Raw genomic sequence first — 54154 nt, 5'->3', positions numbered from 1 at the left:
GGTGGTACAGCCGCGACCGCCGCCACGCCCCGGTCGCGCGCATGCTGCTCAAGCCCGCCTCGTGGATCTGGGCCGGCGTCACCGCCCGCCGCATCGCTCGCGCCACGCCGGTCGATCCCGGCGCGCCGGTCATCTCCATCGGCAATCTGACGGTAGGCGGGTCAGGCAAGACCCCGATCGCGCGCGAGGTCCTGCGCCTGCTGCACGCGCAAGGGATCAGGGCCGCCGCCCTGTCGCGCGGCTACGGCGGATCGCTGGAAGGCCCGGTTCAGGTCGATCTGGCCGCCCACACCGCCGCCGAGGTCGGCGACGAGCCTCTGATGCTGGCGGGCGACGCCCCCGCCTGGATCGCCCGTGATCGCGTGGCCGGAGCCCGCGCCGCCGTCGCCGCCGGGGCCGAGGCCCTGGTGCTGGACGACGCCCATCAGAACCCGGCGCTGCAAAAGACCCTCAGCCTGATCGTCGTCGATGGCGAGACGCGCGGCGACGAATGGCCCTTCGGCGATGGCTCCGTGTTTCCGTCGGGCCCCATGCGGGAGCCGCTGCAGGCCGGGCTGGCGCGCACCGATGCGGTCGTCATCCTCCTGCCCGCTGACCTGCCAGAAGCCGATCCAGAACTGGTCGAGACCTTCGGTGCCCTGCACGTCTTCATCGCCCGTCTGGAGCCCGCCGCCGCGCCGCCGTCAGGACCGCAGGTCGGCTTCGCCGGCATCGCCAAGCCGTGGAAGGTCGAGCGCTCGCTGATCGCCGCCGGTTGCGACCTGAAGGACTTCGTCCCCTTCCCAGACCACGCCGAACTCTCGGAGCGCGACTTCGCATTCCTGAACGACCGCGCGACCCTGTTCGACGCCGGTTTGGTCACGACGGAGAAGGACTGGGTGCGCCTGCCGCCCGCGTGGCGCGACCGGATCGTCGCCTGGCCGGTCGTCGCTCGGCTGGAGCAGGAAGCGGCCTTCGCCGACTTCCTGCTGGGTCGGCTGAACCGTCAGTCCTGACGGAAGACCTGACCGCCCTTCATCACGAAGCGGACGCGTTCCAGTTCGGTCACGTCGCTCAGCGGATCGCCCGAGACCGCGATCAGGTCGGCGGGCATGCCCGGCGCCAAACGGCCCGCTTCGTTCGAGATCTTCAGGTGCTCGGCGGCGCCGACGGTGGCGGCCTGAATGGCCTCCAGCGGGGTCAGACCCGCGCGGACCAGCAGGGCGAACTCCTGGGCGTTGTCGCCGTGGGCCGAAACGCCCGAGTCGGTGCCGAAGGCGATACGGACGCCGCCCGCGTGCGCCCGACGCGCCATGTCCAGCATCTTGGGCCCGGCCTCCAGCGCCTTGGCGGTCTGGGCCGGGGTGAAGAAGTTGTCCGGGCCGGACGCCATGCGGGCCACATAGTCCCCGGCCATCAGGGTCGGCACCAGCCAGGCGTCGTGCGACCTGAACAACCGCATGGATTCGTCGTCCAGATAGGTGCCGTGCTCGATGGAGTCGCCGCCCGCCTTGAGGAAGGCGTTGATGCCGTCAACGCCGTGGGCATGGGCCGTGACCTGGCGCCCCATGCGGTGGGCCGAGGCGACGATGGCGGCCAGTTCGTCCTCGCTGAACTGCTGGGCCAGACCCGCCGCCGTATTGGACAGGACGCCGCCCGTAGCGGTGATCTTGATGATGTCGGCGCCGCTGCGGACCTGAAGGCGCACCGCCCGCATGCAGTCCTCGACGCCCGAGCAGACGCTTTCCGGCGACAGGACATGCATGATGTCCTCGCGATAGCCGTTGATGTCGCCGTGACCTCCGTGAACCGACACGGCCGAGCCCGCCGCGATGATGCGCGGCCCCGGCACGTCGCCGCGCTTCACGGCGTCCCGCAGGGCGAAGATGGATTCGTTGCTGGCCCCCAGATCGGCGACCGTGGTGAAGCCGGCGTTCAGGGTGCGACGGGCGTAGCGCGCACCGATCATGGCCTGGGTCGCGTTCGACTCGGTGACGTTCTCAAGACGCCCGTTGGGGTTCTGCTGGCTGGTCAGGTGGACGTGGCTGTCGATCAGGCCGGGCAGGACGAAGGCGCCGCGCAGATCGACGACTTTTCCGTCGCCTACGAAGCCGTCGCGGATTTCGACGACTTGGTTCCCTCTGATCACGAGAGTTTTATCACGCAGCACCCGGCCGCTGGCCGGATCGGCCAGAAGTCGCCCCACTTGGACGAACGTGGTCGGCTGTTCCGCCGAAACGGCAGCGACCGCAGGGGCTTGTTGCGCCTGCGCCGAGGTGGCGGCCAGAACGGCGACGGTCACAATCAGAGCCAGTTTCTTCATCGGTCCCTCCCAAAACTATGGGCGTCACCTTACCGGGTCGGCGGCTTTCGCCAAGGCTCAGGTTGCGTCGTTACGGGGCTTTGTGAAACAAGCCGATACAGTTGTTTAAATCGTGCGAGGGGCGTCGCATGCGGCTTTCCAGACGTGGCTTGATCTTGGGCGGTTCGGCCCTGTTGGCGGGGTGCTCATCCGCCGCCTCTACCGTTCAGCTCGCCGGCGCCGCGCCTGCCAGCCTTCCTGTCGTTCCGGTCCCGACCGTTGTGGCCCAGCCTGTGCTTAAGGCCAAGGCGTCCGGCCCCGTCATCGATCCGCACGGCGTCGTCCGCAAGGACCTGATGGAGCACGCCCGCGCCGCGCTGGACACCCACGGTCGCAAGATCAGCAAACGCGACCGGATGTATCTGGTCGATTTCCAGAAGTTCTCGGGCGAGGACCGCTTCTACGAAGTCGATCTGGAAGGCGGCTGGGTCACGGCCTACCGCACCAGCCACGGGCGCGGCTCGGACCCGGCGCACTCGGGCTTCGCCCAGCGCTTCTCGAACGAGATGAACAGCCACATGTCGTCGATCGGCGCCTTCGCCACGGCCGGCGCCAGCTGGGGCTCTCAGCAGGGGCCGAACGTCCTGCTGGACGGGCTGGAGTATTCCAACGATCGGGCGCGCGAACGGGCCATCATCATCCACGGCGCCGATTACGCCGACCCGGCCTTCCTGGCCCGCGAAGGCAAGCTGGGCCGGTCCTACGGCTGCTTCTCCGTGTCCCACGCCGATCTGGTCCCCCTGCGCGAGCGCATGGGCGAAGGCCGGCTGCTGTTCGCCATGACCTAGGTGTTTTGGAGCCGCTTGACGCAGCTCCATTCTTCCATGATCCGCTTAACGCGGCTCCAGCGCCCGCCAGCCGATGTCGCTGCGGTGGAAACCGCCGGGCCAGTCGATCTTGGCGACCGCCTCATAGGCGCGCGCACGCGCCTCGGCGATATCGGCGCCATGGGCGCAGACGTTCAGCACCCGACCGCCCGCCGCGACCAGAGCGCCGTCGTCGCGCTTTCTGGTCCCCGCATGGAAGACCTGGACGTGGGGGCCGAAGTCCTGATCGGCGCCGCGGATGACCGAGCCCTCCAGCGGGCTGTCGGGATAGCCCTTGGCCGCCAGAACCACGGTGATGACCACCCCGTCCTTGAACCGGGGCGCCGGCGCCTTCGACAGGTCGCCGCGCGCGCAGGCCAGCAGCAGGGGCACGATGTCGCCGTCGAAGCGCATCATCAGCACCTGGCATTCGGGGTCGCCGAAGCGGGCGTTGAACTCGACCACCTTGGGGCCTTCCCTGGTCGCCATCAGACCGGCGTAGAGGACGCCGCGATAGGGCGCGCCCTCGGCGGCCATCATGCGGATCGTCGGCTGAACCACGCGCTCGTCAGCCTGCTGCACCAGTTCGGGCGTAAAGACCGGCGCCGGCGAATAGGCGCCCATGCCGCCCGTGTTCGGCCCCATGTCGCCGTCAAAGGCGCGCTTGTGGTCTTGCGCCCCACCGAACAGGACGGCCTGTTTCCCGTCGCACAAGGCGAACAGCGAGCCTTCCTCGCCGTCCATGAACTCTTCGATCACGACGCGCGACCCGGCCGAGCCGAAACGCCCGCCCAGCATCCGCTCGATCTCGGCCTCGGCGTCCTTCTTGTCAGGGCTGATGGCCACGCCCTTGCCCGCCGCCAGACCGTCGGCCTTGATGACATAGGGGGCGGCATAGTTGTTCAGCGCCGCCTTGGCCTCGGCCACGTTCTCATAGACGCCGTAGCCCGCCGTCGGGATGCCGTGACGCTGCAGGAAGGCCTTCGAAAACGCCTTCGAGGTCTCCAGCTGCGCCGCCTTGGCTGTCGGGCCGAAGCAGGGGATGCCCACGCTGTTGAGGCGGTCGGCCAGCCCCTCGGCCAGGGCCGATTCCGGGCCGACCACGACCAGGTCCGCCTTCATCCCGCGCGCCAGGGCGGTCAGGGCGTCGGCGTCGGTCGCCTTGACCTCGGGCTTGAGCTCGGCGTGCTTCGCCATGCCGGGATTGCCGGGCGCGGCGACGAGCCGCGTGACCAGCGGCGACTGGGCGATCTTCCAGGCCAGGGCGTGCTCACGCCCTCCGGATCCGACGAGCAGAATGTTCATGTCTGCGCAATGACCGCCCGCGCCGTCCGGGTCAAGCGGGAGAAAGGGTTACTTCGCCGGGGGCGTCCAGCGCGGCAGGGCCGCCAACTGCTGCGCCGTCAGGTCAGTGGTCAGATCCTTGTCGGCGGCGTTGTTGCGCGCAAGACCGCGAACCTGATCGACGGGAACCTGCACCTTCACGTCGTCCGGCCCTTCAAGTTCGACCACCACGTGGGTCAACTTGCCGGACGCATCCAGGACAAGGGTTTCGACATCCCCGAGGTCGGTGTTGTCGGCGGACAGAAGATTTGCGTCTTCCAACTGAGAGCGCGACATGCCGAAGGCCAGGGCTGCGTCAGCCGTCGCCGCGTCGGCGCGCGTCTCGGTCACCGGGGCTGGTTGCGCGCCGGGTGCGGGCGACTGAACCACGTCGTCGGTACGGTTATCACCGCAGGCGGCCAGCATGAGAGCGGCGACGGAGGCGGCGGTCAGGGCATGGATCTTCATCAGGCTTCCTTGGCTTTAAAACAATGCGGAGGCGACATAGATCACCGCCCCCAGCAACAGGATGGCGCCGATCACTAGCCACGGGCTGACCGAGGGCGCATGACTACGGCGCGACATCTGCCGCTCACGCGGTGCGCGTTCGGCGGGATCGGTTCCGGGCGGGTCGGCGGGCTCCATGGTCAAGCTAACGGACGCGGCCCCGCCCCGTTCCCGCCTGCGACAAGACGGGCTAAGGTCGCGCCATGATTTCCGACGACGACTATGCTTTCGAAGGCCCCGCCGAGGCGCCCGCCGCCGCGCGCGACAACAATCCGCCCCTGTCGATCTCGGAGCTCAGCTTCGCGCTGAAGCGCACGCTGGAGGACCGCTTCGGTCACGTGCGGCTGCGCGGCGAGATCTCCAAGGTCAACCGCCACGCCTCGGGCCACGTCTATCTGACGCTGAAGGACGACAAGGCCGCCATCGACGGGGTGATCTGGAAGGGCATGGTCAAGGGTCTGGGCGCCCAGCCGGAAAGCGGGCTGGAAGTCATTGTCACCGGCAAGATCACCTCCTATCCGGCGCGCTCCTCCTATCAGATCGTGATCGAGAGCATGGAGCCGGCCGGCGCGGGCGCCCTGCTGGCCCAGCTGGAACGGCTGAAGGCGCGTCTGCGCGACGAGGGCCTGTTCGAGCCGTCGCGCAAGAAACCCCTGCCGACCTTCCCCGCGACCATCGGCGTCATCACCAGCCCCACCGGGGCCGTGATCCGCGACATCCTGCACCGCATCGCCGAGCGCTGGCCCTGCCGCGTCATCGTCTGGCCGGTCGTGGTTCAGGGCGACGCCGCCAGCGGTCAGGTGTCGAACGCCATTCGCGGCTTCGATCAGATGACGCCGGACGGCCCTATCCCCCGCCCCGACCTGCTGATCGTGGCGCGCGGCGGCGGCTCGGTCGAGGACCTGTGGTGCTTCAACGACGAAGCCCTGGCCCGCACCGTGGCCGAGGCCCGCATCCCCATCATCTCGGCCGTGGGACACGAGACCGACACCACCCTGATCGACTTCGTCTCCGACCGTCGCGCGCCGACGCCGACCGGGGCCGCCGAGATCGCCACCCCGGTTCTGGCCGACCTGCGCTGGGCGCTGAGCGATCTGGAGGCGCGTCTGGCGCGGGCCGGGTCGCGCCTGCTGGAAGACCGCCGCACCCGCCTGCGGGCCGCCGCCCGCGGCCTGCCCGCCCGGCCTGAAGATCTGCTGGCCCTGCCGCAGCAAAGGCTCGACCACGCCGCCAGCCGTCTAGGCTCGGGCCTGCACCGCAACGTGGCTGTGCATGAGCGCCAGCTGGCCGTGGTCGGCGGACGCCTGTCCAAGGGTCTGCTGGACCGCGCCATCGAACGGCGCGGCGACCGGCTGGCCGCCTATGCCGACCGCTTCGGCCCGGCGATGAAGCGGCGGCTGGACCGCGACGAGACCCGGCTGGCCGCCCTGTCGCGGGCGTTGGCGACGCTCGATCCCAAGCGGCCCAAGCCCGGCTTCGCCCGCATCGAGGACGCGGCAGGGGCCATGATCGCCTCGGCCGCCGCCCTGTCGCCGGGCCAGGCCGTGCGCATCGTCTTCGGCGACGGCGCCAGGGGCGCGACCATCGATGGCGAAGGCGCTACGCCGCGTCCGGCCCCAGTCACGCCGCTCGCGCCCAAACCGGCGCCGCGCCCGAAGGCGCCGGCGGTGGACCAGGGCGATCTATTCTAGCCCAAATCCGCTCATCCCCGCGGAGGCGGGGACCCAGTGGTTTGGCTAGAACCGCTACGCTTTGGATCTTCAGAAAAATTTTCCGATGGCAGAGCGCGAGGTTCTTACTGGGTCCCCGCCTCCGCGGGGATGAGCGGATGGAGAAATCTAGCGGCTCAGCAGCCCGCTCACCGTCTCGACATCCAATGCCTCGACCGTCACCGGCTTGCCGTCGATGATCGAGGTGGTGGTTTCGGCCTTCAGCAGGGAGTTGAGGATGGCCTCCTCGGTCGCCTCGGCCACGGCGACGAACAGGGGCGACATGCGGTCGTTGGGCCAGTCGGCCACCGTCGCCTGCCCGCCGCGTCGCTCGAGCGTTCGGCGGACGCCCTCGGCCGTAGAGAAGGCGATGGCGTAGTCGCCCGATCCGTTCGAGAAGGCCGCCCCCGTCCTCGCCAGACCGGCGAAGGCGCGGTCGGCCAGCCGCTCCAGATTGCGGTCCGACAGGGGGGCGTCGGTCGCCACCACGATCATAATCGAGCCGTCCGCACGCTCGGCCTCGACCTCCTGACGCAGGAAGTAACGGCCCAGCGGCACGCCGACGGGCATGCCGTCCATGCTCAGCACCCCGCCGAAGTTCGACTGGACCAGCACCCCCACGGTGAAACCGCCCAGACTGATCGGCAGCTTGCGCGAGCTGGTCCCGATCCCGCCCTTGAAGCCGAAGGCGATGGTGCCGGTCCCGGCCCCGACCGCGCCCTGCTCGACCGGGCCGCCGCTGGCCGTCTCGATCGCCCGCACCACGTCGGCGGCGGTCACCACGCGCGCGCGAATGTCGTTCAAGCCGCCGTCGTTGGTCTCGCCCACCACGGCGTTGACCGAGCGGATGTCCTCGTGCCCGGGCTGTTTCAACGTCCAGTCCAGGATTCCCTCAATGCCGCGCGCCACCGACAGGGTGTTGGTCAGGACGATAGGCGTCTCGATCTCGCCCAGTTCCTTGACTTGGGTGGCGCCCGCCAGCTTGCCAAAGCCGTTGGCCACCGACAGCCCCGCCGGAACCTTGTCGCGGAACAGGTCGCCGCCGTGCGGCAGGATGGCCGTCACCCCGGTGCGGATACTGTCGCCGCGCCGCAGCGTCACCTGGCCCACGCGCACGCCCGCCACGTCGGTGATGGCGTTCAGCGGTCCGGGCGACAGGACGCCCGGCGTCCGGCCCAGATCACGAATCGTCGGTCGCGCCCCGCCCGTTTGCGCGACGACCGGCGACGTCGCCAGCACCGTCGCCAGGGCGAAAGCGGACCACATGAGAGGCGAACGGATCATCGGCGGTTCCTGTCATCGACCAGTTTTCAAATGACATCGATTCGCCTCTCGTCTCTTGCGACAAGCCATGCCAATCATCGCTACATGACGACGCCTGCTTCTCCTCCTGTTTCGCCCTCGCCCGCCACGCTCCACTACGGCGACGGCGAGTTCGCCGTGCTGCGCCCCGGCGCCTATGTGACCTGCGCCGTCAGCGGCGTGCCTATTCCACTGCCCGCCCTGCGCTACTGGTCGGCCGAGCGGCAGGAAGCCTACGCCAGTCCGCTGGAATTCATGGCCGCCGCGCGCGACGCCTGACCCTCGCCATCCGCTTTTTCCTGCGCGGCGCGCTTCGGGCGGCCGTCAGATCGTGTCGTGTCCCATGTCCGCCCTGCAGTCGCTCGACATCCTGCTCGCCGACGACAACCCCAACATGCGGGCCATCGTCTCGGCTATGTTGAAGTCAGTCGGCGTGGGCCGGGTGCGCGAAGTCGAGGACGGGGCCGCCGCCCTGGAAGCCCTGAGAAAGCGACCGGCCGACATGGCCATCGTCGACTTCCGGATGCTGCCGGTGGACGGCGTGACCTTCACCCAGCTGATCCGCACGGCTGAGGACAGCCCCAATCCCTATCTGCCGATCATCATGATGACGGGTCATTCGGAGAAGCGCCGCGTCACAGAGGCGCGTGATGCGGGCGTGACGGAGTTCGTGGCCAAGCCGGTCAACGCCCCCGCGCTTCTGGCGCGGATCGAGGCGGTGATCATGCGCCCGCGTCCCTTCATCCGGGGCGGCGACTATTTCGGCCCCGACCGTCGCCGGACCCAGCCGGACAACTATGACGGCCCGTTCCGCCGCGTCGGCGACGCCGTGATCGACTAGGCGTCCGAAGCCCTCAGTTCGGCATAGACCGCGGTCGGCCAGCGCTTGTGGACCCAGAACCAGTCCACGGGATGTTCTCGCACCCGATCCTCGACGAAGCGGTTGACCGCCTGAATGCCCGCCAGGACGTCGGCGGCCTTGTCTCCGGTGTCGGGCACGGCGATCGGCTCGTGCGCCGTGACGCGGAAGCGCACGCCGGGCAGGCGGGTCACCGACAGGGGCTGCATCACCGTGCCGAACTTCAGCGCCAGACGGGCGGCGCCGGGCGAGGCGTTGACCGGCTGGCCGAAGAACTCGACCTCCGGGCCCTGGTTGTATTTCTGATCAACCAGCAGGGCGATGGACTCGCCGCGCTTCATCCCCGCCATCAGCTCGCGCGTGCCGTCGCCCTTGGGCGCGAACAGCTTGATGCCATAGCGTTCGCGGCTCTGGCGGATCAGGGCGTCGACATAGGGGTTGTTGGCGGCGCGATAGGTCACCTGGCAGGGCACGCCCGCCGCCATGATGACCGCCGCCATGACCTCGAAATTGGCCAGGTGACCCGAGATCAGGACCACCGGTTTGCCGCCGTCGCGCACGGCGTGCAGCCGCTCCAGTCCGACGATGTCGATTCGGCCGCTTTCGGGCGTCAGACGGTCCATGACGGCCAACTCGGCGAAGGTCCGTCCCGTCTGTTCCCACTGATCCACGGCCAAACGGTCGCGCTCGGCGGGGTCCATGTCCGGGAAGGCGATGCGCAGGTTGCGCGTCACCGTCTTGTGCGTCCCGGTCAGCGGCCCCAGTCCGCGCAGCAGCTTGCCCCCGAAGCCGGAGGCCCCTTCGACGCCCAGCGCGCGCAGGAAGGCGAACAGCGCCTTGAACGCCACCGCCTCCAACCGCCAGTTCAGGTCCTGGAAAAAGCCGACCTTGTTGTCTTTATCACCAGGCAATCGTCAGTCCGCCGTCCACAACCAGGGTCTGTCCGGTCACATAGGCCGAGGCAGGGCTGCACAGATAGACCGCCGTGCCTGCGATTTCATCAGGCTGGCCGATCCTTTTCAGCGGTGCGGGTTCGGTCACCGTCTTCAACAGCTCTGGGTTCTCCCACAGGTATTTGGCGAAGTCGGTCTGGACCAGGCCCGGCGCGATGCAGTTCACGCGCACGTTCGACGGGCCGTATTCGACCGCCAGATTGCGCGCCAGCTGCATGTCGGCGGCCTTGGAGATGTTGTAGGCGCCGATCAGGGCGTTCCCGCGCAGCCCGCCGATGGACGAGATGATAAGGATGGCCCCGTCCTTGCGCTCCAGCATCTGCGGCGCGATCATCTGGATCAGCCAGTGGTTGGAGATGACGTTGTTCTGAAGGATCTTCTCGAACTGGTCGTCGGCGATGCCGGCCATCGGCCCAGCGTAGGGGTTGGTCGCGGCGTTGCAGACCAGGATGTCGATCTGGCCGAAGGCGGCGTTGGTCTCGTCCACCAGCCGTTGCAGGTCTTCCTTGGAGGCGATGTTGGCGGGGATGGCGATGGCGCGGCCCGCGCCGTGCTTTTCATTGATGGCGGCGGCGACCTCTTCGCAGGGCCCGGCCTTGCGCGAGGAGATGACGACGCGGGCGCCGTGCTCGGCCAGGCGCTCGGCGATGGCCTTGCCTATGCCCTTGGAGGAGCCGGTGATGATGGCGACCTTGCCGCTCAGATCGAACAATTCCATGCGTTAACCTCCCTTTGGTCGGGTTTTCTGCGCCCCAACCCTAGCCGTTATCTCTAGTTAGACCGATACTCGGCCGATTCCATAAGGGAAAGGCGGCTCGATACCGGCCCCATGCGCAAGATCACCGGCGGTTTTCTGTTCTTCGGCTACCTGTTCCTGTCCCTGACCATCGGGGCGGCGATCTGGCGCGCGGGTATGGGCGCCGGCGCTGGCGCGGCCGGGGTGCTGGGCGCCCTAGGGGTCCTGATCGGGCTGCACGCCGTGATCGCCGGCACCCTGGACCGTCGCGCCCTGCGCAAGGAGGTCGCCAAGGTCCGCGAGGCGCACCGTCTGCTGGCCGACGCCATGGAGTCGACCCAGGGCGCGCTGACAGAGCTGGCCGAGGCCATCGAGAGCGGCGCCCTGTCCAGGACCGAGGCCCTGACCGGCGAGGTGCGGATGCTGGAAGGTCTGGTCCAGCAGATGAGCGAGTCGATCGACGAGCGTCTGGCCTCGTCGCCGATCACCGCCGACACCTATGAGGGTCGCCGTCAGGTCCAGTCCAACACCCTGCTGAAAACCGTCCACGACGCCCTGACGGAAAACCGTATCGACCTCTATCTGCAGCCGGTCGTCACCCTGCCTCAGCGCCGGACCGTCTTCTACGAGAGCTTCACCCGTCTGCGCGATCCGTCCAACCGGGTCATGATGCCGGCCGAATACCTGTCGGTGGCCGAGGGCGAGGGCCTGCTGCCCGCCATCGACAACCTGCTGCTGTTCCGCTGCGCCCAGATCGTGCGCCGTCTGGCGCGTCAGGACCGCAAGGTCGGGGTCTTCTGCAACATCTCCCTGACTTCGCTGGGCGACGAGACCTTCTTCCCGCAGTTCCTCGACTTCCTCAGCCAGAACCGCGATCTGAAGGACGCCCTGATCTTCGAACTGGGTCAGGCCACCTTCGACGCACGCGGCGCGTCCGAGGCCCGCAACATGGCCAAGCTGGCCGACCTGGGCTTCCGCTTCTCCATCGACAAGGTGCAGACCCTCGATCTGGACTTCGCCGACCTGCAACGCTCGGACGTGCGCTTCATCAAGATCGCCGCCGACCTGCTGATCGAGCAACTGCTGGATCTGGACGGCGCCGCGCCCCTGCCGACGCAGCCCGACATCCAGGCCGCCGACTTCGCCCCCCTGACGCGCCGCTACGGTCTGGAACTGATCGCCGAGAAGGTCGAGAGCGAGAAACAGGTCGTCGACATCCTAGAACTGGACGTCGGCATGGGCCAGGGCCACCTGTTCGGCGAGCCGCGCGCCATCAAGGAAGCCGTCCTGGCCGAGACCGACCCGCCCACCGAGTTCGTCCGCTCGACGCTCAAATCGGCCGAGCAACGCCGCCGGTTCTGATCCCGCAGCCGAAAGCCGCCAGACAGGTCGTCTCGACCGGCGTCTATGACGCCCATGACCGACACCCTCGACTGGCCCCGAATCGCCGACGATCTGAACGCCCGGGGCTGGGCCGTGGTCGGGCCGTTGCTGACGCCCGCGACCTGCGACGCCCTGCAGGCCCTATACGATCGGCCCGAGCGGTTCCGCAGCCGCATCGTCATGCAGCGCCACGGCTTTGGTCAGGGCGAGTATCAGTATTTCGCCAATCCCCTGCCCGATCCCCTGCCCCGGCTGCGAGCGCGGCTCTATGAAGGTCTGGCGCCCATCGCTGACGGCTGGGCGGCGCGGCTGGATCGGCCGGGCTTTCCCGACAGTCTCGACGACCTGACCGCCCAATGCCGGGCGGCGGGCCAGACACGGCCGACCTCGCTGATGCTGCGCTACGGCCCCGGCGACTACAACCGGCTGCATCAGGACCTCTATGGCGATCTGGTCTTCCCGCTGCAGGCGGCCATTCTGCTGAGCGATCCGGCGGCGTTCGAGGGCGGCGAGTTCGTGCTGGTCGAGCAGAAGCCCCGATCGCAGTCACAGGCCCATGTCGTGCCGCTGAAACAGGGCGAGGCGGTGATCTTCGCCGTGCGCGAGCGTCCTGTCGCCGGGATGCGCGGCGACTATCGCGTGCAGATGCGTCACGGGGTCAGCGCGGTGCGGTCGGGCAAGCGGATGACGCTGGGGCTGATTTTTCATGATGCCGCCTGAAACCCGATCAAGAAAGAGGCCCCTCCGCCGGAGCGAAGGGGCCTTTTCCTTTAAGCCTTCTGAGCGTCCAGCCAGCGGACGGCGTCGGCGTCGCGGGCCGACAGGTCGGGGAAGTCGGCGTCGGAGCCGACGTCCGGCACCCGACGCCAGGAGCGGGCGCACTTGGGATAGTCGGCCAGCCTGACCTCGACGGCGACGGCGTCGCCGCCGACCGTCAGTTCAGCGCCCGAGGTGCGGAAGACCTCGGCGGCGTCCAGGCCTTCGAACGGGGCCAGCAGCTCAGCCGGGGCCGTGACCACCGGCCAGGCGTCCAGGGCGCCGCCGATCAGCTTGTCGCGACGCGCCGCTTCCAGCGCTTCGTTGACCACTTCCAGCACCGTGTTGACCCCGGCCCAACGCTCGGCCTCGGCCGGATTGCGCCACTGGTCGGGCGTTTCCGGGATGACGCGCGCGCAGTTGGTGCCGGCTTCCGGGAAGCGCGTGGTCCAGGCCTCGTCCATGGTGAAGGGCGTCAGCGGCGCCAGCCAGGCGGTCAGGCGGCTGAAGACCTCGTCCATCACCGTGCGGACGGCGCGACGGCGGACGCTGTCTGGACGGTCGCAGTAGAGGCTGTCCTTGCGGATATCAAAGTAAAGGGCGGAAAGATCGCCCGAGCAGAACTCCAGCACCGGACGGATCACGTCCTGGAAGCGATATTCCTCATAGGCTTTGCGAACCGTCGCATCCAATCCCCACAACTGATGCAGGATGAACTGCTCCAGCGGCGGCATCTCGTCGTAAGGCAGGCGTTCGGCCTCGTCGAAGCCGTTCAGCGCGCCCAGCAGATAGCGGACGGTGTTGCGCAGCTTGCGATAGGCGTCGACCGTGGTCTGCAGGATCTGCTTGCCGATGCGCTGGTCGTCCGAATAGTCGACCAGGGCCACCCACAGACGCAGGATGTCGGCGCCCGACTCCTTGATGATGGTCAGGGGGTCGGTCGTGTTGCCCCGCGACTTCGACATCTTCTCCCCGTTTTCGTCCAGGGTGAAGCCGTGGGTCAGAACGGCCTTGAACGGGGCGCGACCGCGCGTGCCGCAGCCTTCCAGCAGGGACGACTGGAACCAGCCGCGGTGCTGGTCCGAGCCTTCCAGATAGAGGTCGGCGGGCCAGTGCGACGGGCGGTCCCCGGCATAGCCGTGCGCGGCCGTGCGAGGGTCCAGCGTAAAGGCGTGGGTCGAGCCGGAGTCGAACCAGACGTCGAGAATGTCCGTCACCTTCTCGAACCGCTCGGGATCGTGCGCGCCCAGGAAGTCGGCGTCTGGGGCCGAGAACCAGACGTCGGCGCCGCCCTTGGCCACGGCCTTGACGATGCGGGCGTCGACCTCGGGGTCGTGCAGGGGCTGGCCGGTCTGCTTGTCCACGAACATGGCGAGCGGCGTGCCCCAGGCGCGCTGGCGGCTGATCAGCCAGTCGGGGCGGCCCTCGACCATCGAACGGATGCGGTTCTTGCCCGCCGCCGGGTGGAAGGCGGTGGCGTCGATGGCGTTCAGGGCGCGGTCGCGTAGGGTGTTGTCGTCCTCCAGGGTCTCATCCATGCGGATGAACCACTGGGGCGTGTTGCGGAAGATGATCGGGGCCTTGGAACGCCACGAGTGCGGATAGGAGTGCTCCATCCGGCCGCGCGCCAGCAGGTTGCCCGCCTCGATCAGCTTTTCCATCACCGCGCCGTTGGCGGGACCGAACTTGCCGGTCTTCTTGCCCTCGGTCTCCAGCACCTTGAGGCCGGCGAACAGGGGCACGTGCTCATAATAGGCGCCGTCGGGATCGACCGTTTCCGGCACCTCACGGTGGCCGTGGGCCAGCCAGACATTGTAGTCGTCCGCGCCGTGGCCCGGCGCGGTGTGGACAAAGCCGGTGCCGGCGTCGTCGGTCACATGGTCGCCGGCCAGCAGGGGCACGGAGAAACCGTAGCCGCTGTCCAGCGCCGCCAGCGGGTGGGCGCATTCCAGACCCGAGGGATTGATGGCGTCGACGCGGGTGAAGCCGCTGATCTTGGCCGCCTTGAACACGTCTTCAGCCAGCTTGTCGGCGATGATGAAACGGTCGCCCGGCTTGGCCCAGGGCTCGTAGTCCAGGCCTTCCTCAAACGCCGTGACCTCATAGAGGCCATAGGCGATCTCGGGGCCGTAGCTGATGGCGCGGTTGGCCGGGATGGTCCAGGGCGTGGTCGTCCAGATCACCACCGAGGGCGTGGCCGCGCGGAAGGACAGCAGGTCGTCGGGGTGGCTGTCGGTCGCGCCGACCACCGGGAACTTGACCCAGATCGTGGGCGAAACGTGATCGTGATACTCGACTTCGGCGTCGGCCAGGGCCGTGCGCTCGACCGGCGACCACATCACCGGCTTGGAACCACGATACAGCTGGCCCGAGTTTTTGAACTTGTGGAATTCGGCGACGATGGCCGCCTCGGACGTGAAGTCCATGGTGGCGTAGCGGTTGGCGAAGTCGCCGGTGATGCCCAGGCGCAGGAACTGGTCGCGCTGCAGGTCGATGTACTTGCCGGCGTATTCGCGGCAGGCGGTGCGGAACTCTTCCTTCGAGACCTCGTCCTTGCGGCGGCCCTTGGCGCGGAACTGCTCTTCGATCTTCCACTCGATCGGAAGGCCGTGGCAGTCCCAGCCGGGAACGTAGTCGACGTCATAGCCCAGCAGGAAGCGCGAACGGACCACGAAGTCCTTCAGCGTCTTGTTCAGGGCGTGGCCGATGTGGATGTCGCCGTTGGCGTAGGGGGGGCCGTCGTGCAGGACGTAGAGCGGCGCCTTCTGGGCCTGACGGACGCTGCGCAGATGACCATAGAGGTCGCCCCACTGGGCCAGGATTTCCGGCTCCTTCTTCGGCAGGCCGCCCCGCATGGGGAAGGGCGTCTCGGGCAGGAAGACGGTGTCGCGATAGTCGCGGCCCGATGCGTCGGAAGCGGTGTCGTTGGTGGCGTCGGCCATGGGGTAATCTTTGTCTTTTGCGCGGGCGCCGAGGAGGCGGCGCGGACGCAGTCTAGCGTGAAGGCCGTTGAACGGCATCGGCGATATTCGATCCCGACGTGCGCGGGGCTGACCAGCCCTGGCGCTACGCCGGGCGGCTAATCGAAATCGGACGGATCACGCGAACGGTCATGGTTGAAACCGTCTAGCAGACCGGGCGGCGCCTGCGCCATAGTCGATGCGAACAGACAGGAGGCGAGCGGATGCGCGTTCAGGCGATGATGACGGCGGCGATTCTGGCCCTGACGGCGGCCGCCTGTTCGCCCGCCGAAGAAAAAGCCCCTGCCCCGGCCGAGGTCCCGCTGACCGGACGGGCGGCCATCTACGCCGCCGGTGAGAAGGACGCCGAGGCCTTCGCCCGCGCCCTCTACATCGCCCCGCCCACCGCCTCGCCGGACCCGGCGGCGGCGGCCGTCAGGCCCGGTCGCGACCCGCTTTACTCGCGCACCCTCAACGCCCTGATCGGCGTCGATTTCCGCGACGCCCAGTCCCGCGACGAGGTTCCCTATCTGAACTATGACCCCGTCTGCGCCTGTCAGGACGCCGACGGCTTCGCCCTGACCGCGCTGAAGATGACGCCCGACGGCGACAAGGCGGCCACGGCGGAGGTGAACTTCACCAACCACGGCCAGACGCAGCAACAGACGCTGAAACTGGTCAGGGAAGGCCCCATGTGGCGTATCGCCGACATCATCGACGCCAAGGGCAAGTCCCTCCACGACGCCTTGATGGCCATCGCCGAGAAGGCCGAGGGCTGAGCCCGGCAACTCCTGCGACACGCGACCGTTAGCGATCCTGTCATCATCGTGTTAAGAGCCCCGCCCTTTATAGCGGCGGCGGTGTCGCCAAGGCCTTTCAGACTTCTCAGGAGAAGCCACACATGAGCAAGGTGCTGGTTATCGGCGCAGGCGGCGTCAGCTCGGTCGCCGTCCACAAGATGGCGATGAACTCGGACATCTTCTCGCATATCACCCTGGCGAGCCGGACGAAGTCGAAGTGCGACGCCATCGCCGAATCGGTCAAGGCGCGCTTTGGCGTGACCATCGACACGGCGGCCATCGACGCCGACGACGTCGCGGCGACCACGGCCCTGATCCAGTCGGTCAAGCCGGCCCTGGTGGTCAACCTGGCCCTGCCCTATCAGGACCTGGCCATCATGGACGCCTGCCTGGCCGCCGGCGTCAACTATCTCGACACGGCCAACTACGAGCCGCGCGACGAAGCCAAGTTCGAATACAAGTGGCAGTGGGCCTATCAGGAGCGCTTCAAGGAAGCCGGCCTGATGGCGCTGCTCGGCTCGGGCTTCGACCCCGGCGTGACCTCGGTCTTCGCCACCTACACCAAGAAGCACCTGCTGGACCGGATCGACACGCTCGACATCCTGGACTGCAACGGCGGCGACACGGGTCTGCCCTTCGCCACCAACTTCAACCCGGAAATCAACCTGCGCGAAGTGACCGCCAACTCGCGTCACTGGGAAAACGGCCAGTGGGTCGAAGGCCCGGCCCTGAGCCACAAGCAGGCCTTCGACTTCGAGGGCGTGGGTCAGAAGAACATGTACCTCATGTACCATGAGGAACTGGAGTCGCTGGCCAAGTACTACCCTGAAATCAAACGCATCCGCTTCTGGATGACCTTCGGCGACAGCTACCTGAAGCACCTGGAAGTGCTGGAAAACATCGGCATGACCTCGATCGAGCCGATGATGTTCCAGGGCCGCGAGATCATCCCGATCGAGTTCCTCAAGGCCCTGCTGCCGGAACCTTCGTCGCTGGGTCCGATCACCAAGGGCAAGACGAACATCGGCACCATCGCCACCGGCGAGAAGGACGGCGTTCAGAAGACCTTCTACGTCAAGAACATCTGCGACCACGAAGCCGCCTATGCCGAAACCGGCAACCAGGCCGTCAGCTACACCACGGGCGTTCCGGCCATGATCGGCGCGGCCATGATGCTGACGGGCGCATGGAAGGGCGACGGCGTCTTCAACATGGAGCAGCTGGACCCCGATCCCTTCATGGACATGCTGAACAAGCATGGCCTGCCCTGGACGGTCGAGGAGCTGGACGCTCCGCTGGCCTTCTAAGACTGGGGATCAGGACACATGGAGACCCAGGCCGGTGATCCGGGCGCCTTCGCGCACTTCGATCTGAACCGCGTCGCCTCGCCCGCCTTCGTGGTGGACGAGGCCGCGGTGCGGCGCAATCTGGCCGTGCTGAAGGACGTGCGCGACCGGGGCAACGCCCGGGTCCTGCTGGCGCTGAAGGCCTTTTCCATGTGGTCATTGGCGGACGTCGTCGGGGAGTACCTCGACGGCGTCTGCGCCTCCGGTCTGTGGGAGGCGCGGCTGGCGCGCGAGTTCTACAAGGGCGAACTGACCACCTATTCGCCCGCCTACAAGGCCGAGGATCTGCCCGAGATCCTGCGCCTGTCCGACCACGTCATCTTCAACTCGCCGGATCAGGTGACGCGCTTCGCCGACTTGATCGCCAAGGCCCGCGCGGCCGGCGAGACCTTCGAGATCGGCCTGCGGCTAAACCCCGAACATTCGGAAGGACAGGTCGCCAAGTATGACCCCGCCCAGCCCTGCTCGCGTCTGGGCTATCCGGTGTCGCAGCTGACGCCGGAAAAGATGGTCGGCATCGACGGCATCCACATCCACGCCCTGTGCGAACAGGACTTTCTGCCCCTGTCGCGCATCTGGGCGGCGGTCGAGCCCAAGCTGGCCCCGCTGCTGGGCGACGTGAAGTGGATCAACCTGGGCGGCGGCCACCACGTCACCCGCGCCGACTATCAGATCGAAGACCTGGTCGCCTTCCTCAACGACATTCAGGCGCGCTACGGCGTCACCGCCTATCTGGAGCCGGGCGAGGCCGTGGCCCTGGACGCCGGCATCCTGATCGGGGAAATCCTCGACGTCTTCGACAACGGCATGCCCATCGCCATCACCGACATCTCGGCTACCTGTCATATGCCGGACGTGATCGAGGCCCCCTATCGCCCCGCCATGCTGCATGAGCCCGAGGACGGCGTCACGGTGCGCCTCGGCGGCCCGTCCTGCCTGGCCGGCGACATCATCGGCGACTACGCCTTCGCCGAGCGCCCTGTGCCCGGAACGCGCCTCGCCTTCCTGGATCAGGCCCACTATTCGATGGTGAAGACCAACACCTTCAACGGCGTCCCCCTGCCCTCCATCGCCCTGTGGAACAGCGCCACGGACGAGCTGCGGATGGTGCGCGAGTTCGACTGGTCGGAGTTCCGCGACCGGCTGTCTTAGGTCTTTTACGACGTCACCAAACCTGCCTCTGCCCAGCAAGGACGGACAATACCGGCTCACCTTCCCTGCCTGATATAACAGGGTTCCCGCATGATTGACTTGAATGCGCGGTGACTTCAACTTGAGCGACATGTTCTAATTGAACCTTCGTTGAAGAGACATCATGTCCGTTGCTGCCCTTTTCGCCGCCGCGCTTATCAGCGTCGCGCCTCAGGATTCCACGCCCTCGACTTCACTGGGCGAACCGGTTGAGGTCGAGGACATCATCGTGAACGGTCGGAGATTCGAGGAAGCGGCCGCTCGGTATGTTGGGGCGGTCGCCAATCCCGCCGGTAGTCGCGGCCTGGCGCGTTGGCGGAGCGAGGTTTGCGTCAGCGTCGCCAACCTGCAGCCAGAGGCCGCGCAACACATTATCGATCGAATATCGGCAGTCGCGATTGACCTGGGCCTCACGCCTGGCGACCCAGGATGCAACCCCAATATCATTATTTCGGTTACGGATGACCCTTCTGGCCTAGCGGCTTCGCTCGTGGGTCAGTCCTTCAGGTCTTTTCACACCGGCGGCAGCGGCACGGATCAGGGACGCGCCAAGCTTAACGCCTTCATAAGGGACGAACGCCCAGTGCGCTGGTGGCATCTCAGCTACCCTGGCAATGCCGAAACAGGCGAGCTAGCCGTGCGGTTGCCAGGTTTTTATGACGCGAAGGGCATGATGGCCAATGGGAGCGATGTTCACGCCTACGCGCCATCAGTAAGGACGACCAGCGCATCTCGTATTCGCTCAGCCATTTCCGATTTTCTGTCCCAGGTCATCATCATCGTCGATACCGACGAGGTGGGGTCCCTCTCGCTCGACCAACTGAGCGACTACTTGTCGATGGTCGCCTTCGCCCAGATCGACCCCGCAGGGCAAACTCGGGAATTCAGCACCATTCTAAATCTGTTCGATGAAACCGTAGCCACGCCCGCCGGTCTGACAAGTTGGGACAAGGCCTACCTCTCAGCGCTCTATCAATCTGACTTGACGCGTATCCAGATCGGCAACCAGCGGTCAGCCCTAGCCGCAGCAGCCTTGGCCGCCAAGGCAGAGGCTGATCAGCCTATGTCCGGGAACTAGGAAGACCCGAGCACAGCCCGCGCCGCCGCCGCATCCGCCTCGATCTGCACCTTCAGCGCATCCAGCCCGTCGAACTTCATCTCGCCGCGCAGGAAGGCGACCAGCTCGGTCTCAAGCGTCTGGCCGTAGAGGCTTTCATCGAAATCCAGCAGCCAGACTTCCAGGAGGGGCTGTGCGATCTCGAACATGGGGCGGACGCCAAGGTTGGCGACGCCCTTGATGACCCGTCCGTCCGGCAGGCGTGTGCGGGTGGCGTAAACGCCGTAGGCGGGCCGCATATAGTCGCCCATGGCCACGTTGGCGGTCGGCACGCCGATGGTGCGGCCACGCTTGTCACCGTGGATCACCTCGCCCTGGATGGCGAAGGGACGCCCCAGGATGGCGGCGGCGCGGTCCATGTCGCCGGCCTTCAAGGCCTCGCGCACGGCGCTGGACGACAGCTTCAGGCCCGAGGCGTCGTCGATGCGGTCGGTGACGGAGACGGCGAAGCCCAGGCTCTCGCCATAGGTGCGCAGCAGGGTGGGCGAGCCGGAGCGGCCCTTGCCGAAGGTGAAGTCGAAGCCGACGGCGGCGTGGACGATGCCCAGACCTTCCGACAGGACGCGACGGGCGAACGCCTCGTCGCTCATCCCCGCCATCTCGGCGTCAAAGGGGATCAGGTACAGACGATCGACGCCCAGCGGCGCAAGCGCTCGGGCCATCTGGTCCGGCGACATCAGGCGAAAGGGCGCGGCCTCGGGCTGGAAAAGGCGGCGCGGGTGGGGGTCGAAGCTGACAACGCCGAGCGGAACGCCCAGACGCTGTGCCGCCTCGCGGGCCGAGGCGATGACCGCCTGGTGGCCGCGATGCACCCCGTCGAAGGCGCCGACGGCCACCGCCGCCCCGCGCTGCGAGGCCGGCAGATCGCGCCAGCCGCGGATGACCTCAACCACCTCGGAGACTCAGCGGGCCGAGGGCTTGCGGCGACGCGGCACGCGCACGACGGCGACCCCGTCCATGATCAGCTTGTCGCCGACGAAGCCCTCGCACTTCAGTTGGGCGCGGGCGCCCTCCTGATCCAGTTCGATCACCGTGATGACGATGCGGACCGAATCGCCGATGCGGACCGGGAAGTGGAAGGCCAGGGTCTGCGAAATATAGATCGACCCGGCGCCCGGCAGGATGGTGCCGACCACCGCCGAGCCGAAGGCGGCGCTGAGCAGGCCATGGGCGATGCGGCCGCGATAGGCGGTCTTGGAGGCGAACTCCTCGTCCAGATGCACCGGATTGAAGTCGTCCGACGCCTCGGCGAACAGGCGAATCCGGTCCTCGGTGACGTGGACGATCTTCTGCGCGGCCATGCCGACGTGGAGTTCGTCGAGGATGTAACCGCCCGACGGATGCTGTGTGACGTATTCGACCATGTGCGGGCTTTACGGCAGGTGCGACGAAATGGCGAGCCTCACCACGCCAGTTCGAGCGCGGCGTAGCGGGCGAAGGTCGTCTCGGCCCGGAGCAATTCGGCTGCGAGCGCCGGGTCCAGCGCCCCGTCCGGCCCCTTGGCGGCGTCGCCGTGGATGCCCTGGGCGATGAAGAGGCAGTCCAGCGCCTGCTCGGCGGCGCCCAGGACGTCGGTGATCACGCCGTCGCCGATGCACAGGACGCGCGAGCGATCGACGGGGCGGCCCATCAGGGCCTGAGCCTCGCGCAGGGCCAGTTCATAGATGGGGCCGAAAGGCTTGCCGGCCATGACCACGCGCCCGCCCATTTCCTCGTAGAGATCGGCGATGGCGCCGCCGCAATAGATGATGCTGTCGCCCTTCTGCACGATGCGGTCGGGGTTGGCGCAGATCAGTTCCAGACCGCGCTCGACGGCGGGAATCAGACGCTGGCGATAATCCTCGGGCGTTTCGGTCGCGTCGTCGAACAGGCCAGTGACCGACAGGAAGGCGGCGTCCGAGGCGTCATGGGCGCTGGTCAGGTTCAGCCCCTCATAGAGAACGAAGTCGCGGTCGGGGCCGATGATCCAGGCTGGCCCGGGGGCGCGGCGGGCCAGCTCGGCGCGAGTGGCGTCGCCCGAGGTGACGAAGGCCTTCCAGGCGCTGCGCGGCACGCCCAGCGCATCCAGTTGCGCCACCACGTCCGACGAGGGGCGCGGCGAGTTGGAGATCAGGACGACATGGCCGCCCTTTTCATTGAACTTCGTCAGGGCCTCGCAGGCCACGGGCCAGCTTTCGCGGCCGTTATGGATCACCCCCCAGACGTCGCACAGCAGGATGTCATAGTCGTCGGCGACGGCGGACAGGCGGGGCAGGGCGTGAGGCAGGGTCATGGAGCGCTTATAGCCGCCGCGCCGCCGGGGGAAAGGCCGCAGCCGGCTCCAGTCCCCATCGGGCGCCCGTCGCTTTCCCTCTTCGCCCTCGCCCTGCTTCCTGCTAACCGGCTTTCAGCATGAAAATTTCTCGCCTCGCTCTCGCCGCCTACGGCACCGCCCTCGTCGTCATCGTGCTGGACCAGCTGACCAAGGCCATGGTCCTGGGCGCCATCGACGCGGCCCACATCTCGCAGATCCCCGACGGCTATCGCATCGCCGAGGTCATGCCGCCGATCTTCAACCTGACCTATGTGTTGAACACGGGCGTCAGCTTCGGCCTGTTCGGCGGCGGCGCCGGGCGCTGGATCCTGAGCGCCTTTTCGGTTCTGGTGGCCGTCGCCCTGGCCGTCTGGGCGACGCGTTCGGACCGAAAGCTGATGATCGCCGCCATCGGTCTGGTGATGGGCGGCGCCCTGGGCAATGTCTTCGACCGCATCCGCTTTGGCGGCGTGGTCGACTTCCTCGACTTCTCGGGAACCGGCCTGTTTCCGTGGATTTTCAACATCGCCGACGCGGGCATCACCGTGGGCGTCGTCCTGCTGATCCTCGACAGCTTCCTGTCGGAACGCCGCTCCACGGTTGGCGCGGCCCACGAAAAGTCGTAATCACCCCCTCTTCGTTACCGTCCCGAGCCAGCGTCATTGGACGCGCCTCCCGGAGCCGAGCTGACCCTATGCGTATCCGTAGCGCCCTCACCGTGGCCCTTCTCGCCACCACCGCCCTCGGCCTGACCGCCTGCTCGAGCATGAAGCAGAGCATCGGCCTGACCAAGGTCGTGCCCGACGAGTTCGTCACGGTCGCCAGCGCCCCGCTCTCCGTACCGCCCGAGTACGGCCTGACCCCGCCGTCGCCAGGCCAGCCGCGCCCGCAGGAGCTGGCGCCGGAAAGCGCCGCCCGTCAGATTCTTCTCGGCCAACGCCAGGCTGTGACGCGTACCGGCGGCGAACAGATCCTGGTCAACCAGGCCGGCGCCGACCGCGCCGATCCCCTGGCTCGCTATGTCGTCGACGACGAGTTCGGCGATCTGGCGCACAAGGAAGAAAGCTGGGCCAACCGCGTCATGTTCTGGCGCAAGAACGATCCGGCCACCCAGACCGCGACCGTTACCCAGACGGCCGATGGTGCGCGCACCATCGACGCCAGCACCGAACACGCCCGCCTTCAAGCCCTCACGGGCACGCAGCAGGGCATCACGATCGCTCCGCGTCAGGACCGCGGCTTCAAGCTGCCCGGCCTCTAAGACTTCAGGTCCAGCCAGACCCGAACGGGCGCGCTTCGTGAATGTGGGGCGCGCCCTTTTTCTTGCGCGGCCTCAGGCGGTCAAGACGCGCGGCAGCTTGAACGAAACAGTCTCTCGCGCGCCGTCGTCCTCGGTCACGGTCGCGTCGAAACGGGCGCGGATGGCGTCGATCAGGGCCTCGATCAGAGGCTCGGGGGCCGAGGCGCCGGCGGTGACCCCCACCGTGGTCACGCCCTCGAACCACGACCATTCCACATCGCCCGCGTCATCGACCAGACGGGCGTCGCCCGCCCCGGCCTTCAGGGCCACATCGACCAGGCGCGCCGAGTTGGACGAGTTCTTGGACCCGACCACCAGCACCAGCTGGCAGCCCTCGCCCAGACGCTTGACCGCTTCCTGACGGTTGGTGGTTGCGTAGCAGATGTCTTCCTTGTGCGGGTCCGGCAGTTCCGGGAATCGCTGCTTCAGCGCCGCCAGGATGTCGGCGGTGTCGTCCACCGACAGCGTCGTCTGGGTCGCATAGGCCAAGGGCTGATCGCCGGGTCGCTGGAAGGCCTCGGCGTCCGCCACCGTCTCGACCAGGCTGATGGCGCCGGGCGGCAGCTGGCCCATGGTGCCGACAACCTCGGGGTGGCCGGCGTGGCCGATCAGGATGATATGCCGTCCCGCCGCATGATGGCGCTCGGCCTCGACGTGGACCTTGGACACCAGGGGGCAGGTGGCGTCGAGGAAGAGCATCTCGCGCGACCGCGCCGTCGCCGGCACCGACTTGGGCACGCCGTGGGCCGAGAAGACCACGGGGCGGTCGTCCGGGCATTCGTCCAGTTCCTTGACGAAGACCGCCCCCATGCCCTTCAGCCGTTCGACGACGTGACGGTTGTGAACGATCTCGTGGCGCACATAGACGGGCGCCCCGAACTTCTCGATGGCGCGCTCGACGATCTGGATGGCCCGGTCCACCCCAGCGCAGAAGCCGCGCGGCGTGGCGAGGCGCACGTTCAGGGGGCGGCGGTCAAAACTCGAGGGCGGTACGGGCGCGTTCATGGGCGGAACCTAGTCGCTCACGCGTCTTGCCGCCACTGGCTGCGTGGTCGCGTTTGCCGCGCCTCGCTTTAGCCGCTATCACCACCGAGCGTGGCCTGGTCGGACGTCCGATCGTTCCACGCCCCCTTCGACTGCCGGAAAGCTCCTGATGCGTCGCGTCCTGACCGCCCTTGCCGCCCTCTCCATCGCGGCCGTGCTGATTCCCCAATCCGCCGAGGCCCAGTCCAGCGGCCGCCAGGGCGGCCAGCAAAGCCGCGAACAATCGCCCGACCAGGGAACCTCGCAGAATGCACGTCGCGTGCGCATCGCGCCGCTGAACCGCCGCGCCAACGCCGGCCCCTGCCCCTACGTCAAGGTGCTCTACGACGCCGCGCGCTATGTCGAGATGGCCGACTTCAGCCGCCCCTCCGCGGCGGGCGTCGGCTTCACCGGCGAGATCGAAGGCGTCTCGGCTGACTGCGTCTATCGCGAATCCGACCCCATCCGCCTGGACTTCAACGTCCTGTTCAACCTCGGCAAGGGCCCGCAGGCCAGCGGCGACGGCCGCACCTATCGCTACTGGATCGCCGTGACCGAACGGAACAACGCCGTCCTGGCCAAGGAATACTTCGACCTGCCGGTCGATTTCGCGGGCCAGCAGACCGCCTCGGTCCAGCAGGCCCAGTCCATCGTCATCCCCCGCGCCGACGCCACCACCAGCGGCAACAACTTCGAAGTCCTGATCGGCTTCGACGTCACGCCTGAAATGGCCGAGTTCAACCGCTCGGGCAGCCGCTTCCGCGTCACCGCCGGCCAGACCCAACCGAATCCCTAAAAGCCATGACTGATCTCAAGACCTCTCTCAGCGAAGCGGTCGGGTCCGCCTTCGCCGCCGAAGGCGTGGACAAGGCCCTGGCCCGCGTCACCGCGTCCGACCGCCCCGACCTGGCCGACTTCCAGTCGAACGGCGCCTTGGCCGCCGCCAAGGCGCTGAAGGCCAATCCGCGCGAGCTGGCCGTCAAGGTGGCCGAACGCCTGAGCAACGATCCGCGCCTGTCCTCGGTCGAGGTCGCAGGTCCCGGCTTCATCAACCTGAAACTGTCTGAGGCCGCCCTGGCCCAGCGCGCGGCCGAGGTCGCGGCGGACGAGGAACTGGCCGGCGCCTCGCGCGTCGAGCCGCGCAAGGTGGTCATCGACTACGGCGGCCCGAACGTGGCCAAGCCCATGCACGTCGGCCACCTGCGCAGCGCCATCATCGGCGAGAGCCTGAAGCGGCTGTTCCGCCTGCGCGGCGACGAAGTCGTCGGCGACGCCCACTTCGGCGACTGGGGCTTCCAGATGGGCCTGCTGATCACCGCCTGCGGCGACGAGGGTCTGGCCGACGCCTTCATGGCCGAGGGCGACGGCCCCTTCCCGGCCGAGACGCCGGTGACGCTGGCCGACCTCGACCGCCTCTATCCACTGGCGGCGGGCAAGGCCAAGGAAGACCCTGCCTTCCGCGACCGCGCCCGCAAGGCGACGGCGGAGCTGCAGGGCGGCCGCCCCGGCTATCGCGCCCTGTGGTCGCACTTCGTCGCCGTCAGCCGCGAGGCGTTGAAGCGCGAATATGACGACCTGTCGGTCGATTTCGACCTGTGGAACGGCGAAAGCGACGCCGATCCCCTGATGGGCGAGATGATCGCCGATCTGAAGGCCAAGGGCCTGCTGGTCGAGGACGACGGCGCCCAGGTGGTCCACGTCGCCCGCGACGGCGAGACCCGCAAGAAGAAGCTGGCCGACGGCTCGGTGATCGAGGCCCCGTCGCCCCCGCCGCTGCTGGTCATCAGCTCGGAAGGCTCGGCCATGTACGGCACGACCGATCTGGCGACGATCCTCGACCGCAAGAAGTCGATCGGCCCGGACTTGATCCTCTATGTCGTCGACGAGCGTCAGGCCGAACATTTCGAGCAGGTCTTCCGCGCCGCCTATCTGGCCGGTTACGCCCCCGAGAAGTCGCTGGAGCACCTCGGCTTCGGCACCATGAACGGCGCCGACGGCAAGCCCTTCAAGACCCGCGCGGGCGGCGTCCTGAAGCTGCGCGACCTGATCGATCAGGCGACGGACAAGGCGCGCGAGCGTCTGCATGAGGCCAAGCTGGGCGACGACCTGCCCGCCGAGGAGTTCGAGGACATCGCCCACAAGGTGGCGGTCGCCGCGCTGAAATTCTCGGACCTGTCGAACAACCGCACGACCAGCTACGTCTTCGACCTCGACCGCTTCATGAGCTTCGAGGGCAAGACCGGCCCCTATCTGCTGTATCAGGCCGTGCGGGTGAAGTCCCTGCTGCGCAAGGCGGCCGAACAGGGCGTGGCCCTGGCCCCTATCGTCATCAAGGAAGCCGCCGAGCGCGACCTGGCCCTGACGCTGGACGCCTTCGACGCCGCCACGGCCGACGCCTATGACAAGCGTTCGCCCAACCTGATCGCCGAGCACGCCTATCGCCTGGCGCAGAGCTTCTCCAAATTCTACGCCGCCTGCCCGATCCTGGTCGCGCCGGACGCCGCGACCAAGAGCTCGCGCCTGGCCCTGGCCGCCGCCAGCCTGCACCAGCTGGAAACGGCGCTGGACCTGCTGGGCATCGAGACGCCCGAGCGCATGTAATCGACGCCGTTCTCGGCTATAGGGGGAGGCTTCGACAAGGAGCCTCCCCTTTCATGTCCCTCGACGCCTACATCGCCGGCCTGCCCAAGGCCGAACTGCACCTGCACATCGAGGGCTCGCTGGAGCCCGAACTGATGTTCGAACTGGCGCAGCGCAACGGCGTCGCCATCCCCTACGACAGCGTCGAGGCCGTGCGCGCGGCCTATGACTTCTCGAACCTGCAGGACTTCCTCGACATCTATTACGCGGGCGCCGCCGTGCTGCTGACGCGTCAGGACTTCGAGGACCTGGCCTTCGCCTATTTCCAGCGCGCTGCGGCCGACAACGTCCGCCACGCCGAGATCTTCTTCGATCCCCAGACCCACACCGACCGGGGCGTGCCCTTCGGCGTGGTGGTCGAGGGTCTGATCGCGGGCATGGACCGGGCCAAGGCGGAGCTGGGCGTCACCAGCGGCCTGATCCTCAGCTTCCTGCGCCATCTCAGCGAGGACGAAGCCTTCGCCACGCTGGAGGCCGCCAAGCCCTACCTGCACCACTTCATCGGCGTCGGGCTGGACTCGTCCGAAGTCGGCCATCCGCCGTCGAAGTTCCAGCGCGTCTTCGCCGCCGCCCGCGAGCTGGGCCTGAAGCTATGCGCCCACGCCGGCGAGGAAGGCCCGCCCGCCTATGTGCACGAGGCCCTGGACCTGCTGCACATCGACCGCATGGACCACGGCAACCGCTCGATGGAGGACGAGGGCCTGATCGCGCGTCTGGCCGCCGAGCAGATGACGCTGACGGTCTGCCCGCTGTCGAACCTGAAGCTGTGCGTGGTCAAGGACCTGAAAGACCATCCGGTCCCCGAAATGCTGCGCCGCGGCCTGCACGTCACCCTGAACTCGGACGACCCCTCCTATTTCGGCGGCTATGTGAACGCCAACTACATCCAGCTGGCTGAGGCCGTCGGCCTGACCCGCGAGCAGGTGACGCAACTGGCGAAGAACAGCTTCGAGGGCAGCTTCCTGAGCGACGCCGCCAAGGCCGCCCGCATCGCCGAAGTGGACGCCTACGCGGCGGCGCACTGATCCTATTTTTCGTCATCCTCCGGCGAGCGGAGCGAGACCGGGGGACCCAGCGGCGCGCGCGAGCGCGAAACATACACGCGCTGCGCTCGCCGGAAAGGTCGCCTTCTGCGCCGCTGGGTCCCCCGGTCGGCGCCGCTGCGCGGCTGGCCGGAGGATGACGGAAGGGGCGTTGATCAGCCGAGAAGCTGAGCCGCCTCGACCTCAACCACTCCCAGCGCCGCAAAGCTCGCCTTGGCCGCCGCCGCCGTCTCTTCGGCAATCGCCCGGCAGGTGTCCTCGATAACCACAGCCCCGAAACCTTCGCGCACGGCGTCCTCAGCGGTGAAGCGGACGCAGTAGTCATAGGCCAGACCGCACAGGAAGATGCGGCTCACGCCCCGGTCGCGCAGCAGGCCCCCCAGGCCTGTCGCCGTGCTGTGGTCGTTCTCAAAGAAGCCGGAATAACTGTCGACCGCCGGGTTGTAGCCCTTGCGGACCACAGCCAGGGCCTTGACCACGGCGGGGGCGACGTCGGGGTGAAAGTCCGCCCCCGGCGTCCCCTGCACACAATGGTCCGGCCACAGCATCTGCGGGCCGTAAGCGACCTCGATCTCGGTGAAGGGGGTTGCTCCGTCGTGGTTGGAAGCGAAGCTGATCTGGTCCGGCGTGTGCCAGTCCTGGGTGGCGATCACCGTGTCGAAGCGTTCTGCCAGGCGGTTGATCAGGGGCATGATCCCCGCCCCGCCCTGAACCGCCAGGGCGCCGCCCTCGCAGAAGTCGTTCTGGGCGTCGATGACCAGAAGCGCGTCTGATGCGGTGATCCTCATGGCTCAGGCCGCCGCGATCTGATCGACCTCGCTGGCCGAGCCGAGGGCCACCGGGATGCGCTGGTGCAGTTCGGTCGGGATCACGTCCAGGATGGCCTGCTGGCCGTCCGTCGTCGCCTTGCCGCCCGCCTGTTCGATCAGGAAGGCCATGGGGTTGCCCTCGTACATGAGCCGCAGTTTGCCCGGCTTGTTCGGCTCGCGCTTGTCCCACGGATAGAGGAAAACGCCGCCGCGCATCAGGATGCGGTGCACGTCGGCCACCATGGCGGCGACCCAGCGCATGTTGAAATTCTTGCCGCGCGGACCGTCCGCGCCCTGCAGGCAGCCGTCGACATAGCGCTGGACGCTCTCGGCCCAGTGGCGCTGGTTCGACATGTTGATGGCGAACTCCTTGGTGTCCGCCGGGACGGTGATCTTCTCGTGCGTCATCAGCCACTGGCCGTCGTGCGACAGGGTGAAGCCCGCCACCCCCTGACCCGTGGTCAGCACCAGCATGGTCTGGCCGCCGTAGAGGCAATAGAGGGCCGCGACCTGCTGACGGCCCGACTGCAGGAAGTCGGCCTGGGTCGGCGTCGCCGTCGGCGACTTCAGCACCGAGACGATGGTGCCCACCGGGGCGTTGATGTCGATGTTGGACGAACCGTCCAGCGGATCGAACAGGACCAGGTATTCGCCCGCCGGGTTGGTCGCCGGCTGGACCGTGTCCATTTCTTCCGACGCCACGCCCGCCACAGCCGGGCAGGCCAGCAGCATGTCGGTCAGGACGTCGTTGGAGATGACGTCGAGCTTCTTCTGCTCCTCGTCCTGGACGTTGACGGCGCCCGACGCGCCCAGGGCCCCGACCAGGGCCCCGCCCGAGACGATCTTGCGGATTTCGACGCAGGCGGCGGCGGCGACCGTCAGGGTCTGGGTCAGGCCCTGCGGCAGATCGAGAGAGGCCAGGTGGGCGGCGAGGTCGGTGCGGGCGGTCATGGCGGCCTTCAATCCTGTGGCGAGGGAGGTCGCGCCCCTCATGGCCCTTCGGATCGTGCACGGCAAGCCCGGCGCCGCTTGACTTCGGCTCGGAGTCGGGGCCTTAGGTCGCACGCTCTCGCGGGAGAGATCGGCGGTCGCGCAGCGGCCGTCGGGGCCGAAGGCGCAACCGCCCCGGAAACGCTCAGGCAAAAGGACCGCGAAAGCGCACGGACGCTGGAAAGTCGCCCCCCTTCCCGGGATTCATGGGCGCGCCGACGGAGCAAGGCCGCCCCCGTTTCCGGGGATGGTCGGAATCTCTCAGGCTTCAGGACAGCGGGGGCGCGACGACGGCGAAGCTATCGCCGCAACCCGCGACCGGAGGATGCTCGATGAGCGACCAGGCCCTGAAGACCACCCCCCTCAACGCGGCGCATCGCGCGCTCGGCGCCCGCATGGTCGGGTTCGGCGGCTATGACATGCCGGTCCAGTACGAAGGCGTCCTGACCGAGCACCGCTGGACCCGCGAACACGCCGGCCTGTTCGACGTCTCGCACATGGGTCAGGCCAAGATCACCGGCGCCGACGCCATCCAGCAATTCCAGCGCTTCGTCCCGGGCGACTACGAGATCCTCAAGGCCGGCAAGCAGAAGTACTCGCTGCTGCTGAACGCCGAGGGCGGAATCATGGACGACCTGATGGCCGGAAAGCCGGACCATGACGGCCTCTATGTCGTAGTCAACGCGGGCAACAAGGACGCCGACTTCGCCTTCCTGAACGCCAACCTGGCCGGCGACGCCAAGCTGACCGTGCTGGACGACCGCGCCCTGCTGGCCATCCAGGGACCGGAAGCCGCTGAGGTCATGGCCAAGCACGAACCGGTGCTGGCCGACATGGGCTTCATGGATTCGGCGCGCCTGATGCTGTTCGGCGTCGACTGCTATGTCTCGCGCTCGGGCTACACCGGCGAGGACGGCTATGAGATTTCGGTGCCGAACGCCGACGCCGAACGGGTGTGGAACCTGCTGCTGTCCGACGCCCGGGTGAAGCCGATCGGTCTGGGGGCCCGCGACTCCTTGCGCCTCGAAGCCGGTCTGCCGCTGCACGGCCACGACATCGACGCCTCGACCAGCCCGGTCGAGGGCGCGCTGACCTTCGCCCTGTCGAAGTCGCGCAAGGAAGCCGCCGACTTCAACGGCGCCGAGACCATCCTGAAGCAACTGGCCGATAGCCCCTCGCGCGTCCGCATCGGTCTGCACGTCAAGGAAGGCGCGCCGGCCCGCGAAGGCGCCGAGATCGCCGACATGGACGGTAATGTCATCGGCAAGATCACCTCGGGCGGCCCGTCGCCGACCCTGGGTCACAACATCGCCATGGGCTACGTCCCGCCGGCCTTCGCCGAACTGGGCTCGGACCTGAAAGTCATCGTGCGCGGCAAACCTGCCGCCGCCGAAGTCGTCGCCACCCCCTTCGTGGCCACCCGCTACTATCGCAAACCTAAAGCCTGAGAGATCAGACACATGCGCTTCACCAAAGATCACGAGTGGGTTCGCCTCGAGGGCGACGTCGCCACGGTCGGCATCTCCAAGCACGCTGCTGACGCCCTGGGCGACGTGGTGTTCGTCGAGACGCCGGAAGCCGGCAAGACCGTCTCGGTCGGCGACAGCTTCGCCGTCGTGGAATCGGTCAAGGCCGCCTCGGACGTCTATGCCCCGGTCGCCGGCGAGGTCATCGAGGGCAACGACGCCCTGGCCTCGGCCCCGGAAACCGTCAATGCCGATCCCGAAGGCGAAGGCTGGTTCGCCAAGATCAAGGTCGCCGACGCCTCGGCCGTCGAAGCCCTGATGGACCAGGCCGCCTACGACGCCTACCTGACCACCCTCTAAGACCCGACGTCGTCCCCGGGCGGCGCGGCGCGCCGATCCGGGATCGCCGGATTTCCCGCCGCTTGAAGCGCTCCCGGAGCGTCGCGACAGCGACACTCCGGGATGCCGCCGAGGACCTGTAATGCGCTACCTCCCCCTGACGCCCGACGACCGTGAGGCCATGCTGGCCGCCATCGGCGCCAAATCCATCGACGACCTGTTTGTCGACGTGCCGCAGGCCGCGCGCCGTGACGGCTTTGTCGACCTGCCCCGCGTGGCGGGCGAACTGGAGGTCGAACGCGCCCTCTCGGCCATGGCGGGCAAGAACGCCACGGCCTCGACCGTGCCCTTCTTCTGCGGCGCCGGCGCCTACAAGCACCACGTCCCGGCCACGGTCGATCACGTGATCCAGCGGTCGGAGTTCCTGACCAGCTACACCCCCTATCAGCCGGAAATCGCCCAGGGCACCCTGCAGTATCTTTACGAGTTCCAGACCCAGGTCGCGAACCTGACCGGCATGGAAGTCGCCAACGCCTCCCTCTATGACGGTTCGACCGCCATGGCCGAGGGCGTGCTGATGGCCACCCGCGTGACCCGCCGCAACAAGGCCGTCATCTCAGGCGGCGTGCACCCGCACTACGTCAAGGCCACCGAGACCGTGGTCCACGCCGTCGGCGTCGAGACTGAAGCCCTGACCGCCGCCGTTGACGCCGAAGACGCCGTCATCGCGGCCATCGACAAGGACACGGCCTGCGTCGTCGTCCAGACCCCCAACGTCTTCGGCACCGCCACCGACGTGACCCGGATCGCCGAGGCCGCTCACGCCGCCGGCGCCCTGCTGATCGTCGTCGTCACCGAAGCCGTGTCGATGGGCCTGCTGAAGTCGCCCGGCGAAATGGGCGCCGACATCGTCGCGGCCGAAGGCCAGTCGATCGGCAACGCCCTGAACTTCGGCGGCCCCTACATCGGCCTGTTCGCCACCCGCGAGAAGCTGCTGCGCCAGACGCCCGGCCGCTATTGCGGTGAGACGGTCGACGCCGACGGCCGTCGCGGCTTCGTCCTGACCCTGTCGACGCGCGAGCAGCACATCCGCCGCGACAAGGCCACGTCGAACATCTGCACCAACTCGGGCCTGTGCTGCCTGGCCTTCACCATCCACATGAGCCTGCTGGGCGAGACGGGCCTGCGCCAGATGGCCCTGCTCAACCACGAGAAGGCGCTCGCCACCCGCGACGCCCTGGCCGCCATTCCCGGCGTCGAGATCCTGACCCCGCGCTTCTTCAACGAGTTCGCGGTCAAGCTGCCCAAGAACGCCGCCGATGTCGTCCAGACCCTGGCCGATCACCATATCCTGGCCGGCGTGCCCTACAGCCGTCTGAATCCGGAAGCAGGCCTCGACGACGTCCTGCTGGTCGCCGCCACCGAGACCACGCTGGACGCCGATATCAAGATCATGGCGAGCGCGCTCGCCAAGGTCCTGGCGGCCTGAGGGGAGATAGAACCATGAGCACGATGAACACTGTCGGCCGTCCGACCACCCCGAACGCCCTGCCGGACAACGACTACAAGCACCCGACCCTGACGGGCGCGCGCGGCCTGCTGCAGGACGAGGCCCTGATCTTCGAAGGCGACGGCTGGAACAAGACCGGCGTCGACCTGCCCAAGCCCGCTACGGACGGTTCGGACCTGGGCGACCTGGTCCGCAAGGACCCGATCGGCCTGCCCGGCCTGTCGGAACCCGAGGCCATGCGCCACTATGTGCGCCTGAGCCAGAAGAACCACGCCATCGACCTGGCCATCTATCCGCTGGGTTCGTGCACGATGAAGCACAACCCGCGCCTGAACGAGAAGATGGCGCGTCTGCCGGGCTTCTCGGACATCCACCCGCTGCAGCCGCAGTCGACGGTGCAGGGCGCGCTGGAGCTGATGGACCACCTGGCCCACTGGCTGACGACGCTGACGGGCATGCCCGCGGTCGCCCTGTCGCCCAAGGCGGGCGCGCACGGCGAGCTGTGCGGCCTGATGGCCATCCGCGCCGCCCACGAAGCCAAGGGCGAGCATGAGCAGCGCCGCAAGGTGCTGGTCCCGACCTCGGCGCACGGCACCAACCCGGCCACCGCCGCCTTCGTCGGCTATTCGGTCGTCGAGGTCGCCCAGACTGACGACGGTCGCGTGGACGTGGCCGACCTGGCCGCCAAGCTGGGGCCGGACGTGGCCGCCATCATGGTCACCAACCCGAACACCTGCGGCCTGTTCGAGCGCGACATCCTGGAAATCAGCCGCCTGACCCACGAAGCAGGCGCCTACTTCTACTGCGACGGCGCCAACTTCAACGCCATCGTCGGCCGGGTGCGCCCGGGCGATTTGGGCGTCGACGCCATGCACATCAACCTGCACAAGACCTTCTCGACGCCGCACGGCGGCGGCGGTCCCGGCGCGGGTCCGGTGGTGCTGTCCGAAGCCCTGGCCCCCTTCGCCCCCGCTCCGTGGGTCGTGAACACCGGCGACGGCTACAAGCTGGTCGAGCGTGAGGAAGACGAGGCCAAGGACGCCTTCGGCCGTCTCTGCGCCTTCCAGGGCCAGATGGGCATGTATGTGCGCGCCCTGTCCTACATGATGTCTCACGGCTCGGACGGCCTGCGGCAGGTCGCCGAGGACGCCGTCCTGAACGCCAACTACATCAAGGCCCGACTGCAGGACTTGATGAGCCCGGCCTTCCCCGAGGGGCCGTGCATGCACGAAGCCCTGTTCGACGATGAATGGCTGAAGGGCACGGACATCACCACGCTCGACTTCGCCAAGGCGATGATCGACGAGGGCTTCCACCCGATGACCATGTATTTCCCGCTGGTCGTCCACGGGGCCATGCTGATCGAGCCGACCGAGACGGAATCCAAGGCCGAGTTGGATCGCTTCATCCATGCCATGCGCCTGCTGGCCGAAGCGGCGAAAGCCGGCGACGTCGATCGCTTCAAGGGCGCGCCCTTCCATGCGCCCCTGCGGCGTCTGGACGAGACCCGCGCCGCGCGCTCGCCGCGTCTGCGCTGGTCGGCTCCGGAAGGCTCCAACATCGCCGCCGAGTAGCCCTGAAAGCCAGACCTGAAGTGAAGCGCCGTGTCTTTCGAGACACGGCGTTTTGCTATTCAGGCCCCTCTTACGAAAGCTTCATGGGCACGCCACGGTTCGGCCTTGTCGTTCGTGTCTAAGATGACTGTGACGGCGTCGCCACGGTCGGCGTGAACTTCCGCGAGGAAGGATCGCACCGCACGAGGAAGCGTTGTCCCCCTGCCTCCTCCCTCCCGCCTGTGACGCCTGTGACCCTCGCCCTGATCCCCTTCCGTGCAGACGGTCGGCCTCGTCCGAGGCCCGGACTGCTGCGCCGTGCGAAGCGACTGGGGATGATGGCCCTGGGCTTCCTGATCATCGGCCTGGGCATCCTGATCGCCCCCCTGCCCGGCCCCGGCGGCGTCCCGGTCATCGCCCTGGGCCTGGTGCTGCTGCTGCGCAATTCCTGGTGGGCCAAGCGCCAGTTCATCCGCGCCCAGCACGCGCGGCCCAAGTGGGTCTATCCCTTCCGCCGCCTGATGCGGAAGAAGCCGGAGATCGCGCCGGTCTTCTGGCAGCAGGCCCTTCGCGCCGAGAAGGTGGTGTTTCGCAAACGCCCCTCGCGGCAACTGATCCGGGTTCGCAAGCGCGCTCGCCGCGTCCTGCGCCGCGCCTTCCGCTGAACAGCGACGCTTCGCCGCACACGGTAACGTGAACGGCGGTGCGATCGCGTTTGCGCCGAACGGCGTATGCTCATCCCCGCGTAGTCAAAAAGCAGATGGCGTTGGGAGGCGCTTTTCTCATGATGTCACGCGTAAAACAGGGAATCGCCGCCGGCTTTGCAGCCACCGTCGCGGTCTCCATTCTTGAAGCGGCGAACCTGCTGTTCGCCAAGATCTTCGATCCCTTCCCCGAAATCGTCGCCCGTATGTTCCAGTTGGGCGACAACCTGATGGCGGGGTGGGCCATCCACTTCGTGATCGGGTCCCTGGTCATGGGACCGCTGTTCGCGCTTCTCTATCCCCGTCTGCCGACCAATACGCCCGAAACCAAGGGCATCCTGTTCGCGGTGGCGGCCTGGGTAGGCATGATGCTGATCATCAGCATGATGGGCGATCCGCGCACCTTCTCGGGCAGCGCCGGCTTCGGCACCTTCGGCTGGATGCTGATCACCCACATGATCTTCGGCGGGGTGATGGGCAATGTCTTCGCCCGCCTGCTGGCTCGCGAGAAACGCGCCGCTGGCTTCATCCACGGCGCCCCCGCCCACTAAGAAGGGCGCGCGTCTGAAATGCAAAAGGCCCCGCCGTCGCCGGCGGGGCCTGATGTGTTTGTCACTGTAACCGCGATCAGTTCAGCTTGTCGCCGATCTGGGCGATGGCGGCGTCGATCAGCGGGTCCGACTTGGCGGCGGCCAGACGGTCGGTCAGGATGTCCTGAGCAGCCTTGGCGGCCAGGTCGGCGGCCACAGCCTTGACCTCGGTCGTGGCCTGGGCCTCGGCTTGGGCGATGCGACGCTCGGCCAGGGCCTGACGACGGGTCAGGGCCTCTTCCAGCTTGGCCTTGGCTTCGGCCTCGATGCGACGAGCGTCAGCTTCGGCGGCGGCCAGCATGTCAGCGGCCTGGGCTTCGGCTTCGGCCTTCTCCTGACGGATTTGGGCCAGCATGGCTTCGGCTTCGGCGCGCAGGCGAGCGGCTTCGTCCAGTTCCGACTGAATCTTGGCGCCCTTGTCGTCCAGGGCCTTGGCGACCATTTTCGGCACGCCGGCGGCGATGACGATGGCCACAAAGATCAGCAGGCCGACCAGGACCCACAGTTCAGCGCTGCCGAGGCTCCAGAAGCCCGGCTCCATGAACATGTTCATATCAGGCGGCTCCCTTGACGGCGGCGGCGACTTCAGCGGCGGTCGGGGCCTTGCCCGTCAGACGCTCGATCATGGCGTGAGCCGTGTCGGCGGCGACGGTCGAGACATGAACCATGGCGGCGTCGCGAGTCTTGGCGATGGCGGCCTCGGCTTCGGCGATGCGCGCCGAAACGACGGCTTCTTCCTGGGCCTGACGCGCCTGAGCTTCCTCGGCGACGCGGGCCTTGGCGGCGACGGCGGTGGCGCGAGCCTCGGCCCGGGCCTTTTCGACCTCGGCCTTGGCGGCTTCGGCCTGACCGGCGGCTTCGGCCTGAACCGAACGCGCGGTGGCGACCGCCGACGAAATGGTCTCGGCCCGTTCGTCAAGCACGCGACGCAGACGCGGCGCGAAGACCTTGGCGATCAGGATGTAGAGAATGACGAACAGGAACAGCAGGTAGACGATCTGCCCGCCCCAGTGGGCGAAGTCGAACTGCGGCAGGCCGCCCGATTCGTGATGGGCTTCCGGAACCGCCGTCTCGGTGTGCAGATCCGCCTCAACCGAAGGCGGGATCGCAGCAATAGGGGTAGGTGTCGTGGCCATAACCGTGCTGTCGAAAATCAGAATGAAGGCGGCGCCGCGGACCCCAGGCCCAGCGGCGCCGACTCGAAAAGGCGTTCGGGTGAACCGATCAGCCGAAGATCATCAGGACGCCCAGCACGAAGGCCAGGATGCCCAGGGCTTCCGCCAGGGCGGCGCCGACGAACAGGTTGCCGACTTGGCCGGCGGCGGCCGACGGGTTGCGCAGGGCGCCCGACAGGAATTGGCCGAAGATGTTGCCCACGCCGACGGCCGAGCCGATCATGCCGAGGGTAGCCAGACCGGCGCCGATGTACTTGGCGGCTTCAGCGTCCATGATGTGTATCCTAGAGTTGGAGTTTGGAGGTTGGGGTTTAGAGACTGGTCCAGCCCTTAGTGGGCGTGGTCCAGGTTGACCACATCATTGAGATAGATGCAGGCCAGAACGGCGAAAACGAAAGCCTGAAGGAAGGCCACGAGGAATTCCAGAGCCGTCAGCGCGACGACCATGCCCAGCGACAGGGCGGCGACCGGGAAGGCCAGCAGGTTCAGACCGCCGCCCATGGCCAGAGCGCCCAGGGAGACGACGAAACCGGCGAAGATCTTCAGCGCCACGTGACCGCCCAGCATGTTGCCGAACAGACGAAGGGCCAGGGTGACCGGACGCAGCAGGAAGGAGACGAACTCGATCAGGCCGACCACAGGGCGCAGCGCCAGCGGCGCGCCCATGGGCCAGAACAGCTTGAAGAAGCCCAGACCGTTCTTGGCGAAACCGACCACGACCACCAGACCGAAGGTCAGGACCGCGAAGGTCACCGTCACGGCCAGTTGCGAGGTGGCGGTGAAGGTCATGAACATGCCGAGGATGTTCATGATCAGGATCAGGGTGAACAGGGTGAAGATGAAGGGGAAATACTTGCGCCCCTCGTGACCGATGATCGAGTCGGTCAGGTTGTCGATCATGCCGAACAGGCTCTCGCCCGCCGCCTGCAGGCGCCCCGGCACGACCTTGGCGCCCGAGGTGACCATGGCCAGGAAGCCGACCACCAGGATGAAACCCAGGGTCATGGCGATGTGCGAATTGGTGATGGCGAGATCAACCACGCCCACGCCGGGCAGCGTGACGTCAGGAAGGTCCACGACCTTCTGGATCTGGAACTGGTGAATCGGATCGGCCATGGGGCCTTTCGCTCCTTAGTCTTTCTCGCCGGCTTCCTCGAAGGGGATGGCCTCAGCCTGTATCCCCGCCGCCTTAGCCTGCGCCATCAGCCGATTGGCCGTCCGGCGCGCCATCCACAACGACAAGGCGAAGCCCAACAGGACCCCGCCGATCAAACCCCAAGGCGCCGTGCCGAACACACGGTCGACGCCGAAACCAATAGCAATCCCTACGATCACGCCGCCGAGCAATTCGGCGATGATCTTGTAGGCCTGGCTCGTCACGGCATGCGCCGAGATTTCCGCCGACCGGGCGTTGGCCGTCCGCGCCTCAAGTTCGGATGCGCTCTTGGCGAGGCGTGCGATCACCTCTTCGCGCGATTCCTTCGTAGGAGACATGGTTGCTTCGCCCAGCGCCCGGCGAGAACGCCGAGAAGGTCTGAATTCGGCGCGGAACCTATAGACCGAGGGGCGGAAGGTCAAGACGCGGAAACCCACCGCCAAGAACCTGAAAATTCAGCATTTATTGCTGGTTCCGTCTCGGCCGTGGCGATGCGTCGCTGCCTGTAGTGCGACTCTCAGTCCTCGCTGACGAAATCCTGGGCGAACTCGGGCGACGCCTCGTCCAGCGCGGTCAGCAGATCCTCACCCTCGCTGTCGCCGCTGCGGGTCGGATCCGGGACTTCGAAGCCCACCGGGATCGACAGGTCCAGCAGGCCCGCCGCCTTCATCTCCTGCACGCCCGGCAGGTCGTAGAGACTGGCCAGGCTGAAATGCTCCAGGAAGCGATCGGTCGTGGCGTAGGTGACAGGCCGACCCGGCGTGCGCCGACGCCCGCGCAGGCGCACGAAGTCCATCTCCAGCAGCAGGTCCAGCGTCCCCTTGGACAGGGAGACGCCGCGCACGCTCTCGATCTCGGCGCGAGTGCAGGGCTGGTGGTAGGCGATGATGGCCAGGGTCTCGAGCGCGGCCTTGGACAGGCGGCGCGGCTCCTCGCGCTCCTCGGTCATCAGGAAGCCCAGGTCGACGGCGGTGCGGAAGCGCCAACGGTCGGCCACGCATTCCAGCTCGACACCCCTGCCCTGATAGCGTTGGCGCAGTGAAGCGATGGCCCGGCCCGCGTCGGCGCCCTCGGGCAAACGGCGCGCGATCTCGGCGGCAGACAGAGGCGCGGCTGCGGCGAACAGCAGGGCCTCGACCCGGCGCTCGATCTCGGTGTCGTCGGGTTTGAAGCTGAGGTCAGACATCAGCACACCCAATCCCGCTCATTCCGGCGAAGGCCGGGATCCAGATTATAGGGCGTGAAGGCTTGCGGGACGGGTCTGCGAAAAACGAGCACGAGAGTTCTTGCATCTGGATCCCGGCCTTCGCCGGGATGAGCGAATGGTGGGGACTCACGGCGTCAGCTCCAGCGGTTGGCCGAAGCCCCGGCGTTTGAGGAAGAGGTCGGCGAAGGCCTCGGCCTGGCGCACGTCCATGGCCCCCTCCTTCACCAGCTCAAGACTGGCCGACAGGGTGGAGGCGGTATAGCTGGCCTGGCTGGGCCCCTCCCCGTCTTCGTTCTCACGTGCGGGCGCCACCTGATCCAGCGGCGTCCAATCGGCCAGGCGCGGCATCATGGAGCGCAGCCAGTCGCGCGCGGCTTCCAGCTGGAAGGCCTCGACCCGCTGGCCGGGGGCATAGTTGCGACGTTCCTCGCGCCGACGCTGGGCCACATAGGCGGCCATCAGCTCATAGAGGCTGGCGTCCACGCGGTCGGATGGGATGATGACGGTGGCTTCGGGATCGCCACGGGTGAAGACGTCGCGCTTCAGCTGCGGGCGGCTGGTAATGGCCTCGACCGAGCGGCGCATGGCCTCCAGCTTTTGCAGGCGAAACGCCAGGGCGGCGGCCATTTCCTCGGCCGGCGGCTCCTCGGCCTTGCCCTTTTCGTTGCGGGGGAGCAGCAGACGCGACTTCAGATAGGCCAGCCAGGAGGCCATCACCAGGTAGTCGGCCGCCATGGCGAAGTTGCGCCGCCGCGCCTCGTGAACGAAAGCCAGATACTGTTCCGCCAGCTTGGTGATCGACAGCTTCAGCAGGTCCACCTTCTGCGTGCGCGCCAGCGCCAGCAGGACATGAAGCGGTCCTTCATAGCCTTCCAGATCGACGACGAAGGCCTCGGCGGCGTCAGCATCATCGACGGCGGCGAAGTCCAGATTGGGCCGGAACGCCTGGTCCATCATGTCAGGCCAGATCCGGGGCTTGCGCCTCGCCGACGTCCGGCCCCTTGGCGGCGTCGAAACGACCGCTCAGGGCCGCCTCCAGTCGGGCGCGGGCCTCGGCCACGTCGAGCGGTTCGGGGGTATGGACGATGCGCTTCAGCGCAGCCTCGGCGCGGCGCCTGGCCTCGCCTTTCAGCTTGCCGGTCCCCTCGGCCACCTGACGCATTTCGTCGAGGTCGCCGTTGCAGTGCAGGATGACGTCGCAGCCCGCCTTCAGCGACTGTTCGGCCCGCACGGTCAGGGTCCCCGACAGGGCCTTCATCGACAGGTCGTCGGACATGATCAGGCCCGAGAACCCCAGATGCTCGCGCATCAGGCGGATGCCCTTCTTGGACGTGGTAGCCGGGCGCTTGGCGTCGACGGCGGTGAAGACGACGTGGGCCGTCATGGCCATCGGCATGTCCGACAGAGCCTTGAACGGGGCGAAGTCCCAGGCGTCCAGCGTCGCCAGATCCGTCTCGACCACCGGCAGGTGATGGTGGCTGTCGGCGAAGGCGCGGCCGTGGCCGGGGATGTGCTTGATGATGGGCAGGACGCCGCCGGCCAGCAGACCTTCCGCGGCCGCCCGGCCCAGTTGGGTCACGGTTACGGGGTCCTGGGCATAGGCGCGGTCGCCGATGATGTCGTGGGCGCCCGGCACCGGCACGTCCAGCACCGGCACGCAGTCCACGGTGATGCCCAGCGCACGCAGGTCGTGGGCGATCAGACGCGCCCCCAGACGCACCAGCTCGCGCGCCGCCATCGGATCGTTGACGGCCTTCAGATAGGCCGAACCGGGCGGATACTTGGGCCAGTGCGGCGGGCCGAGGCGCTGCACCCGGCCGCCCTCCTGATCGATCAGGACGGGAGCGTCGGCGCGGCCCACGCTGTCGCGCAGGTCGTCGACCAGAGCCTTGACCTGGGCGGGGCTGTCCACGTTGCGACGGAACAGGATGAAGCCCCAGGGCCTGGTCTCGGCGAAGAAGTCGCGCTCCTCCGCCGTCAGCTTGTGGCCGGAACAGCCGTAGATGGCGGCGGAGGTCATGCGTCTTCTTTCCCGCTCGTCTTAGCGGACGATGCAGTCGCGGCCAGCGGCCTTCAGCGCGTTGCAGAAGGCGACGGCGCGCTCACGGCTCATGCCGGTGAAGGTGGTGCGATAGACGGTCGAGCCGTTGGCGGCGGTGACTTCCTGCACGCGCTTCTCGGCGCCCGAGGCGTACTGACCGAAGCGCGAGGCCACGGCGGCGTATTCACGGTCGGCGATGGCGGTCGAGGAGAAGGCGCCGATCTGCACGCCAGACGAACCGCCGGCGGCCGCCGGAACAGCCGGTGCGGCCAGAGCAGGCGCAACTGGCGCCTTGGCGACGGGCGCCGGGGTCACGGGCGCCGGCCTGGCCGGGGCAGTCACGGCGGGGGCGGCAGGCGGCAGGGCGCCGGTGGCGACCGGAGCGGCGGGCAGAGGCTGGGGCGCGGGGCGCGGAGCGACGGCTTCCGGCTCGGGGGTGAAGGTGGGGACGGCGTCCGCCGCCTCGCCGCCGTCGCGATAGACGCGCACGCCCGCTTCCGGGTCGATCGGCTGGGCGTCCAGCGGCGCCTCGACCTTCATGCTTTCGACCGGCGTGCCGACGGCGGGCGGGGCGTCGGTCGATGAGCGCACGCCCGAACGATAGAAGACCACCACGGCCACGATCAGCAGCAGCAGGACGATGGCGCTGATGATCAGGGTGATCGGCGGCGACTTGGCGGCCGGCGCCCGACGCGGATCATAGCTGCGGCGCTCGAACGGCAGGTCGTCGTCGGTGGGCGGCGTATAGGCGCCCCGCTCGCGGCCGGCGTTGGGGTTGCCTCGGTGATCGTCGTCGTAGGACATGGGTCGCGCTTTCTGGATCGGCCCCGCGCGAATCGGCGCCGGGATGTATCATTCTAGCCCGCCCGTGGCCGCTTTCGAATCACAGATCAAGCGCCAGGTCGAGGCTGAACAGCTTGCCATGCACCTCGATGGCGTAGCGGTCGGTCATGCCGGCGATATAGTCGCACACCGCCCGCGCCCGCTTGACCGGATCCTCCGACATCGCCGGGGCCGACCATTCGGGCGGCATGACCTCGGGCTCTTCCATGAAGAGGTGGAACAGCTGCGACAGGACGCGGCGCGCCTGACTGCGGGTGCGGTTGACCCGATAGTGGCGATACATCCGCTCGAACAGGAAGCGGCGCAGCACGCCCAGATCGGCCATCATGCCGGCTGAGAACTGCACCATCATCTGCGGGGCCAGACGCACGTCCTCGACGGTGACGATGCGATGCTCGGCCAGGCGACGCCCGGTCTCGGCCAGGACGTCGTCGACCATGATGCCGATCATGCGGCGCACGGCCTCCAGCCGCACCATGCGGTCGTCCAGGGCGGGCCAGTCGCGACGGACCTCGGCCAGGCAGGGCCCGATCAGCGGCACCTCGGCCAGATCGGCCAGGGTGAAAAGCCCCGCCTGCACCCCGTCGTCCACGTCGTGGTTGTTATAGGCGATGTCGTCGGCGATGGCCGCGCATTGGGCCTCCAGCGAGGCGAAGGTGTCCAGCCGCAGATCCCAGTTCGCCGCCCCGCCCGGCGCATAGGCCGCCACCGTCTTCCACGCCGGGTCGTCCAGGTGATGCATCACCGGGCCGTTGTGCTTGATGACGCCCTCGACCGTCTCCCAGCTCAGGTTCAGACCAGGGAATTTCGGATAGCGGACTTCCAGCTCGGTGATGACGCGGAAGCTCTGGACGTTGTGATCAAAGCCGCCGTAGTTCGCCATCTGGGCCTGAAGTTCGTCCTCGCCGGCATGAGCAAACGGCGGGTGGCCCAGGTCGTGGGCCAGGGCGATGGTCTCGGCCAGATCATCGTCCAGCCGCAGGGCGTGGGCCAGCGACCGGGCGATCTGGGCCACCTCCAGACTGTGGGTCAGGCGGGTGCGATAGTGATCGCCCTCGTGCGCCACGAAGACCTGGGTCTTCTCCTTAAGGCGACGAAACGCCGTGGCGTGAATGATGCGGTCGCGGTCGCGGGCGAAGGGGGTGCGGGTGCGGCTGGCGGGCTCGAAAACATGGCGGCCACGGCTGGCGGCGGGGTCTTCGGCGAAGGACGCGCGGGTCTGGCTCAAGGCGGACAGCACTTCTATTGCGACACAGGCCTTTGCGAACGCCTGTCAGCTCCTCATATAGAGAGCCGTGAGCACCGTCCAATCCACAGAATCAGTCCGCGACCTGTCGCTTTCGGTTTCCCCCCGCGCCCCGGAAGGCATCCTTCTGGCCGAAAGCGCGGCGAAACGTCTGGCCAGGCTGGCCGAGATCGAGGGCAGGCCGATAATGCTGCGCGTCGCCGTCGACGGCGGCGGCTGCTCGGGCTTCCAGTACCGGCTGGAACTGGTCGACGCGGCCGAGGCCGATGACCTGGTCATCCGCCGCGACGGTCAGGCGGCGGTGATCGACCCGGTGTCCATCCCCTTCCTCAAGGGGTCCGAGATCGCCTTCGTCGACGAACTGGCGGGCGCGCAGTTCGTGGTGCGCAACCCCAACGCCTCATCCAGCTGCGGCTGCGGGGTCAGCTTCGCCATCTAGGGCCACGCTTGGCGCGAGGGTGACCAGCGCCCATGTTCGCCTCATGCGCCGCCTGATCCTCATGACCCTGCTTCTGGTCGCCGCACCGGTGGCCGCGACCGCCCAGACCTGGCCCGGCTGGCCCGGTCCGCCGCCGCTCGGGTACGACCCCGGCTCGGCCATCGCCGACCAGCACCGGATCGAGATGGACCGCCTGCGCAACCAGGCCGCCGAGCGCGAGGCTCTGGTCCAGCAGCAGCGGTTGCAGACGCAACTGACCATCCTGCAGCTTCAGGCCGCACGCCAGCCGACGCCGCCCATGCCCCCGCCGACCGCCTATGTCCTATCGCCCGAAGAAGCGCGGCAGGCCCGCGAGGCCCAGACCGCCCGGCGCGAGGAGATGGTGCGCGGCGTCACCGAGATCGACGCCTGGCTGGACCGCCGCCCGCACTGAGCCTTCGTTACAATTGCATCCCTTCCCCGCCGCCCGCGTTTTCGCCTAGCTTCGGGCGAGACTTCAGGGCGGAGACGACATCATGCGTTGGCAGGGCGGACGGCGCGGCGGCGGCATCGAAGACCGGCGCGGCATGGGCGGCGGCGCAGTCGCCGGTGGCGGCATCGGGGTTCTGGTGCTGGCGGCCATCGGCTATTTCGTCTTCGGCATCGACCCCAACACCACCCAGCAGGTCGCCAGCCAATTCGGCGGCGCCAGCCAGTCCGAACAGGCCGGCAAGATGGGCTCGCCCGAGGATCAGGCGGGCCAGTTCGTCGAGGTTATCGGCTCCAACATCAACGACGTCTGGAAGACCAAGCTGCGCGGCTACACCCCGCCGACCACCGTCCTCTATGAACAAGGCACCTCGACCGGCTGCGGCTTCGGCCAGTCGGCCATGGGCCCCTTCTACTGCCCGGCCGATCAGAAGGTTTATCTCGACCTCGGCTTCTGGCGCGAGATGGAGACCAAGCTCGGGGCCTCGGGCGCCGACTTCGCCAAGGCCTATGTCATCGCCCATGAGTTCGGCCACCACGTCCAGAACCTGACCGGCGCCAGCGATCAGGTGCAGCGCGCCCAGCAGTCGGCCCGGTCACAGGCCGAGGGCAACAAGTATTCCGTCGCGCTGGAGCTTCAGGCCGACTGCTACGCCGGGGTGTGGGCCAGGAACGCCGCCGCCGTGTCCGGCGGTCAGGTGGCGTTGGAGCCCGGCGATCTGGAAGAAGGCATGAAGACCGCCCAGGCCATCGGCGACGACACACTGCAACGCCGCGGCGGCGGCCGCGTCTCGCCCGAAAGCTTCACCCACGGCTCCTCGGCGCAACGGGTCGAGTGGCTGCAACGCGGCTATCAGACCGGCGATCCGGCGTCGTGCGACACCTTCAAGGGGCTGTGACGCCCTGGCCCACCGTCAAGTCCATCTGGGGCGAGACGTGCAAACGCCCTCGCCCCAGGTCCAGGCTCACGTCGCGGTCGTCAAACGCCGCCATGCCCAGCAGGGCGTCGGGATAGTTGGGCAATGGCGAGTCGGCGAAGACCGGCGTCGCGACCCCGCGCCACAGGTCGTCGCCGAAGGTGACGGTCCGCGCCTCGATCACCCGCGCCCGCGCCACACCGCCCAGAACGATGCTGGACCCGGCGGTCTCGGGCCGACCGTCCAGCAGGCCCGCCGCCTCGGCCGCGCCCTGACTGAGGGCGATCAGGGACGAAAAGCCCGTATCGACCACCGCCTGCAAAACCGCGCTCTCGACCGTGACCTCGGCAGTCAGTGCCGTACCGCTGCGTCTGACCGGAACCTGACGCAGAGCGGGCGAGACGACATGGCCGCCCGGATCGGCAAACCGTGCCCGACGGCGCTTCATGTCCAGTCCCAGCACCGCCTCGCCCAGTAGATCCTGCCCCAGCACCAAAGGCGCGCCGAGCCCCTCTGAAGAGGCGATAGGCCCCAGATCGAGGATGGCCGCCCGCAGCGCGCCGACGCCCAGCGACCCAATGCTCAGGTCCAGCGTCACGCCGCGCCCCACCTGCGGCTGACCGCCGACGCCATAGGCCACCAACGGCATGTCGAAGAAGGTCGTCAGGCCCAGGGCCTCGACCAGGGCCCGGTCGATCACCGAATACTGGGCGCCGCTGTCGATCAGGGCGGTGACCTCGCGCCCGGCAATCCGCACCCGCACGGTCGGCGTGGCGGCGCCCGCGACGACGAAAGGCGACCAGCCGCTGGTCCCGCCCTCGGGGAAGCTCAGACGGGGCCGGCGCCAGATCACATGGTCCTTCAGCCACAGGCCGCCGCCCACGGCGGCCGCGGCGGCGCCCGCGCGGATCAGGAAGGAACGGCGTCTCATGATCCCTGACATGGACCGGACCGCGACGAGACGCCAGCCCCGCCGTCGCCGCACGTCCCGCATCGCCATCTTGTTGCGCGAAATCGCGAAATCGCCTTCGCAGGCGCAAAATAATCATGACGAAGCGCCGAACGACGGCTAGAAACGACCCGACATGACCGCCTCCCCTGACCGCTATCTTTCGACGCGCGGCGACGCCGCCCCGACCCGTTTCGCCGACGCCCTGCTGCGCGGCATTGCGCCCGACGGCGGCCTCTACATGCCGCAGGCCTGGCCGACCCTTGCCGCCGACGCGGCGCGTCCGGGCCGGACCTATGCGGAGATGGCGAAAGAAGCGATTTCGCCCTTCATCGGCGACGCCCTGCCCGCCGGCGCGCTCGACCGCGCCCTGGACCGCCTGACGCGCGGCTTCGACCATCCGGCGGTGACGCCCCTGGTCGAGCTGGAGCCGGGCCTGTTCGTGCTGGAGCTGTTCCACGGCCCGACCGCCGCCTTCAAGGATCTGGCGATGCAGCTGGTCGCCGCCCTGTCGGACGAGGCACTGGCCGCGACGGGCCAGAAGCTGACCCTGCTGACCGCCACCAGCGGGGACACCGGCGCCGCCGCCGTGCGCGCCTTTGCCGGGGCCGAGCGCATTAATCTGGTCGTTCTGCACCCGCTGGACCGCGTCTCGCCGGTGCAACGCAAGCAGATGACGACGGTGCAGGCCGACAACGTCCTGAACCTGGCCGTGCGCGGCGACTTCGACGACTGCCAGCGTCTGGTGAAGGGCCTGCTGGCCGAGGAATCCCTGCGCGAAGGCCGTCGCCTGTCCTCGGTCAACTCGATCAACTGGGGCCGGCTGGCGGGCCAGATCCCCTACTATGTCTCGGCCACGGCCCAGCTGGGTCAGGCGGCGACCTTCGTCGTTCCGACCGGCAATTTCGGCGACGCCTTCGCCGGCGTCGCCGCCAGAAAGATGGGCTTGCCGGTCAAAGGCTTCGTCGCCGCCGTCAACCAGAACGACGCCCTGGCCCGGGCCATCAACGAGGGCGTCTACGCCCGCCGCCCCGCCGTCGAGAGCGGCAGCGTGTCGATGGACGTCCAGGCGCCGTCGAACTTCGAACGCCTGGTCTATGAGGCCTCCGGTCGCGACGCCGAGGCCACCCGCGCGGTGTTCGAGACCTTCGCCCGCGACGGTTCCGTCACCCTGTCCCCTGACCTGCTGGCGGCCCTGCGCGCCGAGGTGTCGGGCGTCTCCATCGACGAGGCGACGACCAAGGCCGAGATCGCCCACGCCCACGCCGTCTGGGGCCGCGTCGTCTGCCCGCACACCGCCGTGGCCCTGGCCGCAGCGCGCCGTCTGGACCGTGCTGACGGCCCGGTCGTCGCCCTGTCGACCGCCCACCCGTCCAAGTTCGGCGCCTTTGTCTCGGACGTCCTGGGCTTCGAGCCGGAAGCCGCCCCCGTCATCCGCGCCCTCGGCGACCAGCCCGAGCGCCTGACCATTATCGACAACACGGCCGAGGCCGCCCTGGCGGCGGTGAAGGGTTTCGCGGGGTAAGCCCTAGCCCACCTGGCGCGGGTGGCGCGGAAGCCCTTGCGGGCAGTCCAGCAACGCCCGGTCCCAACTGCCCAGATCGGCCGCCGCCTCATAGGTGGATTGCAGGAAGGAGCAGAGGGCGGCGTCGGGGTCGTCCTCGGCCCTGACCGCCGCATAGGGCAGGATGAACTCGCCCAGAGCCGCGTCCCAATGGGCCGCCACCGGAGAAACGGTCGCCGCCTCAAACCCCGGCGGGGCGGGATAGGCATAGGCATAAAAGGCCGGCTCGCGCCCCGGATCGCCGGGCCAGAAGCCCGCGCTGGCTACCTCGTGTGAATAGGCTTCGCGTGTCACCGCGTCCGGCAGGTTCGGCGCCCCGCCCGGGTGCAGGGGCGCCCGCCGCCCCGAGAACCGCGTCACCGCCAGATCGAACGCGCCCCAGAACAGCTGAACCGGGCTGCACTTGCCCAAAAACCCGGTGCGGAACAGGTTGAAGACGCGATCCACCTGCACCAGCGCCCGCCAATAGTCGCGCGCCACCTCGGGGTCATAGGTGCGAAACCGCTCATCCAGCGGAAAGGGCGTCGCCTCGGCCATTTCGTCGGGCGTCAGGTCGATGCGGCAGGCCACGCCCAGGGCGGTCAGGGCGGCCTGCACCTCGGCGTAGAAGTCGGCCACGGTCCCGGATTTCAGCACGATCCGGCGCTCGCCCCCGTCGCTGACTCGGATGATCAGGGCCCCGGCGACAAGGTCGAACTCCATCGAAAACCCCACCGCGCCGTGCGGGATCAAGCCCGTCGTCAGCCCCCGCGCCGAGACCCGCAGCGTCACGTGCCAGCCGTGGTTCAGCCAGGGCGTCTGCGATAGCCGGGTCTTGCCGACGATCTGCGCCCACAGCTGCAGCGTCTCCATCGTCGGCCAGAGCGATGCAGCCGAAAGTTCGGGCCATGCCTGCGCGCGCGCCGTCATCCGAAACCTCCTCGCCCCCCGCCTCAAAACCCCGCCCGGCGAAATCGTTGCACGAGAAGGCGAACGACGGTGAAGGGTTTCGAGGCCTAGCCTTGAGGGGAAAGCGCCGGGCAACCGGCTTCGTTCAAGGCTTCGTCAGCAACGCGATAGCCGGCGAGGCCGTCGCCGATGATGCGAAGTGCAGACTGTGCGGCGTATGAGCCGCCGTTTCTGGCACGGTCGGTGAAGCAGGCGATGACGCCCTCTGGCGTCCATCGGATAAGGCTCAGGCTGATAGCCCAGTCCCCCGGCCGTACCAGCGTCGCCACGCCGTCAGCCGTCTCGAGTTCCGTAAAGCCCCAGTCCCCCGGGCGCTTAAGTCCGGCCGCGCGCGCCGGCCCTGTCGAGTTTCGGAACGAGGTCAGGTCCAGACGCGGCAAGATATCGGCCGCCGACAAGTCCGGCGACGGCGGCGGAATCAAAGGTCCCCAACAGGGCAGCAGCGACGAAACGGCCTCATGGCCCCAGACATTATAGGGCCAGCCCTGCTTGATCTGAACAAGCACCCAGGCCCCGCTCGCGCCCTCTGTCCGAAACTCAAGACGGGTGGCGAACCCATCCTTCATCGTCGGCGCCAGAGTCATGGGCTGGGAGGCCGCCCTTAGCGCCGGGGGCGAGATCGGCACGGCGGGCAAGTCGCCGAAGGACAGGGCGACCGTGCGAAGCGCGGGGCATTCATCCGACGAAATCCGATCGATGCGCCCATCCGAGGTCCGCGTCGCTCTCCACCTCCGGGCCTCGACCTCCTGCCGGGTTTGCGCGAGCCGCCTGACGTCCGGTTCGATCATGATCGAATGCGGCAGCGTGTAATAGCGGTCGCCGTCCACAGTGATCGTCACCATGGCCGCATCAGATTGCGCGACGGCCGGAGCAGCCGAAACAAAACCCAGGGCCCCGAAGACAAGACACAAGCGCAGGCAGATCATCGGCGCAACCTCACGACGTGAAGACTGCACTACGCCTGCGCGAACCGAGTCTGTCCAGACGAGGTGCTCGCCTCCTCCATCTCTAAACCGTCTCCGCCGCCTTCCAATAGTCCAGCCGTCGGAAGAAGGGGGCCGGGTCCTTGGGGGTGACCAGGTTGGCGGGGTCGTGGAACAGGCGGTCGTGCAGGCGGGTCAGGGTGAAGCGCACCGCCGCCGCCGCGCCCAGCCCCGGCAGGGCTTCAGCCTCGGCGGGCGTCAGGGGACGCACGGATTCATAGCCCTTCTGAAAGGCGCGCAGGGCCGAGTGCATGGGGCGGCCCTCAGCGTCGAAGCCCCAGGCGCTGAGCGCGATGGCCAGGTCATAGGCCAGGACGTCGGTGCAGCCGAAATAGAAGTCGATCACCCCGCCAACATCGCACTTTCCATGCTCGTTGGTCGCGAACAGGACATTGTCGGGGAAGTAGTCGGCGTGGATCGGTCCGCGCGGCAGGGCGGGATCGCTCCACGGCTCGGCCAGACGCGGCAACAGGGCCTTGATCTGATCCAGCATCTTGCGGTCGACGCCTTTCGCCGCTGGCTCGCAGCGCGCGGCCAGCGCCGACCAGGCCTCGGGTCCGACCGGGTTCTGGCGCTCGACGGCATAGTCGGCGGCATCGAGGTGCAGAAGGGCCAGCACCTGACCGGCGCGATACTGTTCCTTGTCGGACGGCTGGCGCTTCCAGGCGCCGGGCGCCCAGTGCAGAATGGCGGCGGCCCGGCCGTTCAGGTGGCCGATGATTTCGCCCTGGCGGTCGGCGACGGGCGACGGCGTCGGGAACCCGCGTGCCGCCAGATGCCGGGTCAGACCCAGACAGAAGGGCAGCGAGGCCGCGTCCGTCCGCCCCTCGAACAGGGTCAGGACATAGGCGCCCGACGTCGTTTCCAGCTTGTAGTTGGTGTTCTCGACCCCCTCGGCGATCGGCGTCAGCGCGACCAGATCGCCCAGGGGGTAACGCATGAGATAGTCGGCAGCCTGATCCGGCGTGACGGGCGTGAAGACAGCCATGTCTAGACCAGCTCCGCCGCCGCGCGACGGGCGCGCACCACGTCGGCCACATCGGCCAGCACGCTCTCGGTCGTGGCCCAGCGCCCGGCGCCGCGCCCCTTGCACGTCCAGACGCGACCGTCCTGGCCATAGACTTTCAAGGCGTTTCTCTCTCCGTTCAGCGACTGAAACAGCGCGTCTTTCAGGTCGCCGTCAAGCCGGACCGAGGCGTCCAGATGGCCACCCCTGTCATGACAGGCGCCGATCTGGCGCACCGGACGGTCGCCCAGCGGCGTCTCGGCCGACAGCTCGTCGCGCGGCAGGTCGGCGGGGGCGCGGCCGAAGGCCTCGAAGGACAGCAGCTTGACCTTGGCGGCGGCGTCGTGGCCCTCCAGATCCGAGGACGGATCTTCCTCGGCGAAGCCCGCCACACGGGCGTCGGACAGGGCGTCGGCGAAGGCCGCCCCCTCGCCCAGGCGCTGCAGCATGAAGTTGACCGTGCCGTTCAGCACCGCCTCGAACCCGGCGACGGGACCGGCGGCGCGGGCGGCGCGCAGGGTCTCGATCATCGGCGCCCCGCCGCCGACCGAGGCCGACCAGGCGACGCGACAGCCATTGGCGGCGGCCAGGGCCTGCAAGCCCGCCGGGTCGCGGGCCACAGCCTGCTTGTTGGCGCTGACCACGTCGCAGCCAGCCTCCAGCGCGCGGCGGATCAGGGCGTGCCCAGCCTCGCCTTCGGACAGGGCTTCCAGCACCAGATCGGGCTTCTTGGCCAGCAGGGCCTCGACGTCGTTGGTGAACAGATCGGCGGGCGCCGCCACATCGCGCTTCTTGCCCGGATTACGAACCAGCACGCCCACCACCTCATAGCGTCCGTCCGGCAGCAAACGGTTCAGCAGACCGCCGCCGACCACGCCGCAGCCGGCCAGAGCCACGCGTAGCGGCGCCTCCGGCTGGACCGGGCCGGGAGGAGCCCCGCGCTCGCCGACCACCGTGCCCTCGGCGCGGCCGAGCGCCGCGACCTCGATCTCGACGCCATGCTGCATCCCCAGATCGATGGCGTCATGCTGGACCAGGGCGCCGCCCAGCTGGCGCGCCGTCTCCCAGCTGGCGCGACGATAGCGCAGCGGCGTGCCCGTCTCGCAGGCCGGATCGCGGTCGTAGAGGCCGTCCACGTCCTTCACCAGACGCACTCGGTCCAGCCCAAGCTCGGCGGCCAGAACCACCGCCGTCAGGTCCGATCCGCCACGTCCCAGCAGTGCCACGCGCCCGTTCGCGCGCACCCCGCCGAAGCCCGGCACCACCACCACCTCATGTTCGGCCAGGGCCTGTTGCAGACGCTCGCCCTTCAGGCTGACCGGGCGGGCGTGCTGCGCCGGACCCTCGACCACGATGCCCAACTCCCGTACCGACAGACCCACCGCGTCCAGCCCCACCCGGTCGCAGGCGATGGCGACCAGGGCCGCCGCCTTCTCCTCGCCCAGCACCACATAGGCGGGCAGAAGTTCGTTCTCGTGATCCAGACCCAGGGCGCGGGCGTCGGCCAGCAGCCGGTCGGTGTGACCCGACAGGGCCGAGACCACCGCCACCACCTTCCGCCCGGCGCGGACGTGACCGTAGATTTCCGAGGCCACGGCGGGGGCTTCGGCGGCGTTGCGCAGGACGGACGAGCCGAACTTCAGCACCACGACCTCGGCCTTGGGGACGGGCTGAGGTTTCTGTTGATCGGCGACGAGAGCGAGGGCGGAAGCGGGCATCGGAGTGATCCTGGAGGCGGGGTCTGGGGAGAAGGTCGAGGTCGGCTCGGGCCATAAAAAAACCCGCCCGGGGGTCCGGGCGGGGTGTTCGGTTTTTGCGTTTTTCGCCTAGTCGGCGCGCATCATCCGGTCCCCGCCCGCAAGGGCATGGTGGTGGTGGTACCGGTGGTAATCGTGGACGCGACAAGGCCCGTCGCCGAAGCGGCGATCAGGGTCGTCATCATGCTGGCGAGGCGGTCAAGCACAGGCGGCGTCCGGTTGAAAATCCTGAGCCGAAGGGTGGTGCACGACCCCGCGTCGCGTCAAGCCCCGAAAGAACAATTTTTTCCCGAACGAGCGCAAAAAGCGCGTTTTCACCACCCTCATCGCGCATCAAGCCAAAATGGGGTGAATTTTTTCGCTTGACCGGCGCCCTTCGCAACCGCAACGTAAAGTCACTCATCAAGACCGGCTGAGGGATTAGGCCCTTTGACGCCGGGGCAACCATCGGGTTCCGCCCGAAACGGTGCCAACTCCTGCGGGGTTTTCGGGGCGACCTGAAAACCGCGAGAGATGGGTGGAGCATCGACGAGGCGACGCTCCACGGTCTGTCACTGCATGGGTTCCTTGGCGAGCCGTTTTGCTGAGTGACCGAGACCCATGACCCTGGCCCTGATCGACCCCATCGTCCCCGCCGAAGAGCCCGCCTGTCGGCCTGCGTCCGCACGCCGTCCGTCCGAGCTGCTGTCGCGCGACGGGGCCCATGACGTCTTCGTCCCCATCCCCGACGGCTTCCCGCTCGATTTCGGCGGAACCCTGAACCAGAAGCAGGTCGTCGGCCGCCTGCACGGCAAGGCCGGCGCCCCCCTGATCGTCGTGGCCGGCGGCATCTCGGCCGACCGCTACGTCCATCGCACCGAGACCAAGGGCCTGGGCTGGTGGTCGGGCGCCGTGGGCGTGCGCGCCCCTATCGACCTGACCCGCTTCCGCGTCCTGGCCTTTGATTTCGCGCCGGAATTCGGCGACGGCGTCAAGGACGCCAAGACTCCGCTGACGATCACCACCCAGGATCAGGCGCGGCTGCTGGCCCTGCTGCTGGACCACCTGGGCGTCGAGAAGGTCGCAGCCTTCATCGGCTGTTCCTACGGCGGCATGATCGCCCTGGC

The 54154-nt window shown here is 67.9% G+C and carries 55 protein-coding genes and 2 riboswitches (2 of these 57 only partly in view); of the genes, 27 read left to right on the top strand and 28 right to left on the bottom strand.

From position 1 onward, the window contains the following. Positions 1-995, top strand: partial view of a tetraacyldisaccharide 4'-kinase gene (gene lpxK / locus ACI2KI_RS09360; protein WP_404619503.1) — the 3' portion only. Its footprint begins 22 nt before the window's first position; 995 of the gene's 1017 nt are visible here — the last part of the coding sequence; its start codon lies beyond the left edge, outside the window; it ends in the stop codon at positions 993-995. Here the strand turns inward: lpxK and ACI2KI_RS09355 are convergent. Further along, entirely contained in the window at positions 986-2302 is a 1317-nt protein-coding gene (locus tag ACI2KI_RS09355) for an amidohydrolase family protein (protein WP_404619501.1), read from the bottom strand. The genes lpxK and ACI2KI_RS09355 overlap by 10 nt on opposite strands. Before the next feature lie 272 nt (positions 2303-2574). On the opposite strand from ACI2KI_RS09355, the gene ACI2KI_RS09350 reads away from it, so the two are divergent. Further along, positions 2575-3129 (top strand): murein L,D-transpeptidase catalytic domain-containing protein, encoded by a 555-nt coding sequence (locus ACI2KI_RS09350; RefSeq protein ID WP_404619498.1) that lies wholly within the window; start codon positions 2575-2577, stop codon positions 3127-3129. 45 nt (positions 3130-3174) lie between these two features. On the opposite strand, the gene purD is transcribed toward ACI2KI_RS09350, so the two are convergent. Beyond that, positions 3175-4452 carry a phosphoribosylamine--glycine ligase gene (gene purD / locus ACI2KI_RS09345; RefSeq protein ID WP_404619496.1) on the bottom strand — a complete coding sequence of 426 codons (1278 nt, stop codon included), beginning with the start codon at positions 4450-4452 and terminating at the stop codon, positions 3175-3177. Between the two features lie 48 nt (positions 4453-4500). After that, positions 4501-4938 carry a hypothetical protein gene (locus tag ACI2KI_RS09340; protein WP_390182805.1) on the bottom strand — a complete coding sequence of 146 codons (438 nt, stop codon included), beginning with the start codon at positions 4936-4938 and terminating at the stop codon, positions 4501-4503. Between the two features lie 242 nt (positions 4939-5180). Between ACI2KI_RS09340 and xseA the strand changes: the two genes are divergently transcribed. Then, on the top strand, positions 5181-6668 hold the full coding sequence (xseA, locus tag ACI2KI_RS09335) for an exodeoxyribonuclease VII large subunit (protein WP_404619493.1): 1488 nt from the start codon (positions 5181-5183) through the stop codon (positions 6666-6668). A 147-nt stretch (positions 6669-6815) separates the two neighbouring features. Here the strand turns inward: xseA and ACI2KI_RS09330 are convergent, their stop codons facing one another. Next, positions 6816-7970 carry a P1 family peptidase gene (locus ACI2KI_RS09330; RefSeq protein ID WP_404619491.1) on the bottom strand — a complete coding sequence of 385 codons (1155 nt, stop codon included), beginning with the start codon at positions 7968-7970 and terminating at the stop codon, positions 6816-6818. Between the two features lie 84 nt (positions 7971-8054). Between ACI2KI_RS09330 and ACI2KI_RS09325 the strand changes: the two genes are divergently transcribed. Together ACI2KI_RS09325 and ACI2KI_RS09320 are read left to right on the top strand one after the other, a co-directional pair. Beyond that, on the top strand, positions 8055-8267 hold the full coding sequence (locus ACI2KI_RS09325) for a DUF2093 domain-containing protein (RefSeq protein ID WP_292083958.1): 213 nt from the start codon (positions 8055-8057) through the stop codon (positions 8265-8267). 64 nt (positions 8268-8331) lie between these two features. Then, entirely contained in the window at positions 8332-8829 is a 498-nt protein-coding gene (locus ACI2KI_RS09320) for a response regulator (RefSeq protein ID WP_404619489.1), read from the top strand. Here ACI2KI_RS09320 and ACI2KI_RS09315 read toward each other — a convergent pair. Further along, the gene (locus ACI2KI_RS09315; RefSeq protein ID WP_404619487.1) at positions 8826-9758 is read right to left on the bottom strand and encodes a lysophospholipid acyltransferase family protein; all 933 of its coding nucleotides are present in this window, start codon (positions 9756-9758) and stop codon (positions 8826-8828) included. The genes ACI2KI_RS09320 and ACI2KI_RS09315 overlap by 4 nt on opposite strands. Continuing rightward, on the bottom strand, positions 9748-10518 hold the full coding sequence (locus tag ACI2KI_RS09310) for an SDR family NAD(P)-dependent oxidoreductase (RefSeq protein WP_404619485.1): 771 nt from the start codon (positions 10516-10518) through the stop codon (positions 9748-9750). Before ACI2KI_RS09310 ends, ACI2KI_RS09315 begins: the two co-directional genes overlap by 11 nt. A gap of 111 nt (positions 10519-10629) precedes the next feature. On the opposite strand from ACI2KI_RS09310, the gene ACI2KI_RS09305 reads away from it, so the two are divergent. Together ACI2KI_RS09305 and ACI2KI_RS09300 are read left to right on the top strand one after the other, a co-directional pair. Further along, entirely contained in the window at positions 10630-11898 is a 1269-nt protein-coding gene (locus ACI2KI_RS09305) for an EAL domain-containing protein (RefSeq protein WP_404619482.1), read from the top strand. A 45-nt stretch (positions 11899-11943) separates the two neighbouring features. Beyond that, the gene (locus ACI2KI_RS09300) at positions 11944-12639 is read left to right on the top strand and encodes a 2OG-Fe(II) oxygenase (protein WP_404619480.1); all 696 of its coding nucleotides are present in this window, start codon (positions 11944-11946) and stop codon (positions 12637-12639) included. A 50-nt stretch (positions 12640-12689) separates the two neighbouring features. Here the strand turns inward: ACI2KI_RS09300 and ileS are convergent, their stop codons facing one another. Continuing rightward, complete coding sequence (gene ileS, locus ACI2KI_RS09295) at positions 12690-15617, bottom strand: isoleucine--tRNA ligase (protein ID WP_404619478.1); 2928 nt, start codon at positions 15615-15617, stop codon at positions 12690-12692. Between the two features lie 242 nt (positions 15618-15859). On the opposite strand from ileS, the gene ACI2KI_RS09290 reads away from it, so the two are divergent. From ACI2KI_RS09290 to ACI2KI_RS09275, 4 genes are all read left to right on the top strand, one after another. Beyond that, positions 15860-16414 carry a DUF3828 domain-containing protein gene (locus tag ACI2KI_RS09290; protein ID WP_404619476.1) on the top strand — a complete coding sequence of 185 codons (555 nt, stop codon included), beginning with the start codon at positions 15860-15862 and terminating at the stop codon, positions 16412-16414. Positions 16415-16536: 122 nt separating this feature from the next. After that, positions 16537-17742 carry a saccharopine dehydrogenase C-terminal domain-containing protein gene (locus ACI2KI_RS09285; RefSeq protein ID WP_404619474.1) on the top strand — a complete coding sequence of 402 codons (1206 nt, stop codon included), beginning with the start codon at positions 16537-16539 and terminating at the stop codon, positions 17740-17742. Between the two features lie 18 nt (positions 17743-17760). Further along, complete coding sequence (locus tag ACI2KI_RS09280) at positions 17761-18933, top strand: carboxynorspermidine decarboxylase (RefSeq protein WP_404619472.1); 1173 nt, start codon at positions 17761-17763, stop codon at positions 18931-18933. Positions 18934-19096: 163 nt separating this feature from the next. Continuing rightward, complete coding sequence (locus tag ACI2KI_RS09275) at positions 19097-20050, top strand: hypothetical protein (RefSeq protein WP_404619470.1); 954 nt, start codon at positions 19097-19099, stop codon at positions 20048-20050. Here the strand turns inward: ACI2KI_RS09275 and ACI2KI_RS09270 are convergent. From ACI2KI_RS09270 to ACI2KI_RS09260, 3 genes are read right to left on the bottom strand one after another with little or no spacing between them, the layout of a single operon-like run. Continuing rightward, on the bottom strand, positions 20047-20982 hold the full coding sequence (locus ACI2KI_RS09270; RefSeq protein WP_404619468.1) for a bifunctional riboflavin kinase/FAD synthetase: 936 nt from the start codon (positions 20980-20982) through the stop codon (positions 20047-20049). The genes ACI2KI_RS09275 and ACI2KI_RS09270 overlap by 4 nt on opposite strands. Positions 20983-20991: 9 nt before the next feature. After that, positions 20992-21453 (bottom strand): MaoC family dehydratase, encoded by a 462-nt coding sequence (locus ACI2KI_RS09265; protein ID WP_404619466.1) that lies wholly within the window; start codon positions 21451-21453, stop codon positions 20992-20994. 38 nt (positions 21454-21491) lie between these two features. Beyond that, positions 21492-22361 (bottom strand): TIGR01459 family HAD-type hydrolase, encoded by an 870-nt coding sequence (locus tag ACI2KI_RS09260; RefSeq protein WP_404619464.1) that lies wholly within the window; start codon positions 22359-22361, stop codon positions 21492-21494. A gap of 119 nt (positions 22362-22480) precedes the next feature. Between ACI2KI_RS09260 and lspA the strand changes: the two genes are divergently transcribed. Both lspA and ACI2KI_RS09250 read left to right on the top strand, forming a co-directional pair. Further along, complete coding sequence (lspA, locus tag ACI2KI_RS09255; RefSeq protein ID WP_313472079.1) at positions 22481-23008, top strand: signal peptidase II; 528 nt, start codon at positions 22481-22483, stop codon at positions 23006-23008. A gap of 68 nt (positions 23009-23076) precedes the next feature. Beyond that, entirely contained in the window at positions 23077-23643 is a 567-nt protein-coding gene (locus ACI2KI_RS09250) for a DUF3035 domain-containing protein (protein WP_292083973.1), read from the top strand. A 72-nt stretch (positions 23644-23715) separates the two neighbouring features. Here the strand turns inward: ACI2KI_RS09250 and ispH are convergent, their stop codons facing one another. Continuing rightward, on the bottom strand, positions 23716-24687 hold the full coding sequence (gene ispH, locus ACI2KI_RS09245; protein WP_404619462.1) for a 4-hydroxy-3-methylbut-2-enyl diphosphate reductase: 972 nt from the start codon (positions 24685-24687) through the stop codon (positions 23716-23718). Between the two features lie 148 nt (positions 24688-24835). Between ispH and ACI2KI_RS09240 the strand changes: the two genes are divergently transcribed. The 3 genes from ACI2KI_RS09240 to ACI2KI_RS09230 are packed head-to-tail and all read left to right on the top strand — an operon-like array spanning position 24836 to position 28370. After that, a complete protein-coding gene (locus ACI2KI_RS09240; protein ID WP_404619460.1) occupies positions 24836-25501 on the top strand; it encodes a Tat pathway signal sequence domain protein in 666 nt (221 codons plus the stop codon). A gap of 5 nt (positions 25502-25506) precedes the next feature. Next, the gene (argS, locus tag ACI2KI_RS09235; protein WP_404619458.1) at positions 25507-27306 is read left to right on the top strand and encodes an arginine--tRNA ligase; all 1800 of its coding nucleotides are present in this window, start codon (positions 25507-25509) and stop codon (positions 27304-27306) included. Between the two features lie 53 nt (positions 27307-27359). Then, entirely contained in the window at positions 27360-28370 is a 1011-nt protein-coding gene (locus ACI2KI_RS09230; protein WP_404619456.1) for an adenosine deaminase, read from the top strand. Between the two features lie 173 nt (positions 28371-28543). Here the strand turns inward: ACI2KI_RS09230 and pncA are convergent, their stop codons facing one another. Both pncA and ACI2KI_RS09220 read right to left on the bottom strand, forming a co-directional pair. After that, a complete protein-coding gene (gene pncA, locus ACI2KI_RS09225) occupies positions 28544-29176 on the bottom strand; it encodes a bifunctional nicotinamidase/pyrazinamidase (RefSeq protein WP_404619454.1) in 633 nt (210 codons plus the stop codon). Between the two features lie 3 nt (positions 29177-29179). Further along, positions 29180-30148 (bottom strand): class 1 fructose-bisphosphatase, encoded by a 969-nt coding sequence (locus tag ACI2KI_RS09220; RefSeq protein ID WP_404619452.1) that lies wholly within the window; start codon positions 30146-30148, stop codon positions 29180-29182. A 111-nt stretch (positions 30149-30259) separates the two neighbouring features. Further along, positions 30260-30358, top strand: a riboswitch (glycine riboswitch). A 161-nt stretch (positions 30359-30519) separates the two neighbouring features. Between ACI2KI_RS09220 and gcvT the strand changes: the two genes are divergently transcribed. The 6 genes from gcvT (at position 30520) to ACI2KI_RS09190 (ending at position 36310) form a co-directional block, all read left to right on the top strand. Further along, entirely contained in the window at positions 30520-31635 is a 1116-nt protein-coding gene (gcvT, locus tag ACI2KI_RS09215) for a glycine cleavage system aminomethyltransferase GcvT (RefSeq protein ID WP_404619450.1), read from the top strand. Positions 31636-31647: 12 nt separating this feature from the next. Continuing rightward, positions 31648-32013 carry a glycine cleavage system protein GcvH gene (gene gcvH, locus ACI2KI_RS09210; protein ID WP_313105334.1) on the top strand — a complete coding sequence of 122 codons (366 nt, stop codon included), beginning with the start codon at positions 31648-31650 and terminating at the stop codon, positions 32011-32013. Positions 32014-32134: 121 nt separating this feature from the next. Next, positions 32135-33481 (top strand): aminomethyl-transferring glycine dehydrogenase subunit GcvPA, encoded by a 1347-nt coding sequence (gene gcvPA / locus ACI2KI_RS09205; protein ID WP_404619448.1) that lies wholly within the window; start codon positions 32135-32137, stop codon positions 33479-33481. A gap of 14 nt (positions 33482-33495) precedes the next feature. Further along, positions 33496-35076: an aminomethyl-transferring glycine dehydrogenase subunit GcvPB gene (gene gcvPB, locus ACI2KI_RS09200; protein WP_404619446.1), complete on the top strand. Its 1581-nt coding sequence runs from the start codon at positions 33496-33498 to the stop codon at positions 35074-35076. Between the two features lie 230 nt (positions 35077-35306). Further along, complete coding sequence (locus tag ACI2KI_RS09195) at positions 35307-35720, top strand: hypothetical protein (RefSeq protein ID WP_404619444.1); 414 nt, start codon at positions 35307-35309, stop codon at positions 35718-35720. 119 nt (positions 35721-35839) lie between these two features. Continuing rightward, complete coding sequence (locus ACI2KI_RS09190) at positions 35840-36310, top strand: DUF6789 family protein (RefSeq protein WP_292083985.1); 471 nt, start codon at positions 35840-35842, stop codon at positions 36308-36310. Between the two features lie 76 nt (positions 36311-36386). Here ACI2KI_RS09190 and ACI2KI_RS09185 read toward each other — a convergent pair whose 3' ends face one another. The 10 genes from ACI2KI_RS09185 to ACI2KI_RS09140 form a co-directional block, all read right to left on the bottom strand. Next, entirely contained in the window at positions 36387-36902 is a 516-nt protein-coding gene (locus tag ACI2KI_RS09185; RefSeq protein ID WP_404619442.1) for a F0F1 ATP synthase subunit B, read from the bottom strand. A 1-nt stretch (position 36903) separates the two neighbouring features. Further along, positions 36904-37485, bottom strand: coding sequence for a hypothetical protein (locus ACI2KI_RS09180; protein ID WP_292083988.1), 582 nt, complete (start codon positions 37483-37485; stop codon positions 36904-36906). 88 nt (positions 37486-37573) lie between these two features. Then, on the bottom strand, positions 37574-37798 hold the full coding sequence (locus ACI2KI_RS09175; RefSeq protein ID WP_207822907.1) for a F0F1 ATP synthase subunit C: 225 nt from the start codon (positions 37796-37798) through the stop codon (positions 37574-37576). Between the two features lie 56 nt (positions 37799-37854). Beyond that, on the bottom strand, positions 37855-38640 hold the full coding sequence (locus tag ACI2KI_RS09170) for a F0F1 ATP synthase subunit A (RefSeq protein ID WP_292083989.1): 786 nt from the start codon (positions 38638-38640) through the stop codon (positions 37855-37857). A 15-nt stretch (positions 38641-38655) separates the two neighbouring features. Then, positions 38656-39018: an AtpZ/AtpI family protein gene (locus tag ACI2KI_RS09165; protein ID WP_292083990.1), complete on the bottom strand. Its 363-nt coding sequence runs from the start codon at positions 39016-39018 to the stop codon at positions 38656-38658. Between the two features lie 179 nt (positions 39019-39197). After that, positions 39198-39866: an SMC-Scp complex subunit ScpB gene (gene scpB / locus ACI2KI_RS09160; protein WP_404619440.1), complete on the bottom strand. Its 669-nt coding sequence runs from the start codon at positions 39864-39866 to the stop codon at positions 39198-39200. 147 nt (positions 39867-40013) lie between these two features. Further along, positions 40014-40841, bottom strand: a complete 828-nt coding sequence (locus ACI2KI_RS09155) for a segregation and condensation protein A (RefSeq protein WP_404619615.1) — start codon at positions 40839-40841, stop codon at positions 40014-40016. A 4-nt stretch (positions 40842-40845) separates the two neighbouring features. Continuing rightward, positions 40846-41907 carry a beta-N-acetylhexosaminidase gene (gene nagZ, locus ACI2KI_RS09150; RefSeq protein ID WP_404619438.1) on the bottom strand — a complete coding sequence of 354 codons (1062 nt, stop codon included), beginning with the start codon at positions 41905-41907 and terminating at the stop codon, positions 40846-40848. Positions 41908-41928: 21 nt separating this feature from the next. Further along, positions 41929-42732, bottom strand: a complete 804-nt coding sequence (locus tag ACI2KI_RS09145) for an SPOR domain-containing protein (protein ID WP_404619436.1) — start codon at positions 42730-42732, stop codon at positions 41929-41931. 79 nt (positions 42733-42811) lie between these two features. Then, positions 42812-43999: a deoxyguanosinetriphosphate triphosphohydrolase gene (locus ACI2KI_RS09140; protein WP_404619434.1), complete on the bottom strand. Its 1188-nt coding sequence runs from the start codon at positions 43997-43999 to the stop codon at positions 42812-42814. A 103-nt stretch (positions 44000-44102) separates the two neighbouring features. Here ACI2KI_RS09140 and ACI2KI_RS09135 point away from each other — a divergent pair, with 103 nt between their 5' ends. The 3 genes from ACI2KI_RS09135 to ACI2KI_RS09125 all read left to right on the top strand — a co-directional run bounded on the left by ACI2KI_RS09135 (position 44103) and on the right by ACI2KI_RS09125 (position 45823). Further along, positions 44103-44456 carry a HesB/IscA family protein gene (locus ACI2KI_RS09135; RefSeq protein WP_404619613.1) on the top strand — a complete coding sequence of 118 codons (354 nt, stop codon included), beginning with the start codon at positions 44103-44105 and terminating at the stop codon, positions 44454-44456. Positions 44457-44499: 43 nt separating this feature from the next. Continuing rightward, a complete protein-coding gene (locus ACI2KI_RS09130; RefSeq protein WP_404619432.1) occupies positions 44500-44889 on the top strand; it encodes a hypothetical protein in 390 nt (129 codons plus the stop codon). An 82-nt stretch (positions 44890-44971) separates the two neighbouring features. After that, on the top strand, positions 44972-45823 hold the full coding sequence (locus ACI2KI_RS09125; protein WP_404619430.1) for a neutral zinc metallopeptidase: 852 nt from the start codon (positions 44972-44974) through the stop codon (positions 45821-45823). Here the strand turns inward: ACI2KI_RS09125 and ACI2KI_RS09120 are convergent. Beyond that, positions 45810-46772, bottom strand: a complete 963-nt coding sequence (locus tag ACI2KI_RS09120; RefSeq protein ID WP_404619428.1) for an aspartyl protease family protein — start codon at positions 46770-46772, stop codon at positions 45810-45812. The two genes, ACI2KI_RS09125 and ACI2KI_RS09120, sit on opposite strands and share 14 nt — an antisense overlap. A 154-nt stretch (positions 46773-46926) precedes the next feature. Here ACI2KI_RS09120 and thrC point away from each other — a divergent pair, with 154 nt between their 5' ends. Further along, complete coding sequence (gene thrC / locus ACI2KI_RS09115) at positions 46927-48315, top strand: threonine synthase (RefSeq protein ID WP_404619426.1); 1389 nt, start codon at positions 46927-46929, stop codon at positions 48313-48315. Positions 48316-48318: 3 nt separating this feature from the next. Here thrC and ACI2KI_RS09110 read toward each other — a convergent pair whose 3' ends face one another. The 4 genes from ACI2KI_RS09110 to ACI2KI_RS09095 all read right to left on the bottom strand — a co-directional run bounded on the left by ACI2KI_RS09110 (position 48319) and on the right by ACI2KI_RS09095 (position 53009). Further along, complete coding sequence (locus ACI2KI_RS09110) at positions 48319-49263, bottom strand: DUF5996 family protein (RefSeq protein ID WP_404619424.1); 945 nt, start codon at positions 49261-49263, stop codon at positions 48319-48321. 86 nt (positions 49264-49349) lie between these two features. Then, complete coding sequence (locus tag ACI2KI_RS09105) at positions 49350-50228, bottom strand: hypothetical protein (RefSeq protein WP_404619422.1); 879 nt, start codon at positions 50226-50228, stop codon at positions 49350-49352. An 82-nt stretch (positions 50229-50310) separates the two neighbouring features. Next, on the bottom strand, positions 50311-51273 hold the full coding sequence (locus tag ACI2KI_RS09100) for a homoserine kinase (RefSeq protein ID WP_404619420.1): 963 nt from the start codon (positions 51271-51273) through the stop codon (positions 50311-50313). Positions 51274-51275: 2 nt separating this feature from the next. Further along, positions 51276-53009: a homoserine dehydrogenase gene (locus tag ACI2KI_RS09095; RefSeq protein ID WP_404619418.1), complete on the bottom strand. Its 1734-nt coding sequence runs from the start codon at positions 53007-53009 to the stop codon at positions 51276-51278. A 435-nt stretch (positions 53010-53444) separates the two neighbouring features. Continuing rightward, positions 53445-53568: riboswitch (SAM riboswitch) on the top strand. Between the two features lie 80 nt (positions 53569-53648). Between ACI2KI_RS09095 and ACI2KI_RS09090 the strand changes: the two genes are divergently transcribed. Continuing rightward, positions 53649-54154: the 5' portion of a homoserine O-succinyltransferase gene (locus ACI2KI_RS09090; protein WP_404619416.1), read on the top strand. The gene runs 562 nt beyond the window's last position; only the first 506 of its 1068 coding nucleotides appear in the window; the start codon lies at positions 53649-53651; its stop codon lies off the right edge, out of view.

Origin of the sequence: Brevundimonas sp. NPDC046655, from assembly GCF_044901625.1 — a bacterium.
Classification (GTDB): domain Bacteria; phylum Pseudomonadota; class Alphaproteobacteria; order Caulobacterales; family Caulobacteraceae; genus Brevundimonas.
The sequence above is the reverse complement of the archived record's forward strand: the minus strand, read 5'-3'. Positions and strand labels throughout refer to the sequence as shown.

What these genes read in the sequence shown, in the direction of transcription:
- ACI2KI_RS09355 (WP_404619501.1), bottom strand. Translation starts at nt 2,302, where the DNA reads ATGAAGAAACTGGCTCTGATTGTGACCGTCGCCGTTCTGGCCGCCACC.
- purD (WP_404619496.1), bottom strand. Translation starts at nt 4,452, where the DNA reads ATGAACATTCTGCTCGTCGGATCCGGAGGGCGTGAGCACGCCCTGGCC.
- ACI2KI_RS09340 (WP_390182805.1), bottom strand. Translation starts at nt 4,938, where the DNA reads ATGAAGATCCATGCCCTGACCGCCGCCTCCGTCGCCGCTCTCATGCTG.
- xseA (WP_404619493.1), top strand. Translation starts at nt 5,181, where the DNA reads ATGATTTCCGACGACGACTATGCTTTCGAAGGCCCCGCCGAGGCGCCC.
- ACI2KI_RS09330 (WP_404619491.1), bottom strand. Translation starts at nt 7,970, where the DNA reads ATGATCCGTTCGCCTCTCATGTGGTCCGCTTTCGCCCTGGCGACGGTG.
- ACI2KI_RS09325 (WP_292083958.1), top strand. Translation starts at nt 8,055, where the DNA reads ATGACGACGCCTGCTTCTCCTCCTGTTTCGCCCTCGCCCGCCACGCTC.
- ACI2KI_RS09320 (WP_404619489.1), top strand. Translation starts at nt 8,332, where the DNA reads ATGTCCGCCCTGCAGTCGCTCGACATCCTGCTCGCCGACGACAACCCC.
- ACI2KI_RS09310 (WP_404619485.1), bottom strand. Translation starts at nt 10,518, where the DNA reads ATGGAATTGTTCGATCTGAGCGGCAAGGTCGCCATCATCACCGGCTCC.
- ACI2KI_RS09305 (WP_404619482.1), top strand. Translation starts at nt 10,630, where the DNA reads ATGCGCAAGATCACCGGCGGTTTTCTGTTCTTCGGCTACCTGTTCCTG.
- ACI2KI_RS09300 (WP_404619480.1), top strand. Translation starts at nt 11,944, where the DNA reads ATGACGCCCATGACCGACACCCTCGACTGGCCCCGAATCGCCGACGAT.
- ileS (WP_404619478.1), bottom strand. Translation starts at nt 15,617, where the DNA reads ATGGCCGACGCCACCAACGACACCGCTTCCGACGCATCGGGCCGCGAC.
- ACI2KI_RS09290 (WP_404619476.1), top strand. Translation starts at nt 15,860, where the DNA reads ATGCGCGTTCAGGCGATGATGACGGCGGCGATTCTGGCCCTGACGGCG.
- ACI2KI_RS09285 (WP_404619474.1), top strand. Translation starts at nt 16,537, where the DNA reads ATGAGCAAGGTGCTGGTTATCGGCGCAGGCGGCGTCAGCTCGGTCGCC.
- ACI2KI_RS09280 (WP_404619472.1), top strand. Translation starts at nt 17,761, where the DNA reads ATGGAGACCCAGGCCGGTGATCCGGGCGCCTTCGCGCACTTCGATCTG.
- ACI2KI_RS09275 (WP_404619470.1), top strand. Translation starts at nt 19,097, where the DNA reads ATGTCCGTTGCTGCCCTTTTCGCCGCCGCGCTTATCAGCGTCGCGCCT.
- ACI2KI_RS09265 (WP_404619466.1), bottom strand. Translation starts at nt 21,453, where the DNA reads ATGGTCGAATACGTCACACAGCATCCGTCGGGCGGTTACATCCTCGAC.
- ACI2KI_RS09260 (WP_404619464.1), bottom strand. Translation starts at nt 22,361, where the DNA reads ATGACCCTGCCTCACGCCCTGCCCCGCCTGTCCGCCGTCGCCGACGAC.
- lspA (WP_313472079.1), top strand. Translation starts at nt 22,481, where the DNA reads ATGAAAATTTCTCGCCTCGCTCTCGCCGCCTACGGCACCGCCCTCGTC.
- ACI2KI_RS09250 (WP_292083973.1), top strand. Translation starts at nt 23,077, where the DNA reads ATGCGTATCCGTAGCGCCCTCACCGTGGCCCTTCTCGCCACCACCGCC.
- ispH (WP_404619462.1), bottom strand. Translation starts at nt 24,687, where the DNA reads ATGAACGCGCCCGTACCGCCCTCGAGTTTTGACCGCCGCCCCCTGAAC.
- ACI2KI_RS09240 (WP_404619460.1), top strand. Translation starts at nt 24,836, where the DNA reads ATGCGTCGCGTCCTGACCGCCCTTGCCGCCCTCTCCATCGCGGCCGTG.
- argS (WP_404619458.1), top strand. Translation starts at nt 25,507, where the DNA reads ATGACTGATCTCAAGACCTCTCTCAGCGAAGCGGTCGGGTCCGCCTTC.
- ACI2KI_RS09230 (WP_404619456.1), top strand. Translation starts at nt 27,360, where the DNA reads ATGTCCCTCGACGCCTACATCGCCGGCCTGCCCAAGGCCGAACTGCAC.
- pncA (WP_404619454.1), bottom strand. Translation starts at nt 29,176, where the DNA reads ATGAGGATCACCGCATCAGACGCGCTTCTGGTCATCGACGCCCAGAAC.
- ACI2KI_RS09220 (WP_404619452.1), bottom strand. Translation starts at nt 30,148, where the DNA reads ATGACCGCCCGCACCGACCTCGCCGCCCACCTGGCCTCTCTCGATCTG.
- gcvT (WP_404619450.1), top strand. Translation starts at nt 30,520, where the DNA reads ATGAGCGACCAGGCCCTGAAGACCACCCCCCTCAACGCGGCGCATCGC.
- gcvH (WP_313105334.1), top strand. Translation starts at nt 31,648, where the DNA reads ATGCGCTTCACCAAAGATCACGAGTGGGTTCGCCTCGAGGGCGACGTC.
- gcvPA (WP_404619448.1), top strand. Translation starts at nt 32,135, where the DNA reads ATGCGCTACCTCCCCCTGACGCCCGACGACCGTGAGGCCATGCTGGCC.
- gcvPB (WP_404619446.1), top strand. Translation starts at nt 33,496, where the DNA reads ATGAGCACGATGAACACTGTCGGCCGTCCGACCACCCCGAACGCCCTG.
- ACI2KI_RS09190 (WP_292083985.1), top strand. Translation starts at nt 35,840, where the DNA reads ATGATGTCACGCGTAAAACAGGGAATCGCCGCCGGCTTTGCAGCCACC.
- ACI2KI_RS09185 (WP_404619442.1), bottom strand. Translation starts at nt 36,902, where the DNA reads ATGAACATGTTCATGGAGCCGGGCTTCTGGAGCCTCGGCAGCGCTGAA.
- ACI2KI_RS09180 (WP_292083988.1), bottom strand. Translation starts at nt 37,485, where the DNA reads ATGGCCACGACACCTACCCCTATTGCTGCGATCCCGCCTTCGGTTGAG.
- ACI2KI_RS09175 (WP_207822907.1), bottom strand. Translation starts at nt 37,798, where the DNA reads ATGGACGCTGAAGCCGCCAAGTACATCGGCGCCGGTCTGGCTACCCTC.
- ACI2KI_RS09170 (WP_292083989.1), bottom strand. Translation starts at nt 38,640, where the DNA reads ATGGCCGATCCGATTCACCAGTTCCAGATCCAGAAGGTCGTGGACCTT.
- ACI2KI_RS09165 (WP_292083990.1), bottom strand. Translation starts at nt 39,018, where the DNA reads ATGTCTCCTACGAAGGAATCGCGCGAAGAGGTGATCGCACGCCTCGCC.
- scpB (WP_404619440.1), bottom strand. Translation starts at nt 39,866, where the DNA reads ATGTCTGACCTCAGCTTCAAACCCGACGACACCGAGATCGAGCGCCGG.
- ACI2KI_RS09155 (WP_404619615.1), bottom strand. Translation starts at nt 40,841, where the DNA reads ATGGACCAGGCGTTCCGGCCCAATCTGGACTTCGCCGCCGTCGATGAT.
- nagZ (WP_404619438.1), bottom strand. Translation starts at nt 41,907, where the DNA reads ATGACCTCCGCCGCCATCTACGGCTGTTCCGGCCACAAGCTGACGGCG.
- ACI2KI_RS09145 (WP_404619436.1), bottom strand. Translation starts at nt 42,732, where the DNA reads ATGTCCTACGACGACGATCACCGAGGCAACCCCAACGCCGGCCGCGAG.
- ACI2KI_RS09130 (WP_404619432.1), top strand. Translation starts at nt 44,500, where the DNA reads ATGCGCCGCCTGATCCTCATGACCCTGCTTCTGGTCGCCGCACCGGTG.
- ACI2KI_RS09125 (WP_404619430.1), top strand. Translation starts at nt 44,972, where the DNA reads ATGCGTTGGCAGGGCGGACGGCGCGGCGGCGGCATCGAAGACCGGCGC.
- ACI2KI_RS09120 (WP_404619428.1), bottom strand. Translation starts at nt 46,772, where the DNA reads ATGAGACGCCGTTCCTTCCTGATCCGCGCGGGCGCCGCCGCGGCCGCC.
- thrC (WP_404619426.1), top strand. Translation starts at nt 46,927, where the DNA reads ATGACCGCCTCCCCTGACCGCTATCTTTCGACGCGCGGCGACGCCGCC.
- ACI2KI_RS09110 (WP_404619424.1), bottom strand. Translation starts at nt 49,263, where the DNA reads ATGACGGCGCGCGCGCAGGCATGGCCCGAACTTTCGGCTGCATCGCTC.
- ACI2KI_RS09105 (WP_404619422.1), bottom strand. Translation starts at nt 50,228, where the DNA reads ATGATCTGCCTGCGCTTGTGTCTTGTCTTCGGGGCCCTGGGTTTTGTT.
- ACI2KI_RS09100 (WP_404619420.1), bottom strand. Translation starts at nt 51,273, where the DNA reads ATGGCTGTCTTCACGCCCGTCACGCCGGATCAGGCTGCCGACTATCTC.
- ACI2KI_RS09095 (WP_404619418.1), bottom strand. Translation starts at nt 53,009, where the DNA reads ATGCCCGCTTCCGCCCTCGCTCTCGTCGCCGATCAACAGAAACCTCAG.